This window comes from Streptomyces sp. DH10, from assembly GCF_029813805.1.
GTDB classification, from domain to species: Bacteria; Actinomycetota; Actinomycetes; order Streptomycetales; family Streptomycetaceae; genus Streptomyces; species Streptomyces coeruleofuscus.
The window spans coordinates 228,010-275,899 of record NZ_JARVKU010000012.1 but is presented as its reverse complement, the minus strand read 5'-3'; the positions used below and the strand labels follow the sequence as shown (position 1 = coordinate 275,899).

Annotated in this window: 43 protein-coding genes and 5 pseudogenes (1 of these 48 cut by a window edge); 24 read left to right on the top strand and 24 right to left on the bottom strand. The window is 67.5% G+C overall.

Annotated features, from left to right (window positions below):
- Both QC385_RS25360 and QC385_RS25355 read left to right on the top strand, forming a co-directional pair.
- Positions 1–1,016 (top strand): helicase associated domain-containing protein (locus tag QC385_RS25360; RefSeq protein ID WP_279543646.1); only part of this gene is annotated, 1,016 nt, incomplete at its 5' end.
- 635 nt (positions 1,017–1,651) lie between these two features.
- Positions 1,652–3,601 (top strand): hypothetical protein, encoded by a 1,950-nt coding sequence (locus QC385_RS25355; protein WP_279543645.1) that lies wholly within the window; start codon positions 1,652–1,654, stop codon positions 3,599–3,601.
- 80 nt (positions 3,602–3,681) lie between these two features.
- Here QC385_RS25355 and QC385_RS25350 read toward each other — a convergent pair whose 3' ends face one another.
- From QC385_RS25350 to QC385_RS25340, 3 genes are read right to left on the bottom strand one after another with little or no spacing between them, the layout of a single operon-like run.
- Entirely contained in the window at positions 3,682–5,115 is a 1,434-nt protein-coding gene (locus tag QC385_RS25350; RefSeq protein WP_279543644.1) for a ThiF family adenylyltransferase, read from the bottom strand.
- Positions 5,097–5,501, bottom strand: a complete 405-nt coding sequence (locus QC385_RS25345; protein ID WP_279543643.1) for a hypothetical protein — start codon at positions 5,499–5,501, stop codon at positions 5,097–5,099. The genes QC385_RS25350 and QC385_RS25345 overlap by 19 nt, the downstream gene beginning before the upstream one ends.
- Positions 5,498–5,779 carry a multiubiquitin domain-containing protein gene (locus QC385_RS25340; protein WP_279543642.1) on the bottom strand — a complete coding sequence of 94 codons (282 nt, stop codon included), beginning with the start codon at positions 5,777–5,779 and terminating at the stop codon, positions 5,498–5,500. Before QC385_RS25340 ends, QC385_RS25345 begins: the two co-directional genes overlap by 4 nt.
- A 47-nt stretch (positions 5,780–5,826) precedes the next feature.
- Between QC385_RS25340 and QC385_RS25335 the strand changes: the two genes are divergently transcribed.
- Complete coding sequence (locus tag QC385_RS25335; protein ID WP_279543641.1) at positions 5,827–6,462, top strand: hypothetical protein; 636 nt, start codon at positions 5,827–5,829, stop codon at positions 6,460–6,462.
- A 49-nt stretch (positions 6,463–6,511) separates the two neighbouring features.
- Positions 6,512–7,651 (top strand): ImmA/IrrE family metallo-endopeptidase, encoded by a 1,140-nt coding sequence (locus QC385_RS25330; RefSeq protein WP_279543640.1) that lies wholly within the window; start codon positions 6,512–6,514, stop codon positions 7,649–7,651.
- A gap of 573 nt (positions 7,652–8,224) precedes the next feature.
- On the opposite strand, the gene QC385_RS25325 is transcribed toward QC385_RS25330, so the two are convergent.
- Genes QC385_RS25325 through QC385_RS25315 form a run of 3 tightly spaced genes read right to left on the bottom strand, consistent with a single transcriptional unit; the run spans position 8,225 to position 9,668 of the window.
- The gene (locus QC385_RS25325) at positions 8,225–8,863 is read right to left on the bottom strand and encodes a hypothetical protein (RefSeq protein WP_279543639.1); all 639 of its coding nucleotides are present in this window, start codon (positions 8,861–8,863) and stop codon (positions 8,225–8,227) included.
- The gene (locus QC385_RS25320) at positions 8,860–9,384 is read right to left on the bottom strand and encodes an RNA polymerase sigma factor (protein ID WP_279543638.1); all 525 of its coding nucleotides are present in this window, start codon (positions 9,382–9,384) and stop codon (positions 8,860–8,862) included. The genes QC385_RS25325 and QC385_RS25320 overlap by 4 nt, the downstream gene beginning before the upstream one ends.
- Positions 9,381–9,668 carry a hypothetical protein gene (locus tag QC385_RS25315; RefSeq protein WP_279543637.1) on the bottom strand — a complete coding sequence of 96 codons (288 nt, stop codon included), beginning with the start codon at positions 9,666–9,668 and terminating at the stop codon, positions 9,381–9,383. The genes QC385_RS25320 and QC385_RS25315 overlap by 4 nt, the downstream gene beginning before the upstream one ends.
- A 394-nt stretch (positions 9,669–10,062) precedes the next feature.
- Here QC385_RS25315 and QC385_RS25310 point away from each other — a divergent pair, with 394 nt between their 5' ends.
- The 8 genes from QC385_RS25310 to QC385_RS25280 all read left to right on the top strand — a co-directional run bounded on the left by QC385_RS25310 (position 10,063) and on the right by QC385_RS25280 (position 18,071).
- Positions 10,063–11,460: a DNA-binding protein gene (locus QC385_RS25310; RefSeq protein ID WP_279543636.1), complete on the top strand. Its 1,398-nt coding sequence runs from the start codon at positions 10,063–10,065 to the stop codon at positions 11,458–11,460.
- 199 nt (positions 11,461–11,659) lie between these two features.
- On the top strand, positions 11,660–12,541 hold the full coding sequence (locus QC385_RS25305) for a TnsA-like heteromeric transposase endonuclease subunit (protein ID WP_279543661.1): 882 nt from the start codon (positions 11,660–11,662) through the stop codon (positions 12,539–12,541).
- Positions 12,538–14,691, top strand: coding sequence for a Mu transposase C-terminal domain-containing protein (locus QC385_RS25300; protein ID WP_279543635.1), 2,154 nt, complete (start codon positions 12,538–12,540; stop codon positions 14,689–14,691). The genes QC385_RS25305 and QC385_RS25300 overlap by 4 nt, the downstream gene beginning before the upstream one ends.
- Positions 14,692–14,795: 104 nt before the next feature.
- A complete protein-coding gene (locus tag QC385_RS25295; protein ID WP_279543634.1) occupies positions 14,796–15,776 on the top strand; it encodes a TniB family NTP-binding protein in 981 nt (326 codons plus the stop codon).
- Between the two features lie 7 nt (positions 15,777–15,783).
- Positions 15,784–16,413, top strand: a complete 630-nt coding sequence (locus QC385_RS25290; RefSeq protein ID WP_279543633.1) for a hypothetical protein — start codon at positions 15,784–15,786, stop codon at positions 16,411–16,413.
- Positions 16,414–16,995: 582 nt separating this feature from the next.
- Positions 16,996–17,190, top strand: coding sequence for a hypothetical protein (locus tag QC385_RS25285; protein ID WP_279543632.1), 195 nt, complete (start codon positions 16,996–16,998; stop codon positions 17,188–17,190).
- A gap of 44 nt (positions 17,191–17,234) precedes the next feature.
- Entirely contained in the window at positions 17,235–17,372 is a 138-nt protein-coding gene (locus QC385_RS44335) for a transposase (protein ID WP_189477251.1), read from the top strand.
- A gap of 210 nt (positions 17,373–17,582) precedes the next feature.
- Positions 17,583–18,071 carry a hypothetical protein gene (locus tag QC385_RS25280; protein WP_279543630.1) on the top strand — a complete coding sequence of 163 codons (489 nt, stop codon included), beginning with the start codon at positions 17,583–17,585 and terminating at the stop codon, positions 18,069–18,071.
- A gap of 41 nt (positions 18,072–18,112) precedes the next feature.
- Here the strand turns inward: QC385_RS25280 and QC385_RS25275 are convergent, their stop codons facing one another.
- Both QC385_RS25275 and QC385_RS25270 read right to left on the bottom strand, forming a co-directional pair.
- Positions 18,113–18,625, bottom strand: coding sequence for a TIGR02391 family protein (locus QC385_RS25275; RefSeq protein WP_279543660.1), 513 nt, complete (start codon positions 18,623–18,625; stop codon positions 18,113–18,115).
- A gap of 696 nt (positions 18,626–19,321) precedes the next feature.
- Positions 19,322–19,534, bottom strand: a complete 213-nt coding sequence (locus QC385_RS25270; RefSeq protein WP_279543629.1) for a hypothetical protein — start codon at positions 19,532–19,534, stop codon at positions 19,322–19,324.
- A gap of 250 nt (positions 19,535–19,784) precedes the next feature.
- Between QC385_RS25270 and QC385_RS25265 the strand changes: the two genes are divergently transcribed.
- Positions 19,785–20,204, top strand: coding sequence for a hypothetical protein (locus QC385_RS25265; RefSeq protein WP_279543628.1), 420 nt, complete (start codon positions 19,785–19,787; stop codon positions 20,202–20,204).
- Between the two features lie 326 nt (positions 20,205–20,530).
- On the opposite strand, the gene QC385_RS25260 is transcribed toward QC385_RS25265, so the two are convergent.
- On the bottom strand, positions 20,531–20,824 hold the full coding sequence (locus QC385_RS25260) for a hypothetical protein (protein ID WP_279543626.1): 294 nt from the start codon (positions 20,822–20,824) through the stop codon (positions 20,531–20,533).
- A 547-nt stretch (positions 20,825–21,371) separates the two neighbouring features.
- The gene (locus tag QC385_RS25255) at positions 21,372–21,959 is read right to left on the bottom strand and encodes a hypothetical protein (RefSeq protein ID WP_279543625.1); all 588 of its coding nucleotides are present in this window, start codon (positions 21,957–21,959) and stop codon (positions 21,372–21,374) included.
- A gap of 495 nt (positions 21,960–22,454) precedes the next feature.
- On the opposite strand from QC385_RS25255, the gene QC385_RS25250 reads away from it, so the two are divergent.
- Positions 22,455–23,252: a hypothetical protein gene (locus tag QC385_RS25250; RefSeq protein WP_279543624.1), complete on the top strand. Its 798-nt coding sequence runs from the start codon at positions 22,455–22,457 to the stop codon at positions 23,250–23,252.
- Between the two features lie 272 nt (positions 23,253–23,524).
- Here the strand turns inward: QC385_RS25250 and QC385_RS25245 are convergent.
- From QC385_RS25245 to QC385_RS25235, 3 genes and pseudogenes are all read right to left on the bottom strand, one after another.
- Positions 23,525–23,863: pseudogene (locus QC385_RS25245) on the bottom strand (hypothetical protein); the annotation flags it as partial.
- Positions 23,793–24,428 (bottom strand): annotated as a pseudogene (locus QC385_RS25240) (IS5 family transposase); the annotation flags it as partial. The pseudogenes QC385_RS25240 and QC385_RS25245, both read right to left, overlap by 71 nt.
- Before the next feature lie 282 nt (positions 24,429–24,710).
- Entirely contained in the window at positions 24,711–25,004 is a 294-nt protein-coding gene (locus tag QC385_RS25235) for an SDR family oxidoreductase (protein WP_336621329.1), read from the bottom strand.
- A 336-nt stretch (positions 25,005–25,340) separates the two neighbouring features.
- Between QC385_RS25235 and QC385_RS25230 the strand changes: the two genes are divergently transcribed.
- From QC385_RS25230 to QC385_RS25220, 3 genes are all read left to right on the top strand, one after another.
- The gene (locus QC385_RS25230; protein ID WP_279543623.1) at positions 25,341–26,210 is read left to right on the top strand and encodes an RICIN domain-containing protein; all 870 of its coding nucleotides are present in this window, start codon (positions 25,341–25,343) and stop codon (positions 26,208–26,210) included.
- A 305-nt stretch (positions 26,211–26,515) separates the two neighbouring features.
- Positions 26,516–29,335: a helix-turn-helix transcriptional regulator gene (locus QC385_RS25225; protein WP_279543622.1), complete on the top strand. Its 2,820-nt coding sequence runs from the start codon at positions 26,516–26,518 to the stop codon at positions 29,333–29,335.
- Between the two features lie 604 nt (positions 29,336–29,939).
- Complete coding sequence (locus tag QC385_RS25220; protein ID WP_279543621.1) at positions 29,940–30,446, top strand: helix-turn-helix transcriptional regulator; 507 nt, start codon at positions 29,940–29,942, stop codon at positions 30,444–30,446.
- Positions 30,447–30,481: 35 nt separating this feature from the next.
- Here QC385_RS25220 and QC385_RS44330 read toward each other — a convergent pair whose 3' ends face one another.
- Positions 30,482–31,027 carry an ATP-binding protein gene (locus QC385_RS44330; RefSeq protein WP_443032985.1) on the bottom strand — a complete coding sequence of 182 codons (546 nt, stop codon included), beginning with the start codon at positions 31,025–31,027 and terminating at the stop codon, positions 30,482–30,484.
- A gap of 471 nt (positions 31,028–31,498) precedes the next feature.
- On the opposite strand from QC385_RS44330, the gene QC385_RS25215 reads away from it, so the two are divergent.
- Positions 31,499–31,789: a hypothetical protein gene (locus QC385_RS25215; protein WP_279543620.1), complete on the top strand. Its 291-nt coding sequence runs from the start codon at positions 31,499–31,501 to the stop codon at positions 31,787–31,789.
- A 9-nt stretch (positions 31,790–31,798) separates the two neighbouring features.
- Here the strand turns inward: QC385_RS25215 and QC385_RS25210 are convergent.
- The 3 genes from QC385_RS25210 to QC385_RS25200 all read right to left on the bottom strand — a co-directional run bounded on the left by QC385_RS25210 (position 31,799) and on the right by QC385_RS25200 (position 33,141).
- Positions 31,799–32,616 (bottom strand): IS5 family transposase gene (locus QC385_RS25210; protein ID WP_279543619.1). Its coding sequence is split into 2 segments (ribosomal slippage): positions 31,799–32,274 and positions 32,274–32,616, totalling 819 coding nucleotides; the frame shifts between segments, so codons are not numbered across the junction.
- A gap of 7 nt (positions 32,617–32,623) precedes the next feature.
- Entirely contained in the window at positions 32,624–32,872 is a 249-nt protein-coding gene (locus QC385_RS25205) for a hypothetical protein (RefSeq protein WP_279543617.1), read from the bottom strand.
- Between the two features lie 125 nt (positions 32,873–32,997).
- Positions 32,998–33,141 (bottom strand): hypothetical protein, encoded by a 144-nt coding sequence (locus QC385_RS25200; RefSeq protein ID WP_279543616.1) that lies wholly within the window; start codon positions 33,139–33,141, stop codon positions 32,998–33,000.
- Between the two features lie 60 nt (positions 33,142–33,201).
- Here QC385_RS25200 and QC385_RS25195 point away from each other — a divergent pair.
- Positions 33,202–33,776, top strand: a pseudogene (locus tag QC385_RS25195) (IS5 family transposase); the annotation flags it as partial.
- A gap of 79 nt (positions 33,777–33,855) precedes the next feature.
- On the opposite strand, the gene QC385_RS25190 reads toward QC385_RS25195, so the two are convergent.
- Together QC385_RS25190 and QC385_RS25185 are read right to left on the bottom strand one after the other, a co-directional pair.
- Positions 33,856–35,340 (bottom strand): FG-GAP-like repeat-containing protein, encoded by a 1,485-nt coding sequence (locus tag QC385_RS25190; protein WP_279543615.1) that lies wholly within the window; start codon positions 35,338–35,340, stop codon positions 33,856–33,858.
- A 72-nt stretch (positions 35,341–35,412) separates the two neighbouring features.
- Positions 35,413–35,603, bottom strand: a pseudogene (locus QC385_RS25185) (SIP domain-containing protein); the annotation flags it as partial.
- A gap of 368 nt (positions 35,604–35,971) precedes the next feature.
- On the opposite strand from QC385_RS25185, the gene QC385_RS25180 reads away from it, so the two are divergent.
- Positions 35,972–36,163 (top strand): hypothetical protein, encoded by a 192-nt coding sequence (locus tag QC385_RS25180; protein ID WP_279543614.1) that lies wholly within the window; start codon positions 35,972–35,974, stop codon positions 36,161–36,163.
- Positions 36,164–36,262: 99 nt separating this feature from the next.
- Here QC385_RS25180 and QC385_RS25175 read toward each other — a convergent pair whose 3' ends face one another.
- From QC385_RS25175 to QC385_RS25165, 3 genes are read right to left on the bottom strand one after another with little or no spacing between them, the layout of a single operon-like run.
- Positions 36,263–37,312 carry a GNAT family N-acetyltransferase gene (locus QC385_RS25175; protein ID WP_279543613.1) on the bottom strand — a complete coding sequence of 350 codons (1,050 nt, stop codon included), beginning with the start codon at positions 37,310–37,312 and terminating at the stop codon, positions 36,263–36,265.
- 24 nt (positions 37,313–37,336) lie between these two features.
- Positions 37,337–41,686: a caspase family protein gene (locus tag QC385_RS25170; protein ID WP_279543612.1), complete on the bottom strand. Its 4,350-nt coding sequence runs from the start codon at positions 41,684–41,686 to the stop codon at positions 37,337–37,339.
- On the bottom strand, positions 41,676–42,392 hold the full coding sequence (locus QC385_RS25165; protein WP_336621328.1) for an alpha/beta hydrolase: 717 nt from the start codon (positions 42,390–42,392) through the stop codon (positions 41,676–41,678). The genes QC385_RS25170 and QC385_RS25165 overlap by 11 nt, the downstream gene beginning before the upstream one ends.
- Before the next feature lie 398 nt (positions 42,393–42,790).
- Here QC385_RS25165 and QC385_RS44325 point away from each other — a divergent pair.
- From QC385_RS44325 to QC385_RS25155, 3 genes and pseudogenes are all read left to right on the top strand, one after another.
- Positions 42,791–42,982: pseudogene (locus QC385_RS44325) on the top strand (integrase); the annotation flags it as partial.
- An 89-nt stretch (positions 42,983–43,071) separates the two neighbouring features.
- A complete protein-coding gene (locus QC385_RS44110) occupies positions 43,072–43,221 on the top strand; it encodes a hypothetical protein (protein ID WP_336621327.1) in 150 nt (49 codons plus the stop codon).
- Between the two features lie 806 nt (positions 43,222–44,027).
- Positions 44,028–44,171, top strand: coding sequence for a hypothetical protein (locus QC385_RS25155; RefSeq protein WP_279543610.1), 144 nt, complete (start codon positions 44,028–44,030; stop codon positions 44,169–44,171).
- A 220-nt stretch (positions 44,172–44,391) separates the two neighbouring features.
- Here the strand turns inward: QC385_RS25155 and QC385_RS25150 are convergent, their stop codons facing one another.
- Complete coding sequence (locus QC385_RS25150; RefSeq protein WP_443032984.1) at positions 44,392–46,176, bottom strand: pentapeptide repeat-containing protein; 1,785 nt, start codon at positions 46,174–46,176, stop codon at positions 44,392–44,394.
- A gap of 503 nt (positions 46,177–46,679) precedes the next feature.
- Positions 46,680–47,156: a hypothetical protein gene (locus QC385_RS25145; protein WP_279543609.1), complete on the bottom strand. Its 477-nt coding sequence runs from the start codon at positions 47,154–47,156 to the stop codon at positions 46,680–46,682.
- A gap of 17 nt (positions 47,157–47,173) precedes the next feature.
- Here QC385_RS25145 and QC385_RS25140 point away from each other — a divergent pair, with 17 nt between their 5' ends.
- On the top strand, positions 47,174–47,890 hold the 5' portion of the coding sequence (locus QC385_RS25140) for a sigma factor (protein WP_279543658.1). Its footprint extends 150 nt past the window's final position; the window shows 717 of its 867 coding nt (coding positions 1–717); its start codon is at positions 47,174–47,176; its stop codon lies off the right edge, out of view.

The following is a 47,890-nucleotide window of genomic DNA, read 5'->3' as shown; positions in this document are numbered from 1 at the left end:
GCGTCCTCAACCCCGAACACCAACACTGGCGACGCGGCATCGAAGCCGCCACCCTGTACCACCGGATCCACGGCAACCTGAAGGTGCCATTCACGTACCGCGTGCCCGAGAGCGGCGACCAGGAGGCCGAAGCCGAGGGGTGGCCGGCCGCGCTCGCCGGGTTCCAACTAGGGCAGTGGATCGCCGACGCTCGGAGGTTCTACGCCCGGGGTGACATGGACGAGGACCGCATCGCACAGCTGGAAAAGCTCGGCATGATCTGGTCGCACTACGACGTCGCCTGGGAAGAAGGCCTCGCCGCGGCGCGCGGATGGGCAGCCGAAGCAGGCCACCTCCTGGCCCCACTGGACGCCACCTACCAGGGGTACCGGGTAGGGATCTTTCTGAAGAACGCGCGGGCCGCCGCCCGGAGGGCCGCCGAAAACGAGCAGCGGCGCGCCGAAGGGCTGCCCGTGAAGTCGGCGGCCGGGGCGCTGTCGGAGGAGCGGCGCGAGCAGCTGGAGGACATCGACCCATCGTGGTGCCCGGCCTGGCCGGTGGAATGGCAGCGCGCCTTCCATCTAGTCCGCCTGCACCTGGAGGCCGGCGGCACGCTGCCGATGGAGCCGGGTGAGGTCGTGCACCAGGGCGAGGACCTCGGACGGTGGGTGCGCTCGGTCCGGCTGGGCTGGGACAAACTCACAGGCGTCCAGCAGTGGATGCTGGAGCACATCCTCGACATCCAACCCGCGGCCGAGAACGAGAAACCCAGACCGCGGACCAGCCAAGCCGACAAATGGGCCCTCAACTACACCGCCGCCCGCCAGTTCTACGAGCGTGAGGGGCACCTTCGTGTACCGAGGAAGCACATCGAACGGATCGTCATCGGCGGTGCCGGAGACGGTGACAGCGGCGAGGACCGGGAGCAGCGAGAGCTCAAGCTGGGGGCATGGATCAGCAACCAACGCTCACGCGCCGCGACACTGGCGGAGGACCGGCGCGAGCAGCTCTCCGCCATCGGCATGCGGTGGTCGTAGAAGACGGACGGCCACGTCCAGGAGCTGGCGCCTCATGACAGGCCTGTAGCAGCGGGTCAGCCGCCTGCACCTCGATTCGGGGCCTGACATCGCCGCCCATTTTCTTCCCGTTCCACTAATGCGGCTACGTTGAGAACAGGAATTCGGTTTGATGGCCATATGCATGGTTGGAGGGCTTACGCGCTGATCGCGTGCGCGGCCGTATGCGGGGCAGCGGCGGTGTGCTTGCTGGCGGTCGCGATCTTCATGGATCTAGCGGTAGCCGATCAGCTTGCCAGCGTGATCGGCGCCATCGCTGGCATTGTGGGTTTGGCTATCTCGGTTTGGGCGCTCGTTGGTTCGGGAGGCCGAGCGGTAGAGGCCCAGGACGGTGCCGTGGCGTCCGGCGGCCACGTGGGGCGCGTCATCGTCGGCAATCACAACGAGGTGACGCACCACTCGGCGTCACACCACAGTCCTCCTACGAGCGGCAGTGTGCGCGCTTCAGGAGCCGGTAGCACCGCTGCCGCAGGAGACATCGGTGAGGTCATCACCGGGGATGGGAACCGTACGTGAGCCCCCCGCCGGTATGGCCACGCCGGGCTCATGACGTCCCGAACGACGATGGGCAGCAGTCCTCAGCTCCAGGCAACCGGGTGCAGGCAAGCAAGGACTCAGTGGCGGCAGGCCGAGACGTCGGCGCGGTCATCACCGGTGACAACAACACCATCACGGTCCTGCCTACCGCTCAGTCGGCCAGCGCACCGGACCAGAAAGCACTCGTTACACGCCTCATCAGCGAGTGCCACCCACTTGATCTCGAAGTGCATCACGCGATCCACGTCGCCTCCGAAGAGAGTGAGTTACCCGCCTACGTGCAACGGGAGCACGACACCCACCTGCAGCACATCGTGCGTGCCGCACAGGGCGGCAAAAGCCAGCTGTGCGTGCTGGTAGGTGAATCCTCCACAGGTAAGACACGTGCAGCGTGGGAAGCCATCCAGAGCCTTGCCGCCGATGAGTGGCGGCTCTGGCATCCCTTCGACCCCACCCGAGCCAACGCTGCTCTGACTGGCCTGGCCGCAGTAGGGCCGAAAACCGTGGTCTGGCTGAATGAGGCACAGCACTACCTGGCCCCTCCCGGGGTCGGAGAGAAGATCGCCGCAGCCCTACGCACCCTGCTGGCCGACACTCACCGCGCTCCGATCCTCGTCCTGGGCACTCTGTGGCCCGTGCACTGGGATCATCTGACCTCTTTGCCGATTCAGCTAGGAGAAGATCCGCAGGAGCAAAGCCGTCAGCTGCTTACGGGACGGCAAATCCATGTGCCGGACGCCTTCACCGCGCAAGAACTCGTCGCCGTTCACGGTGCAGCACAGGCGGACGAGCGTCTCGCACAAGCGCTGGCAGGGGCAGCCGACCGCCGCATCACCCAGTTCCTCGCCGGTGTTCCGGCGTTGCTAGACCGGTACAAGCTGGCGCGCGCGGGTGCCCGTGCGCTCCTGCACGTCGCTATGGACGCACGGCGTCTGGGATGTGGCATAGACCTACCTGCAGCTTTCTTGGAAGAAGCGGCCATGGACTACTTGTCAGAGTCAGAGCTCAACTCTTTGGACGACGACTGGTTCGAACAGGCCCTCAGCTATACGGGGCGCACCGCCCACGGCAACACAGCCCTGCTGCGGCGCACACGGCGCAGACCAGGGACCGAAGGCGAGGACTCCTTTCGACTGGCCGACTACATGGAGCAGCACGGCCGCCGGACACGCGGTCAGATATGCCCGCCGGCCTCCTTCTGGGACGCTGCCCTGCGGCACCTGCCACGACGCACCGATGTCAGCGCTCTGGAGTCAGCCGCCTCAGCACGATGGCGGCTGCGCTACGCCCGCCTCCTGGCAGAACGCGCCCATCAACTGCCCTGGCCCTCCCCCGCCCTCGGTCTCGACGTGCGTCCCCCGGCATACGACGAGCTCGACGACAGCGACAGCTGGCCGGTGGACCATTTGACCTGCAGGGCCCTGGCAGACCTCGCATTCACCGCCGCCCAAGCAGCCGACTATGAACAGGCAGCAGCCCTGGCCCTGGAGGCCGCCGAATGCTGCCAGCCCGACGCCCTCGCCGACATCGCGCTCCAGCACGAACAGGCCGGACTGCCGGTGGAAGCATCCGAACTGGCTCACCAGGCAGCAGCACACGGGGCTCCGCTCGGCCTGAGCCACCTGGCCATGATGCGAGAAGAAGCAGCCCTCTTCGAGCAGGCGGAACACTACGCGCGAGCCGCCGCCGAATACGGGCTCACCAACACACTGGCCGACCTGGCAGCGCGCCGCGAAGCAACCGGAGACAAAGAACGCGCCGAAGAACTCTGGGAAGCCGCCGCCTCCTACGGACACCCCGCAGCACTCGCGAACATCGCCCGCTTCCGATACGAATCACGCGACGTCGAGGAAGCAGCCCGCATCGCCCGCGAAGCGCTCGACCAAGGAGACGCCGCCTACCCCTACCACCACACCAGCCCCGTATGGCGAAAGCTATGGCCGCACGGCATCGAACCCGACGGCACCCCCACCTCCCACCACGACGATGCCTGGCTACACACCTGGTAACTACTGATTCCCAGGTTCTGTCAGGGGCGTGGAATGGGCGTAGGCGTAGTTGGGCGCCAAAGATCCCGTCCGGCGAGGCATCATGGTGGCCAACTGGTTCTGCCGTACGAAACCGAAGGTCCTTCTGTCTTCGTCACATCGCCGGCCGGCCGGTCTCCGAGCGCGAACAGCTGGTGTGCGGAGCACCATCGACAGCCCGGGCTGATGCGGGAGTTGATGAGATCTCGTGTCCGGGTACGGGGGCGGTGCAGGATGCTGGCGTGGTCGAGGTCGTCGTCGTGGAGGCAGCTGACGGCGTGCATGAAGTGGCTGACGGCTTCGGCGGCTGCGAGGGCATTGAGGGGTAGGACGCTGGCGGCCGGTGTGCCGGGTACGTAGTGTGCAGCGGCTCGGTCGGTGGGGGCCTGCATGTCGATAGCGAGGTCGGTGGGGTTGATCAGTCCGTCGCACCACATGCAGTTGGCTCCAGGGATGAGCACGCGGCTGACGGCGTGAATTTGTCCGACGGTTCCGTCGTGTACGGGGATCTTCACGCCGGACTGGGTGGCGGGAATGAGGTACTGCTGGACCGCGGCGTTGGTGAAGTGGCGGGCTGCCGCGCCGTCGGCGGCGAGGAAGAGCCAGTCGCACTGGCGCAGTTCGCCTTGGACGTGGGGCTGTTCGGCGCGGTCGGTGAGGGCAGTGAGGATGATGGCCGGTTGTGCTTGCCGGGCCAGTCGGCTGGCCAGAGCGGTCTTGGGATGGCCGACGTCGGCGGCGGTGGCACCGGAGAGGCGGGGCAGGTTGGTCTCCTCGACGGTGTCGTCGTCGACGAGGACCAGGTGGCCGATGCCGAGGCGCGCGAGGTATTCCGTGAGCAGACTGCCGATCCCGCCCAGGCCGATGACGGCGACCTTCATCGCTTGGAACGTCTGCTGCCCGAGGTCGCCGAAGACGCGTATCTGGCGTTCGTAGGGATCGTTGGTGGGGTCGGGTGCGCTGGCCGTGGCTGGTCGAGGGCGCAGGCGCAGGAGGTTGTTGGCGGGGATGACCACTTCGGTGAGGTCGGTGCGGGCGCCATCGGGGTGCCAGAGGTCTCCGGCGGCCGCCTGAGGAGTGAGGACGAGTGCGCAGACGGGGGTGTTGCTGATCTGAGTGAGGGTGGGGTAGCCGCGTTCGTGGCTGGCCAGGTCGGTGGGAGAGAAGCTCACGCGGGTGGTGCCGCCGTGGTTGTGGACGGCGATGTACGCGAGGCGTTCGTCGCGGGCGCGCAGGATGTTGTCGCGGACGAAGGTGGCGGACAGGGCGTGATGTCCGGTGGTGCCGGGTTCGTAGTCGATGTGGTCGCGGGCGGGGATGAGTTCGCGGGCCAGGAGGCGCAGGCCTCGAGGACCGTCGGTCCATCCTGCGAGGAGGACGGCGCCGTGTCCTGCGTGGTCGCCGGGGAACAGGTGTGCGTTCAGCTGCTGCCAGAGGCGGGAGGGGATGGTCAGGCTTGCTCCCGCGGCGGGTGGGTTCACTGTGCGGTGAGCCATGCCAGGATCCTCACTGCCTTGTTGACAGGGGTGTCGACCGTGGGGTCGCGGTGGTTGGAGCGGCGGGAGATCTGCAGGGCCGGCTCGTTCGGGCGTCCTTGCCAGGTGACGTGCTGGATGGCCTGACCGTGTGGCTGGCCGTCGGTGCGGCTGAGTGTGCCGGTGTAGTGGGGATAGATGTCCGCGTCGGGGTAGGCGGCGGAGATCTGGAAGCCGAGCCAGGTCCGGGCGGGGGTGTGGGCGGGACCGACGGGCAGGTCGTCGATGACGACGTAGAAGCCTCCGGATCCGTCTGCGGTGACGGTGACGGCGTCCGCCCCGAAGTGTGCACGGATCTCGGCGAAGGCCGTGTCGATCGGGGCGGTCGTCACCGGGTGCGTGGTCACGAGTTGTCGTCCGGGGGGACGGCGAGGAACTCGAGGTTGCGGTGGATACGGACCGTGTCGGTGTCCCCGACGACGTCGTAGCGGTGTCCGTGCTTCACGGAGAGCTGGAAACCGGTGTCGATCGGCAGACCCTGCGCGGCGGCAGCCTGCTTGATCTCCAGACCGGTCATCTCCCGCTCGGGCAGCTGGACCGTCTGGTTGTTGATGGTCACCGGGATCGTGCTCGGCGGGCGGCGCTCCAGGTCCTCGGAGCTGGCCTGGTCCGGAGTCGCAGTCATGGCGCGTCCTTTCCTGCCCCACCGGCTGGCGGGGCGATGTCCTGACAGTGGTCCTGGACGAGAGCTACTTCTTCTTCGGCTTCTTCGAGGCCGACTCGTTGACGGTCGTCGACGGGCTGCGACGCACCGTCGACTGCTTCACGAACCGGCCCGTGATCGCGCTGCGGCCACGCTTGGAGCTGGATGCACTGCTCTTGCCTGCCATGGGCTTTCCCTTCGACGAGTCCCTGCAGCGTTCCGCGCGGGACGAAAGATTTCATGCACCTATTAGGTACATGAAACTTGTTGACCTTGATCCGGAGGATAGCATGGAAGCAGTAGGTATACGGAAAAGGATTCTGAGGTCGTTGGTGGAGATCGTCTTTGAGGACGCCGAGCTCGCCCGTGTCTGCAACAGCGGCCCTGCCCGGAGAGATCGATTCGGCCACGAAGGCTCGACCACGCTGCTCCGACGCCTCGGCCAGATGTCAGCCGCCTACCAACTGGCTGACCTGCGGCATATCGCGGCAGCGCGGCTGCGCCCCGCCGCCAACGGCGACTGCTTCACTCGGCTCGTGTCGCTCGGCACTCACGGAGACCTCGTCGTCCGCCCGCGCGACGACCCACCTGCCACCCTCGATGACGGCACCCTCGACGAGCACGCCGTACGCGCGGTGATCGTCACCGCGATCCACTGCCCCTGACCCCGCCCTCAGGCCCGCCCCGCAGCCTCGCCGACCGAGAGGCACTCACGTGACCCCGCCCGCCGCCACACACCAGCCATACCGCCCGGACGACGTCCTGCCCCCAGGCGACACTCTCAAGGAGCAACTCGAAACACTCGGCATCCCTCAGGCCGATCTCGCCCGCCGCACCGGACTGTCCACCAAGCACATCAACCAGATCGTCCAAGGCAGCGCCGTCCTCACCCCGGAGACCGCACTCCTCCTGGAACGCGCCGTCGGCATCCCAGCCTCCGTGTGGAACCAGATGGAAGCCGCCTGGCGCACCCACGTCAGCCGCACCGAGAGCCGCGAAGCCCTCAGCAGCCAGCTCGACTGGCTCAAGCGCTTCTCCCTGACGGAACTGGTCAAGCGGGGCATCCTGCCGACCAAGGAATGCACCGTAGACAACCTCGAACGCCTGCTGACGTTCTTCGGCGTCGCCGACCCCGAGGTCGCGGAGAGCGTATGGCGCGGCTACCGGACCGCATTCCGGCGCTCCACCGTTCTCAGGCCCGATGACTACGCCACCGCCGTCTGGCTGCGTCAGGCCGAGATCGAAGCCCGCGAACTGATCTGCGCGCCATTCGACCGCACGGCCCTACTGGACCTCCTCCCCCGTCTGCGTGCTCTGACAATCGAAGAACCCGGGGTCTGGCGTGCCGAGATCACGCGCCTGTGCGCCCAGGCCGGCGTCGCCGTGGTCCTCGTTCCCGCGCCCCCTAACAGCCGCGTCTCTGGCGTCACCCGGTGGCTCACCCCGGAAAAGGTCGGCGTAGCGCTCAGCGACCGCTTCAAGAAGGACGACCACTTCTGGTTCACCCTCTTCCACGAGCTCGGTCACGTCCTCCTGCACGGCAAGCGCCTCACCTTCATCGACGACACCCGCCGCGACAATGACACAACCCCCGAAGGAGACCGCAGCGAAGCCGAGGCCGACGCCTTCGCCGCCGACACCCTCATCCCACCGGAACACGCCGCCGCCTACCGGCGCCTCGCCCAGCGGCCCACACCCTTCACCAAAATCGAGTCCTTCGCCCGTCAAGCCGGTATCGCCCGCGGCATCGTCGTCGGACGCCTCCAGTACGACCGCGCCCTGGACTGGACACACGGCAACAAGCTCAAACGCACCATCGAGATCACCCCCACCGGCGACCTCAAAGCCGACTAGCGACCCCACCATCTGCACCACCCCCTGGCGGGCTCCGTAAGTCGACTCACAGAGCCCGGCAGAGACTGTTGGCTAGCCGCCCCTCACGCGAGCCACTCGCGTCTGGGGGGCGGGGTCAGTGTGCTCATGCTCGGTGCGGGTTGTTCTGCGTCTGTGCGGGTGTCGCACTCAGGAACTCAAGTACGGCGTCTTCAGGTATCCGCCAGGACCTGCGAAGGGAGATGGCGAGACTGAGGGCCGCCCGAAGCTCTTGCAAGGTGGAGTCGTCGAGTTCATCCCGACGCAGGAGCCGCAGTCGAAGGGCAACCCGACGCCGATGCCGCTCCACGAAAGCGCGTTCTCGCCTCATGTCCTCCGGGCCCAGCCCAACACCAAGCATTGGCCTGCGATCAACCAAGGGGCAGGTGCGCAAAACGTTTTGCGGACGTGCTGGGCTCAACGCAGTGGCGGCCCACCCCCGCGTTCGCGGGGAGGGCCGCCACCTCAACGAGCCGTCTGGCCCTAGCGTGAAGGCCTCATGGAAGCTGATCTACAAATGCGCTCCTGTGTGTGGACGCGTGACGCGCTGTCGTGTCAGCACCGCGGTCCGCCGGTCGTGTGGTCCAAGTGGGTCAGGAAGTCCTCGATCTCGCGGACCAGGTTCTGTGATCCCTCAGGCATTCGGACGCCAGCTTCTCCCAAGGCGGAATCAAGCCTGTCCGCAATAAGAAGAGGTGGGCATGCGAATGCACTCACGAATGAACGGAATGCTTCATCAGCTTGTTCTCTCTCTCGCCAGCAGCACGCCGATAGCTTTTCTTCGTTCTCGGAATCGAGGACATGGAGATAGTCCAATGCATCCTGATCACCCTTGAGAGCTGCTTTTTCCCACCAGCTTCGCGCTTCATCATCCCTGTCCAGGAACTCAAGGATCTCTGCTACGCGACGTGTTTCCTGTGGTGTTGCGGAGTCATCGATTTCCTTTTTCAGGAGAGAGTGCAGTTCACGGCGCACACCGAGTCGATGATTTCCGCTTCCGGGGGCTTCCGGGCAGGGGGCGGGGGCCGGGGGCCAGCCCGAAGGCTGGCCCCCCTCCGCCTGAACAGGGTTCTCGCCGATCCGAGAGCCCTTAGAAACTGCCTGCTCAGAGCCTTCGAGCAGCAGCCACAGGGCGAGGAGCCGGATGGCTCCCCGCTCCTCGGGGTGGTGCGTCCAAGCGGACAGGTGCGTCATACGGTTACCTCCTCGCTGTGATCGTTGATGGACTTCTTCAGGTTGTTGGCGGCGGCTTTGATGTAGCGCTTCACCGACTCCTCCTTAATCTGGAGGCGCTGTGCAACCACGTCAGGGCTGAGGTCCTGCAGAATGCACAGGGTGATGACCTCGCGCTGCCGTTCAGGGAGGCTTTCGATGAGTTCGTCGATGCCTTCCTTAATCATTTCGTAGGCGGCTTCGGGGACTCCGATGCCTGATTCCTTTTCGGGCAGTTCATGGACAGGAACCATGACCATCCGCTTGTTTCGGCGGAACTGGTCGATGACTGCCCGCTTCACCGCGGTGCGGCCGTAGGCGGTCAGGGAACCCTGCCCGGCGGTGAGGAAATCCCACCGCCGGTACATGTTCAGGTAGACGTCCTGCACAGCGTCCTGGGCGCTGTGCAAGTCGCCTGCCTGGACCTGGGCCAGTCGGGAGAACGCCTCGATGGTCTCGAGGACGAAGGACTCGAAGTCCGCTCCCGGGACGGCCTCGCTCACGCAGCCTCCCGCGTGGCGATCGCCCGGTGGCCTGCCGGCTCGGCTGCGTCCTTGCGGAACAGCCACGCCGGCCGTCCCTGCTCGAAGCGGGCCGCGGCGCCGCCGTCGGGCAGGGACTGCGCCATCGCAACCATGGTGGCGCGCTGCTCGCGTTCCGCCCGGGTCTCGATGTGCGCCTTCACAAGCATCTCCACGACACCCTTGGCGCGGCGCATCGCGAAGAACAGCAGGACCAGCACGGGAAGTGACACCCCGCCCGCTCCCACCCAGTACGACCAAGTCATCGACCAGGCCTCCCAGTAGTGACGAACTCGTTGACGAGGGCACAAGGCCCTCACCCCTTACACGCCACAGGAGGGCCAGATCCGGATGCCGGACGGCAAGAATATTTCCCAACTCCCCCTGCCGACCCGCGCCTCACACTGTTTCCCCAGGTCACAGGGTTGACTGGGCTGGAAGATTGATGCAGATGGGAAGGATCTGCATCGACTCCAGGCCCCCGAGGAGCGCGCGGGCTGGGCGGGCGTCTGGCGCTGTGAGACGAGCCGGCACCGGGGCGGCCGCTGAGGGGCGCCTTGATCGCGACGGCTCCGGTCGGCAGGGGTGAGGTGGTCTCAATCTGCTGAGCATCCATTGCGAAAACGCCCGCCGGGACGGCGAACACGAGACCGTGCTGGAGTGACCCATTACCCCGGCCTCCTGCGGATCGCTCCCCTGCAGGGAGAGACGACCTCGTCGCTGATCTGCCGCATCGCGAGCCGCTACGGGCTGGAAGCGAAGGCGTTGCGGTCCTGCTGGCACTGGCGCAACTACCAGCCCGGGCACGACGGCGGGGGCGCTCGGGCCGACGCCGACGTGCTGCTGAACGCAGCCGGACGGCAGGTACTGACAGCCGTGTGCAGTGTCGAGGAGGACGTGTTGGCGCGGGCGTTGCCGTCCTGGGGACAGGAGGATGCCAAGCTGCCCGACAGGGGGGACGGAGTGCCGACGGCGGCGTGGCGGATCGGCGGCGCGGTCGCGGGGCCGGTGGCGTTCGGCTGCCGCCTGTGCGCGGCCCGGCGTACGGGGACGGTCGTGCGGGCGGTGCGATACGCGCCCCGGTGGGAGCGGGTGTGTGTCCGGCACGGGCGGTGGCTCCTGGACGCGGACGCCGACCAGCTCCTGGAGCATCTGGACGTGCGGCACCTGCCGGAAGTGACCGCTGCGCAGCGGCGATGGACCGGGGTGGCGCGGCGGGCCGTACGGGCCGGAGCAGAGCCGGAGAGGGTGTTCACGCTGGCGCATGCGGTGGTGGCCCGGTGGTGGGAGCATGCCTTCCACTGGGAGCGGGAGACGATCTGGCCGCGGCGTCTGCACCAGGTCGCGGGCGGCAACGCCGGGACGGACTTGGAGCGGTGGCGGATCGTGGGCCGGGACGCGGTCGTCTTCCCCGAGGTGGTGGCCGTCGCCGACGCGCTGCTGGACCCGGCCATGGCCCAGCTGGCATGGCTCGACAGCGGCGCCGGGCGGCCACGGGCGCTGCCCGCCGACGGGATGTTCTGCCGCCGGCTCGGCGAGCGGGTGGACCGCCCGTGGCTGGGGCCGCTGGCCGCGACCGATTACGGCGGCCCGCTGACCTCCTGGATGGGCAGCGTCATCCGCATCCGCCGCGGCGCCAGCGGACCGCCCGGATACGGCAACGACCCCTGGTGGCTGCGCCAGGAAAACCAGCCCGCGACCATGGCCGGACAGCTGCGGGTGCTGGGCAAGGAGAAGAAGGCGCCCGGCTCGGGGACGATGTGGCGCTCGACCGTGCCCGCCGAGCAGCGCGCCCAGATCAGCAGCCTCGTGGACGGCGTTCAGGAGCAGCTCATCCAGCTGCGCGGGGCGCAGACCGGTTCGAGTGCGGATGTGGCTCAGCATCTGCTGCGCGGCCTCAGCTACAGTGCCGCCCTGCTCGAGAAGGCCCTGCAGCACACTGTCGTGGCGGCCGTGAACGCCGGGGTGCCGCCGCGGGATGTGGCCCAGTGGGCGAAGCTGCCCCCCGGCCCGTTGGCGGACGCGCTCAAGGCCTACCAGGACGCGGGCGACGGATAGGCGCCGGCCCGCCGGAATTGGGCGGCTGGGACAGGTCTTTTTGGGGCGCTGGCGTGGTGGCCCGGTGTTACCGCATCACGCGGTTCCACGTGATCGAAACGCCGAAACAGCTCCGGCCTGCAGCCGGGCCGGTTTGGCTGGTCGAGTGAGCGGCAAGGGTGCGGCGGGCGGGCCTGGCGGCAGGTCGGGACAGGTGGACGTGAACATCGGGGCCGGGTTCGAGGCGGTCTTCCTCGACCCTGTCGGGCGGGCGGTGCAGCAGCGGTGGGCGGACGCCGCCCTGGCGGTCGCGTTCGAAGACCTCGATCCGGTGTCGGCGTTCCCTGTGGTGCCGGGACGGCGGTGGGGGCCGGGTCTGTGGTGGTCGGCCACCACCGGGCGGCATGTGGCCGCCGGATCGAACGCCATGCGTACGCAGTTGATGGCCCTGGACCGCGACCCGCAGGTCACCGGCATGGCCGGACGGCCGGTACGGCTGCTGTGGCGCGACCGTCGGGGCCAGGTGCGTTCCTGGGTGCCGCAGTTGTTCGCTCGCTACGTCGACGGCACCGCCCTGCTGGCCGACTGCCCCGGCCGCCCCGACAGCGGCGGTGAACGCGCCCTGAAGGCCGCGCATGCGGTGGCTGCGGCGTGCGCGGACATCGGCTGGCGCTACCGGCGCCTGGCGCCGCTGGATGAGGTGCCGGCGGCGAACCTGAAGTGGCTGGCCGGCTACCGCCACCCTCGCAACCAGGGCAGGCCCGGCTTGATGACGGCGGTCGTCGAGGCCTTCGCGCGGCCGCGGCCGCTGATCGAGGGCGCTGAAGCGGTCGGCGACCCGATCGAGGTCCTCCCGGCCGTCTTCCACGCCCTGTGGCACCACACGCTGACGACATCACTGGAGACGCCGCTGCACGAACGGGTCATCGTCAGTCCCGGCTCCCTTCGCGAAGGCAGTGGCGCAGCGCAGGCCAGAAGCCTGCACGATGACGCCAGCGACGGCCGTGGCGAGGAGAGCCAGGGCTGCGTCCCAGCGGCCGAGTACCCGGCGTCAGACGCGGCCTGCGGCGGGGCTGGCGCCCGGCGCGGGGAGGCGGTGTGAGCAGCGGGCGGCAGAGCGGCCGACCGGTGGTGGCGGTCGGGTCTCATGTCCGCTTCCGCGGATCGCGGTGGCAGGTCGTCGCCCTGGCCGGGCAGCGCGTCCACCTGGCCGGCGAGGACGGCAGTGATGAGGCGGTGCTCGCCGGGCACCTCTTCGCCGATCCAGGCTTCACCCTCCTGGGAGCAAAGGCGCAGCCGCCTCAGGCGGTGCCGCGGTGGGGGCTGTTCGAGACCGCCCCGGCCGCGGCACGGGAGAAGGCGCTGGCCTGGCAGCGCCACATCCGGGAAGTCGAGTGCGGGCTGCCCGGCGGGCTGGGCAGCGGCGGGCCGGTGCGGGAGCAGTACGACCCCGAGCAGCACACGCTGGCCGAACGGGAACAGGCCAAAGCAGCAGAGTTGACCGCGCTCGGCTTCGGCCGGGTGTCCCGTACGACGGTGCAGCGCATGCGCCTGGCCTACCGCAAACAGGGCCTGTGGGGGCTCATCGACCACCGCACCACTCGCGGCCCGAGCCCCACCGGACGAGCCGACGAGCGGGTCGTCGCCGCGGTCAAGGAGGCGCTGCGTCGCCAGCGCGGCCGCTCCAAAGGCACCATCAAAGGGCTGATGCCGCTGGTCGCGCACATCCTTAAGGACCGGCACGGCGACACGGTGGCGATGCCAGCGCAGGCCACCTTCTACCGGCTCGTCCATCAGCTCGCCGGCCCCGCCGACCATCCCGCACGGCCGGTGCGCACCCCGCCCATCACCGAGGACGGACGGGGGCACACGCCCACCGTCGCCCTGCGGCCCGGAGAGCAGGTGCAGATCGACACCACCCGGCTCGATGTCCTGGCCCTGTTCGACGACGGCACACTGGGCCGGCCTGAGATGACCATCGCGGTAGACGTCGCGACGCGAGCGATCCTCGCGGCCGTGCTCTGTCCGGGCGGCACCCAGGCCGTGGACGCGGCACTGCTGCTGGCGGAGATGGCCGTCCCCCACCCGTCGAAGCCCACCTGGCCCGACGCCCTGCGCTTCACCCACACCCAACTGCTCCCCCGGGCACGGCTGCTGACGCTGGACGAGCGACTTCAGGGCGCGGCCGCCCGCCCGGTCGTGATCCCCGAGACGATCGTCGTGGACCGGGGCAAAGTGTTCCTTTCCAGGGCGTTCACCGCCGCCTGCGAGACCCTCGGCGTCAGCGTGCAGCCCGCCCCGCCCTACGCGCCCACCGCCAAGGGCATCGTCGAGCGGACCTTCGGCTCGATCAACACCCTGTTCTGCCAGCACCTGCCCGGCTACACCGGCTCCGACGTCACCCGCCGCGGGCGCGACGCCGAACGCGAGGCGTGCTTCACCCTCACGCAGTTGCAGGACCTCCTCGACGAATGGCTCGTGCACTACCACCACCGCCCCCACGGAGGGCTGCGCCATCCCGTGCTCCCCAAGGCCCCACTGACACCGAACCAGATGTGGGCCGCCCTCATCTCGGTCGCCGGGTACGTCCCCGTCCCCCTCACCAGGGACGACTACCTCGAACTGCTGCCGGTGCGCTGGCAGGCCATCACCGAACGCGGCATCCGCCTGCACCACCGCACCTACGACTGCGACCTCCTGGCCCCCTACCGCAGGCAGCCCTCCCCCATCACCGCCCGCGGCGGTAAATGGGAAGTCCACACCAACCCCCACGACGCCCGCCAGATCTGGCTGCGCCTGCCCGACGGCACGTTCACCGAAATCCCCTGGATCCACCGCGCCCACGTCCACCGCCCCTTCAACGAACAGACCTGGCAGCACATCCGCACCACCGTCACCCGCCATACCGACCCCGACAGCCTTGAGGCCGACCTCGCCGACGCCCTCGACCAGCTCATGCGCCGCACCCGCACCGGTAACGCCACCGCAGGCGAACAACGCCTCCTGGCCCGCACCCAGCCCGCCCGAACACCCCTGCCCCCACCGCGCTCCGCACCCGACCACCCGGGCGAAACAGACTCCGGTGCCGGCCGGACCGGGCCCGGGGCGGACACCGACAGCCTCGACGACCTCGACGAGGAACAGGACCTGGACCTGGACGCGGAAGAAGACGACGCCGACGACGGCTCGCCCGCCATCCCCTACACCGGACTCGGTCTCTACGACGCCCGCGCAGAGGCCCTGAAATGGTGAACACCCGCCCACCCGCCACAGTCGGCGATCCCGGCAGCAACAACACACCCGACGCCGCCAGCGCGGGGCAGTCCACAGCGAACACGATAACCGCGTCATGGCCAGTGACCACCTGGCAGGGCTGGCACCACTTCGCCACCACGGCGCCACCCGCCCCGCCGCAGCCCGGCGAAGCGCCCCGCAACCCGGAGGAACGCCTCGCCTACCACTCCGCGTTCGTCACCGTCCGCACTCCCGCCATCGACACCCTCGCCACCAGCGTGCGCACCCTGATGATCCTCGGCCGCCACCAGACCACCACCGCACGACCCTCACTGATCGTCACCGGCCCCGCAGCCGCAGGCAAAACCACCGCCCTGCTCCACGTCGGACGCACCTGCCACCTCGCCCACACCCACCGCACCCCCACCCCGCCCGGCCACCACCCTCAGGTGCCGGTCGCATACGTCCTCGTCCCGCCCGGCGCCACCGCGAAGACCCTCACCGCCGAATTCGCCCGCTACCTCGGCATCCCCACCACCACCCGCATGACCCAGGCCCAGATCACCGAAGCCGTCTGCCACACCTACAACACCGCCGGCATCCAACTCGTCCTCATCGACGAGATCCACCGCCTCAACCCCCGCACCACCACCGGCGCCCAAGCCGCCGACCTCCTGAAAGACCTCACCGAACGCATCCACGCCACCTTCGTCTACGCCGGCATCGACGTCACTGCCACATCCCTGTTCAGCGGGGTGCGGGGCGCCCAACTCGCCGGCCGCGCCACCCTCATCGACTGCGGCCCCCTCCCCGCCCGCCACGGCAACCGGCACCCCTTCACCGACGTCATCACCGACTTAGAAAACGCCCTCGACCTCCAACACCACCGCCCAGGCACCCTCCCCCGCCACGCCACCTACCTCCACCAGCGCACCGCCGGCCGCATCGGCAGCCTCACCCGCCTCCTCCGCCAAGCCGCCATCACCGCCATCTGCGACGGAACCGAACGCATCACCAAGAAAACACTGGAAGCCATCCAGCTCGACCACCTCGCCGAAGAAGCAAAGCGCCCCCGCACCCGCCGACCGTCCACACCGGCATGATGCGGACGTGAAGAGGACCAGGGAAACGCCGCCTGACGATGAGTTCGCTGCCGTCTGCGGCCAGGTGTGGGACGTCCTGATCCCCGCCCGTGCCGGCTACCTGGCAGGAGTCTCACCGCACTACGACGAGGTGTTCCACGACGTCGTACAACGAACCGAGCGCGCCGGCAGCCTCGGGAAGACGGACATCGCGGCCCTGGTCGTCTGGAAACGGCTTTCCGCACAGACCCCGTGGGTATCGGCGCTCATGTCCCTGCCCGACGCACACGTGCGCGAGGTCACCAAGCGGGCCGTCACCGCAGTCCGCGACACCGCGGTACCGCGCAGTGAGGCTGCCCGCACAGGACGCAGCATCATGTGGGAACTGCCCGGCTTCCGTACCGGCGACGCCCTCGCCTCAGCCGCCCTGACAGCAGCGGCACCCACACGGATGGCCGTCTACGACCGCCGCGTCCAACACGCCCTGGACACCCTGGGTCTCACCCTCACCCGCACACCAGGACGCTACAGCCGCTACATGCAACTCCTCGACAACCTCCTCCAACACAGCCGAGCACCCGCCGACGGCTGGACCCCACGCGACATCGACACCGCCCTGTACTGGACCGGCAAAAACCCCCAACCCACCGACCACTGAGCCAGGAGCTACCAGCCCCCCGGCCCGCCCGAACGGTCCCTACAACGCTCCGACACCACAGACACCAGGCCAGGCCTATGACCAGGCACAACCCGCCTGACCAGCCAAAACACACCCCGGACCATTAGACGCAGAGGCTACCCACAACGCCCCGGAAATTCCCACTACAACCCACACAACCCCAGGTCAGCCCCACCCCACCCCCGCCAAACCCCGTTCTCAACCAACACCCAACCCCGCAGCTCACACCCCACCCCACACACCAACTACCCACCCCCGGATCGACACCGGACGCGCCCGCACGTGCTCTTCGAAGGTGAGCACCTGGATCTGATCAGCCGTGTAACGCTCCACAGACCCGATCATGACACTCACCACTGACAATCCATACCGCCTACCGCCAAGGCGCGGGCAGTGACGCAGCGTTACCTTTCACAGAGGTTGGACCAGAACCGGAACTCGTGAACAGAACCACGGTGTCGACGCCGCGCGGACCGGAACACCCCCGCGTCGGCGGGGAGGACCTAGGGCGATTCGTTTGGATCACTCCCGCAGGCCGAGGTTGTCGTCGATGATGTCCAGGTGACTAACCGCGTCAGCGCTCTGATCTCGGCCTTCGGCGTCTTTGCCAGCACCCTGCTGCTCACCTTTGCCGTTCGTGAGTACCGTTCTGGGGCGTCGGCTCTCTGGATCGGGGCTGGAGCTGTGATCTTCATCAGTGCCGCGTACGCGCTCGTGCGGGATGTGCGGCGGCTCCGTTCGGGACCGACGGCCTGACAAGCAACCCCGTTCCGGCCCGCCCCGTCGGTCGTTGTTCGTGTGTGCCGTTGACTGACGCGCAGTGGGCGCGAATCGAGCCGTTACTGCCCGACCGGACGCCGAAAAGAGGTGGCCGGTGGCGGGATCACCGTGAAGTGATCGACGCGATTGCCTGGAAGTTCCAAACGGGATCGCAGTGAATCCACCTGCCCGAGAGGTACGGCAACTGGCGGGGTGCAAGGTGTATTTTGGTACCCCCACGCAGGGCAGCTATTGGAACGTTATACGCCAAGAGCCCTCCGTATTCGCCCGGGAAATTCAGCAGCTCCTCCAGGCTGGCTACCGATGGAAGGGGGACTACCTTGTCCCGCCGGCAGCATGACAAGAAGTCAGACGAACCCCCCGTCCGCATGTCCAGTCTTCGAGACAAACGCTTCAACGGCTACCTGAGGGTAAAACTTCCGCATACCCTGGACACTGAAGTAGAATCGGTCGTCGCCGCATATATGACGGCCTCCCCTGCAGCGAGACAGGAAATCGTCGGCAATGTAGATGGACGGTCCGCCGCGGTGCTCAGCGCTTACGGGCAGCGCATGGCCTCACAGGCAGTTCGAAGCGGTTCCATCGACGTGCTGCGACGCGGACTCATCGCGATCGGCCTCGCAGAAGGACGGCTTGACGATCCACGGGACAACCTGTTCGTACTTGCCGCAGCCAATGACAGTGCGTCACTCCTGGGCACCACGCTCCGGGCGGTTATCGACGACGTGAAGAGCCTCCTACCCCCTGCTGGCGCTACTGGTCTTCTGAAATTCGATCAGTACGCAGAGAACGACAAGTCAATCGAGGCCATGGGAATCAGAAGGTCAGGCTCTGGCCAGGATTTCCTCTACACGTAGCTCGGCGCTTAGCATGCCTTACTGCCCCTTCGAGGGGTACCTCAAGTGCAACGGGTGACAATATTCTTCCCGGGATAAGCGGCGCCGGCGAAGAGGTTGGCGGTGGCCGCCTGTTCGCCGCCCTCGGCCTCCGCGTCGGCCAGCGCCCCGCCGGTCTTGCCGTTCTCGTGAGGCCGGAACGCTTCCCGCATCAGCTTCACTCCGACCAGGGAGTTGTCGAGTTCGGAGGCGTCGCGGACGGCGACCTCGACCGCCTTCATCGCGGCGAAGCACGCCGTCTCGTAATCACCCAGGTCGAAGTTGGTGCGCACCGTGCCTTCCAGGTCCGGGTGGAGCGGGCCGGACAGTCGTTCGCGGGCCTCGAACCGCGTGATGCCCTGCGGGTCCTTCGCCAGGTCCCTGCCGTCGCGGGAGATCCGGCGGAAAGCCTCGGACTGACTGGGCTCCCGGGTCAGCAACGCCTGAGCCTCCAGCCAGCACCAGGCATCGGACAGCCGGTTCACGAGCGCGGCCGCATCCGGCTCTTCCTGGAGCGCCTGCCGAGCCGAGTTCATGGTGCTCACGTACTGCAGATATCCGGTGCCGCTGGCGAGGTGCCGCAGGAGAAGGAGTGCAACATCCCGCGTGGGCAGCTGCCGAATCTGTTCTGCCGGAACCGGCGGTATGTACTGGAACTTCATGGGCCATAACGCTACGGCGCAGCACTGACAGTCTGCGGCCGAGCAGACAAAGTCGGGGCGGGCCGTACGAAATCGGCAGCAGGTCGTCGGACGGCAGGGAGCCTCGCGGGTGGCAGGATCGTCGCTCGCGCCGCCGGCTATTCCGTGATCCGAACCGGCCTACCCAACCGGAGCGAACAGGGCCAAGGCCCCTGAAGGCCGCAGGCTGAGCCTTCCTCAATGACCAGGCGGCGCACCGGCTGCCTTACCGGCTGGTGCGGGCGAGGGCCACCGGGTGCCGGAGCCTGGCGTTGGGCTTGCCTAGCACTGCGGCTGTGTCCGCGCGTACCGGGCGGCGGCAGGACATCCGGCCGTGCAACTGCACGAGAAGGCCCGGCCCGCCACCACGGCGGGGTGACGGACCGGCCCCAGGGACACGGTGCCATGCCCGTGCTTGGCGCGTGCGGTCGGCAGGGCACGTCGTCGCAGAAAGGCGCGGTGTCGTCATCTGGGTCTCGAGCAGCCCGGGGTAGCCGCCCTGCGGGGCGTGTGCGGCGACGAGCACGTCTTACGTCCGGTCGGCCTGCCGTCTCACGACGTGCTCCCTGCGCACCCACCACCCCCTGCGTCCATGAAGGCTGTCTGGCCGGATGCGCCGCCGCCGTGGTCGGCGGGGTCGACGGGATTCATCCAGTGGCTGTTGCTGCCGTGGTCACGCTCGCGCCGCACGTCGATGGCCCACTGGATCGCCGCGTACAGCACGAAGACCGCCGCGAAACCGCCGATCACCACCCACATCTCCATTGGTGCCCTCCTCGCCTCGGTATGAGGCCTGCGGGCAACCGCAGACTCATGTCCTGGACCGTGAAGTCAGCATCCCTTGCGGGTCACCGTGTTGCTGCCTACTTGAGCAAGCTCAGAGGTGGCCCGCACGGGCCGCACATGTGCAGGGCCGTCGCGGTCAGACGCTCTCGGGGAACCTGGTGACCGTCTTGCGACCGCCCTTGTGCCACAGTGACCGCTGGTAGCGGACAGTGGCAGGGGGCGGGCGATCGTGCGGCGTGAGCGGGAGCTTCCGGTGCTGCGGGAGAAGGAGCTGGTGGCCGCCGGGGTGGACGTCGGGCCGCTGCGGCAGATCACCGTGGTGCTGGGACGTGCGGGCGGCGGGAAATGGCACGTTCCCGCCAAGGCCTCCGGGTGGCGGAGCCACTGCCGGTATGCGGAGCACCTGACGGGCAGTCCGCTCGCGTTGCTGGACGTTCGTGAGCGGTTGTGCCGCCACTGTGCCCCGGTGGTGTGTGTGGAGCCGGGCGAGGAGGCGCTGTGGCGGGCGGCGGCTGAAGTCGTCGCGGCTGACGGGCGGGTGCGCAGGCTGGAAGAGCAGGAAGCAGGCCCTCGGTCCTGGGAGGGTTATGGGTGTTGGAGCGGTCGGAGACTGCGCTGGCCGGCTGGCGGGCGGCAGCGCACGAGGTGACGCTGCCAGCTCGCCATGGCCGGTGCAGGCGAGCGTCAGAGCTGTGGCGAACGGCGCCTGGGTGGTCACTATCGGCCTCCCAGACATGCCGACGGGCAGGGGCCTCAGTCGCCGTCCTGCGGCGGCCAGTCACTCAGTGGTTCTTCAACGGCCGTCGCACGGGTCGTCGCCCACAGGCATCGGCTGGGTGTCGGCCGCCAAGCAGGAGGAGTACACCCGCGGCGGAGTGGGTTGCGGCTCCGGTTCCGTCACGGCGCTCACGGCGATGATCGCCACGACACCGGCACAGATCAGCCCCGCTATCGCGGCGAGCCCCATACAGGGCTTCACCGGTCGCCGCTGAAGTGGTCGAGAACTTCATCGCTGCAGTCGTCCGCGCCGACCCGGGTTCGCGTGAAGGCCAGCACGCCGTCGTCGTCGTTGCCTTCCACCTTGGCCTTGGCCAGCTGCGACTCGATGTCCGCGATGTACTCGGCGCACTCGGCGCTGACGGGCTTCTCGGGCTGCGGGTCGGGCGCCGGAAAGGCGTTCAGTGCGGCGGTGGCAGCGATAGCGGCCACGCACAGCACCGCCCATGCGGCAACCCACGTGCGGCGGCTCATCCGTAACGGCTTGGGCATTTAGGCATCCTACGAGCGTCGCAGCGGGCTGTCCCCGAGTGGAACGCTGTCTCAGCGGTCGGCCACTCAGCGCGCCCTGCGCCTGCCGAGTCGGCAGGTGCGACCGGGGCGATGAGTCCATGGCCCGATGCTTGCGCTGGGCCACCGCCCCTTCGGCTGCAGCGCGCTCTTCGGGGGCGGGCTGGGGCTTCCCGTGCGTGGCGTCGGGCCCAGGGCTTCTGTCCATGCCCTGGGGCCTTCGGTCAGGGTTGGGCTGGTGCGCGGCTGTCGGCACCGTGGGTGCCCCGCAGGGCCGAGCCGGTCGTCGGAGGCCAGCGTGGAGCGGGCCCTGGCAGCGTCGACGAGCGGGCCCGGGGACGGTGGGCGTCGGCGCCTTCGGTCCGTCGGTCACCGTCACGGTGACAGACGGACGAGATTCCCGGCCTGTCGGCGTCCGCCGGCACGGCCAGTCAGGAACAATCCGGGCTGGAGCCCGTCCGCGCTCCTCGCACGTTGCCGGACGGGCCGCCCGCTTCCCCTGCCGGAAGCCGCGGGCGCGCGGCAAGTCTCACCGTCCGCCGGCGAGATCCTCGTAGGCGGCCACCGCCCGGTCTGCCAGTTCCTGTTCGACGGACTTCACGACCTCGAGAGCCTTCTGGTCCAGCCGCTCCGGGTCCAGGACCTCGAAGAGACTGCCGCCGCCGAGCGACAGGCGCAGCCGTTGACCGGGCAGACCGCGAAGGGCCCGACCGGCGGGCCCCTTGTCCGCCGGAGAGCGGGCCTCGTCGTCGGCGAAGGAGGCCTCGTCCAGGTGCTCCAGCGCATCCCGGGCAAGTTTGAGGTCCTGGTCTTCCGGCGGCGGCGTCTCGCCCCGCTCCCGTGCCAGGCGCCCGCGCCACCGTTCCAGCTGGTGGGCACACCACACCAGAAGGTGTTCCTCTGCCCACTGCGTACGGAAGTCGAGCTCGAGCTGCTCGGAGCCTGGGCTGAAGTCCTCAGCGCGGTCGTAGGCCCGCGAGTTGTCGGCGCTGACCTGCCGCGTTTCCCGGGTGCGCCGGGCCTGGCGGATGACCGCTTCCGCCCACACTCGGACGAAGTGCCGGGCGGTCTCCTCGCCTTCCGTCGGCTGGTCCGGTTGGAACCACTGCTTGTCCATTCTGAAAGGCTAGATGCCTGCGGTCGGGCCAGGCGGGCCGGTACCGTGCCGGGCCCCAGAGGGGCGGTGGAGTCGGGCCGGTGTGAGACGAAGAAGACGACGAGGGTGACGGCTGGGACGAAGACGGCGAGGAGGACGGGGAGCTCACCGCGTGAACCGCCGCGGTACTGCGGTCTGTTGTGGACACGTAGACGGCGGCAGGGGGCCTCATAGGTCGGTCCAGGCACGATGATGCCGCTGGGCGTGGCGGCCAGCGCGGCCCCGGCTCATGGGGGGGAGGAGCCATGGCCCAGGCTGCGGCGCGAAGGTGCTGCGGGGGCGAGAGGTCGTCCGTGCGGGCCGGCGCGCGGCGTTCGGGGCGGCGCTTGTGAACATGTACGAAGGGGTGACAGGGCCCGGCCACATGCCGGCTGGTCCCCCTCACGAGAATGACGAGTGGCACAACTGAGCCGTCTCTCCGCGCCGGTGTCAGTGCCGCGTGCCACACTGCCGGCCATGTCGCTCGCTGATCTCACTTTCGACCTGTGGCGGACCTTCGACGAGGTCACCGCCCGGCGGATCGCCCAGGATGCCGCTGACCACGTGGGCGGCCGGGTGTCACTCGTCGAGGCCACGGAACACCTCGGTGCCCCGCTGCACCGCATCCGGGTCGAGCGGGACGGGCAGGAGTTCGCCCTGATACCCGGAGGCCAGGTGTCCCTGGGCTTCGACCTCAACACCTGGCAGCCGACCGCGCAGCAGGCCGCCGACTACGCCGAGAGCCGGGAGCAGGGCTACGGCTACGGGCCCGACCTGCGGACCCATCTCGCGCGGATCCTCAGCGCTCCCCGCAGCGTCCACCTGGACACCGTCCTCATGGCCGTGGCGGACGAGACCCTGACCGAACCCCCGGCCGACATACCGGCAGCCTTCTCCGCCCGTGGCCTGCGGATGCCAAGCCCCGACGAGTGGGAACACGCCTGCGGCGCCGGGTCCAACACCCTGTTCCGGTGGGGCGACGACTGTCCCCTCGACCGCATCCCCTACGGGGACGACACCGGCCCGCACAACGAGCTGAACGCCTTCGGCCTGCACATCGCCTACGACACCTACCGCGCCGAGCTGACCAGCGATGTGACCGCGGTCCACGGCGGCGACGGGGGCGAGTCGGTGTGCGGCGGCTACGGCCACCTGCTGGCCTGGCTCCCCCTGGCGACCGCCAACCGCAACCCCGCGATGGCCGAGTTCGCGTACGGACCGGACGGAGAGGACCTGTACAACAACTTCTCAACCCGACCGGTGCTCACGCTCTGAGCGACCGCGCGCGACGACCGCCTCGCGGTTGGTGGGACAGGCTCGCTTCTCGCCCGGTGGTGAGGGCGAAGAGCGACTGGCTCCCCCAGCGTTCTCGGGCCGGCTCCGCTCGCCAGTACAGTCGTGCGCGCGTCGCGGCGCAGGGTCAGGACAGCCGTGCGCAACAGGTCACGTGCGGGCTCCTCGCCGGCGCAGTCCAGGAGGCTGTAGGTCTGCCCGAGGACCAGATCGAGCTTGCTCGTGTCGTTGTCGTTCAGCGGCAGCGGGACCAGCGGTCCCGCGGGCGGAACTCGGACCGGCGTGTAGATAGGGCGGCCCGAGAGGAACTCGTATGAACGCAGACCCCATCCGTCCGGTGCCAGCAGCCGGTTCAGCTCCTCAACCTGCTTCATCGCCTCCTCGACACCAGCCGCGACCTCAGGATGGACAGTTCGCGCCAGGAAGGCGAGCAGCACCTCGTCCGGTCCGTCGGAGAGCCCCAACCGGGAGTCCTCGAAGATCCAGTCGTCGGGAAGGTCGTCTTCGTTGTTAGACCGTGTCCTACGTGGTGAGGCGGACGAGTCGCTTGTAGCAGCACATGGCTGCGGCGAGACCGAGAAAGGCCAGGTAATTGCGGGGGTCGCGTTCGTAGCGGGGGGCTGAGTCTTCGGTAGCCGGACAGCCAGGACCTGGTCCGCTCGATGACCCAGCGACGGCGTCCTAATCGTTCGCTGGACTCGATCCCTTTACGGGCGATGCGGACGCCGATGCGCTTGCCGCGGAGCCATCTGCGCAGGTCGGCCCGATCGTAGGCTTCGTCCGCGTGCAGGCGCTGGGGCTTGAAGTACCGGCCGTTGTGGGGGTCGTGTCCCGTTTGGTGACCCTCCACCATCGGCTTCAGGCCTTCGCTGTCGTGGGTATTGCCGGCCGAGACGCCGACAACGAGGGGCAGGCCGTTTGCGTCCGACAGGATGTGCATCTTGGAACCCGGATTGCCCCGGTCCACGGGGCTCGGACCTGTGTGTTCGCCCCCTTTTTCGCCCTGACATGGGCGGTGTCCAGCACGACGCGGGTGACGTCGACGAGGCCGGCGTCATCGAGCCGGTGCAGCACGGCCTCATGCAGCCGCCCCCAGACGCCGGCTCTCGACCAGATCAAGAACCGGCGGTGGGCGGTCGACTTCGATATGCCGAAACAGCCGACGGCCCGTGGGGCCGGCCGCGGCGGGCACTATCGGAAGCCGCCCCGCACCCCGCGGCGGGACGGCGAACGGAGGGCGGCCAGACCTAATGCAGGCCACCGTGACTGGTCACGCTGCTCTGACCTGAGGGCCTTGCCGGGCGGACCTGCCCGGGCCTGCCCGGCAAGGCCCAGCGCCGAGGGAAGGACGGCAGCCCCGCGTGGCCGCGATGCTGCTGCCGTTGAAATGCTGCCAGCCCACCGCTTCAGCACATGATGAGCTGTTCGTGCTCGGGCAGGTCAGGCGCCCACAAGCAGCTCGGTGCGGAAAAGGCCGGGCTCCACGATGGTGGTGCGGATGTTGTACGGGGCGATGTCGTCGTGGAGGGATTCCATCCAGCCCTCGGCGCCGAACTTGGAGGCGGCACAGGCGGCGTAGAACTCGGCGCCGACGAGACCGGCGATCGAGGAGAGAGTGACGATCCGGCCGTCGCGCTGGGCGCACATGACGGGCAGGCCGGCGCGGGTGACGTTCATGGGCCCGTAGAGGTTGGTGTCGATCTGCCGGTGCCCGGACCGGAGCAATACTGGCATCTCTTTCCAGGGTGTCAGCGAGGAAACCGCTCCATACTCCACCTCACAGACCGCACTTCTGGAGGGGCTATGTTTCCACTCAGGCGTCAAAGTGACAGATATACGAGACGGAGATCTGGAGGTAGGACGGTTTCGGCCCTGATCGTTGCTGGGGCGGCCTTTGCAAGCGCAGCTTTCGCCCCTGTGTCCGCTGCCGCAGCAGATACCTACCAGAAGTTCACTCCATGGCGCGACACGGAACGGGAGGTATTCGGTAAGTCACAGCGGATCGGTTTGCCGACGGCGAATTGCGGGACGTCCGGTTCCGGAAACGTCAGCCATACTGTTGGTGGGAGTGTGGCCTCATCGGAGAGCTTCGAAGCCAGTGTCGGTTTTACGGTCGGATGGAGCCAATTCGTAGTTGCTACCCTGACCGGTACGTATGGGTGGAGTTGGCAGACGACTGTCACAGGCGAGGAGAGGAGGACGGTCGAGCTGCCGCCAGGATACATGGGCTGGCTCTCCTTCTCGCCTAAGTACAAGGCCATAGACGGTCTATATGAGGAGAAAGTGCCGCTGGGGCCGTACTACGAGCTCAATTCTGGGAACGTTACGGTCATGACTCCCATGGAAACGAAAAACGCCTTGGGTCAGCCGGTGCCCGACGGAGTATACAATCCTCAGTCACGCCCGATGACCGCGGCCGAGCAACAACAGTTGTGCGGCAGAGTGCTCTACGATGCCCCGACTGCTGGCAACAGGTACATCATCAACCATGTCGGCGGGGGCGACGGATTCCCTGCTCTATTCCCCGAAAGCAAGGGGTACGGCGCTGAAGGCGCCTACGCATGGACAGGGGCCGAAGAGCCCTGGAACCGCAGCGCAGGAACCTGGGCTGTCCAGAGCGCCGGAAACGGAAACGTAAGGATCGTGTCTGAGGCTACAGGAACATGCCTCACGCTGGCGCCCTATTCCGCCACCCGGCTGTTCCTCTTCAAGTGCGATGGACGCGCGAAGCAGGTCTTCCGGACTCAGGGACTCGGCAATGGAAAGTACCTCATTACCCAATCGATGAACGGCACGACGTACAAGCTGTACCCCGACCGCGTGGATATCGGCGGGAGATGCGACGTGCAGAACATGGGTAACGGTGCGATGGTTTACGGCGGGACCACCGCTGGCGGCCTTTCGGACGCCTGCGCCGCCTGGATGTTCCGCAAGGTCTGAGCCGAGGCAAGAGGGCTGCTGCACCTGAAACACAGCGTCTTTCATACATGACGGTGCCGGCCCCGACTCGGGGCCGGCACCTCCTTGTCGTGCTCCTCTACGGCGCGCCATCAACTGGTGGCCACGCAGGAATCGCCATTTCTTTCACAATGCAGCCGTCCAGCAGCATCTGCCTGACAAGTGGGATCAATGGATATCTGCTGAGGGGACTCATGGCGCATCCCGCCGACTCCAGTAGCCAATGCCGGCGCTGTGAGTTCTAATGGGTATATATTCCTATATGTGAGCTAGGAGGTGCAGGGGCAGTGTGCGCCGGGAGGCCGGAGGGATCTCCGGCGGACGCCGGTATCCTGGTCGGGCTCTTCGTTGGCCGCGAGTGGGAGCTGGCTCGACTGCGCCGCGCATCCGAGGACGCGCGCGGCGGCACGCCCTCGCTGATCGTCATCGACGGGATTCCCGGAGTCGGGAAGTCTACGTTGGTGCGGAAACTCCTCTCGGAGTTGACCGATTTCACGGTGCTGGGAGCCCGGGCCAATCGGCATGAAGAGACTCTGCCTTTCGCAAGCTTGGGACATTTGACCGCGCGGATCGGCTCGCAGTCATTTACCCAGGGTGACACCTCAACGCGGCCGCAGACTCCGCTCGCCGCGGGTACCGAGCTCCTCAGGCTTCTCGACCGCCTCCAGAATGACCGGCCTGTGGCATTGGTACTGGACGACGCAGACCGGGCGGACTCGGCGTCGTTGCTCGCCATCGGATTCGCGCTGCGTCAGTTGTGGCACGACCGGGTGCTGTCGGTGATGGTCTTGCAATCATGGCCACCACCGTGGGACGAGTCCGTCCGGCAAACGCTGGAAGGTGTAAGCCACTTCATCCGCATCGGGCTGCAGGGCCTGTCCGCTCATGACGTCGCCAGACTGGCCACAGCGGTGCGGGGGCCGCTTCCGCCCGGTGCATTGGAGCGCTTGATGGCCCTGACAAGAGGCCATCCGCTGCTCCTTGACACATTGCTCAGTGAACCCGCGGACCCTTTCAACGTTGAAGGGCGCCCGGTTTCCATCCCCGTCGGAGTCACCACCGCTGTGGTACAACAGGTTGCCGGAATGGCACCAATGAGCAGGAATGTGCTCGATGCACTGGCCGTCCTCGACGACGCCGTACCCGTACCTCAATTGGGCCTGGTAGCGGGCGTGTCTGATGTGCTCGCTGCGCTCGATTCCCCCGTACGTGTGGGACTCGTGGAATGGGCAGCGCCCGGTAGTGACGTTGCCTTCGTGCGCTTCCGGCACCAGTTGCAGAGGGACGCGGTCTATAAGGTGATGTCTCCGAGCCGCAGACGCCATCTGCATGCTGAGGCGGCTGCCGTCCTCGGCGGCAGCGAGGCCTTGCGCCACAGGGTGGCCGCTGCACATCGGTTTGATGCTGCACTCGCACGTGAGCTTCGGGACACGGGCGCCGCCGAGCTGTCACAGGGGCACCTCGGCCCGGCCGGCACTGCTCTGGCATGGGCTGCTCAACTGACGGAAGGCAGTGACGAGCGGCAACGCTTGCTGTGCGATGCCGTCCGGTTGTTCTTCTGGGCGGGGATGGACGCCCAAGCCGTACAACATCGATCACACGTACTGGTTGGCGGGCACTCACCCTTCCGTGAGGAAGCTCTTGGACTCATGGACTTCACCAGAGGACGCCTGAGTCAAGCGCGTACCCGGCTGACTCGCGCCGTGGAAGAGCTGGGTACTTGGCCGCGCAGGCCTGAAGTGACCATTGCGGTGGCGACCGAACGAGCTGCCGTGTGCGCCATCATCGGAGCGGGGGCCGAAGCAGAGACGACGGCTGCCTCGGCGCTGGAGGAAGCGGGTGAGGCTCCGGACAGGGAACCCGCGTTGCCGGAACCTGTTATCCCACCGGGCGTTGTGGCTTCGGCGCAAGCGTTTCGTGCCTATGGACGGTCGATGCAGAAGGGTGCCACTGAAGGCCTACGCCAGCTTGACCACCTGCCCGCGCAGGCGGAGGACGTGACGGAGGAAGAACTTCCAGCCCTTTTCTTCCGCGGACTGCTCAGGGGAGTAGCAGGGCGATTCACCGAGGCCGAGGCCGATCTCACGGTGGTGACAGCCCGATCCGGCTCGTACGGTGTGAGGATCATCGGCCTCGGCAGCCGCGTCCACCTGGCGTTGTGCCGTTTCATGACCGGGGCATGGCCCCAGGCACGCCGTGACGTTGAGATCGGTCTTGCCATGGTCGAGTTCAAAGGGCGTAACTTCGACCGTGCGAGCTTGCACTCGCTCGCAGCCACGATCGCGTCCGTCCAGGGGAACGTTGATGAGGCACAGGAGCACATCAGCCAAGCCGAGGAAGAAGCCGCCGTCCTGGACTACCTGGGAGCTCAGTTTCATGTGGCCGTGGCCCGTGCTACAGCCGCCCGCTGCCGTCACGACTATGACGGGGTACTCCACGCGTTGAGCGGCGTGTCGCACGGGACCACGACCATGGGACGCTCTCGTCTCTTTGCCCCGTGGTGGGTGCCACTTCAGGTGGACGCGCTCGTGGCGTGCCGTCGGTTCGACGAGGCGCGCCGCATCTTGCATGTGCTGACCACCGCCGGCCTGGCCACCGACAGCGAGTTCTACCCGGTGGTGCACGGTTGGCTGTCGGGGCGTATACGTGAGGAACAGGGTCACCTTCGGCACGCCGCCACTCTGTACCAGAGCGGAATCTCAGGTGCGCACGACCGGCCGACCGTACCGCTCTACCGTGCCCTCTGTGAGCACGCGTTCGGTAAATGCCTGAGCGGACTGGGGGACACGGACCAGGCGCTGGGACATTTGCGCACCGCAGAGAGGCTCTTCGCTGCTCTGGACGCACTGCCATTTCTGGAAGCTTGCCGCGCCGACATCAGTGCTCTGGGCGAACTCACAGCCGTCGGTCCCCTCGGATGGGAGAATCTGTCCTCGCGGGAACGCGAGGTGGCTCAGCTGGTAGGGAAGGGCCGCACGAACCGAGAGATCGCAGACGCGCTCTTCGTGAGTACGAAAACCGTTGAGTATCACCTGCGGAACATCTTCAACAAGCTGGATCTCCGCAACCGGCGCGAGCTGCGTGACTGGGTTCAGCGGGAACCTTAGGTGTTCTGCCCCGGTGGTAGACGTTTGAAGCAGGTCTCAGGCGACGAGTCTGAAAAAAAGTCAGAGGCCTGCCGGGCTGGTGTGAAATGCAAGATTCGCACCCTGTGCCCCACCTCCACCGCAAGGCGCCTGACCGGGACCCGGGCCTGGCCCGCTGCTCCTCGGCGATGGGTGACCGCTCGGGCGGGCTGCGGAAGGCATCCGGTTCTCCGTGACGACGGCCCAGCGGTGGCCGAGCCCATGCGGCGACGGTCTTGGTGGCCGAGCAGCGTCGGGTGAGGACGCCTACTCCCGACACGGACTCAGACGTGTTCTTGACAGCGGTGCCCTGGGCCGTCCTGATCACCGCAGTGCCGCCGAGCTTCGGCGGTCACGGTGAGAGCCTGACGTGCCTCCGCAGGGCAATACGACTAGGGCTTGTGCCTAGGGCGCCCATAGTTGCGCCGCTTGTAGCTTCATTGTCCGGAGGCGCTCAATGAATGAAGCACACAGCCACGACCGCAAACCCGACGTCACTTCTGGAGAAGTGGCCCCCGAGATGGTCCCGACTCGTATACATTCCCTCGTCGTACAAGGATCGCTGGACTTAATTAGACCCCTCCATGTGACCAGTGTGAGTGCCGTCCTGGACGACCGAAGAGTGCTGATTCTCGATGACCAGGCAGAAGAGTCTGGAATGGCCGCGACTCTTGTCTCCGTAGGGCTTTCCCTGCTACGGCGCGTGAGCGCCTGGCCCCGGGAAACGGGGCCTGCGCTGGTATACATCGACAGCTTCTTGAACGAGGGAAAGCATAACGCCAAGCCGTTCATCGCTGTAGTCGGATGGATTGATGAACGTCGACTGCTGGCGACAGCCGTGGCGAAAGCTGAGGGCTTCAAAGAAGGCGCGAACCCGTGGCGGGACGGCCGTCTCACCAGACGAGAGGCGGAGGTCGCGGGCCTCGCGGCACGCGGTTTGACCAACAAGGAGATCGCCCAGAAGATATTCCTGTCAATGGGCGGTGTTGCTTACCATCTCGGAAACATCTACGCCAAACTCGGCCTTCGAAATCGCTACCAGCTACGTGACCTCTGGATGTCGGCGATGGATGAGCCTGAATCGTCATCGTAAACAGCCACGATCGGCCTCGGCGGGTGAAGCAAGCGCTACTGCTGCTGTGCGGGGACCACTAGCGGGGCGCTTCCAGGGCATGACCGTCCCCCTGTTCCCGCCTGGCCCTCGCTGCCTGAGGCATCCCGCAGCCTGGTGGATACTCGGCCGTCCGTGGCCGCCGAGCCGAGGTCGTGGGCAGGAACGTCAGCCCAGTGAGTAACTCTCCGCTTTGCGACATACATGCCCCAAGCGGTTGACAGGAACTCGACGATGAAGGCGCCACGCCCATGCTCATCTTGTTCGTATTTGGCCAGCATTGTGCTGTTTTTGGGGGCAGGGCCTCCGTCAGCAACGGCTATATGAATTGTGTCATCGGCGCGCCAAGGAGTCAGGTGAAGCGTGATGGGAGGCAGCGCATGCTCGAGGGAATTGGTCACGAGCTCAGACACAATTAGGAGAGCGCGTTCGACCACCTCTTCCTCCAGTCCCCAGGACCGCAGCGCGTCACGCGCGATTTGTCGAGCGGAAGCGGCCGACTGAGGCTGGTGTGGCAGCGCAGCTTGCACGTGCGGCGGAGTAGCACTCTTCCTGGAAACCATGTAAGAACTCCTCAGCCGTTGCGGGTGGCTCTTCTCTGAATCACCTCATTTCTACCCACCTGTCCCCTGGAAGGGCATCGATGAAAAACCCTAGTAGGACTCCGTCAGGTGTTCCCGTCGGGCCTGTTCGAGAGCATGCTGGTCGACTGAGCCTCGTGTTCTGACAGCGCGTGTCCAGGATCACTCTTTGTGATTACTAGACGGTGCTCTGGCCTGCGCTGATCAGTTTGGTGTGCGGCGGTGATCAGGCGATGGCGATGCGTCCGTACTTGCAGTGGCTGTTAGCGCTGCTCTTGGCGTGGGTTCTGAGCTGCGGGTCGCTGTGCATGGTTCAGGTTCAGTTAGCCAGGCGGCCCGGTCGCTCGGTGGCTGTCACCCGTTCGGGTGTCCTGGTGCGCGCCGCCGCCAGGTGCCGTACAGGCTCAGAGGTAGCTCTTGCCTGTCGGCGGTGCCGGAACGAGAGGACTCTTTATGGCGGTCCATGACAAAGTGCGCACTATTGGGCGCAGCGGTCTGGAAGTGCTTGACGTTGCCGTGTCCAGGCAGTGCACAGTCGAGATCAAGGAACCCCGCGATACCGTCGCTCTCACTCGGCGCCTGAATGGGGTGAAGCTGGATGTGGTGGGCGACGCCAACTTCGCAGGGCTCAAGTTCGGGCAGACCATTCCTTGGGGCAGCATTCGGGCTTCCGGGCCTGAAGGGTTGCGGATCTCCTACCGGGTGCGGACTGGACGGGATGTGACGGGAGACCCGGAGTTCTAAGACGGTGTCCTACGTGGTGAGGCGGATGAGTCGCTTGTAGCAGCACAGGGCTGCGGCGAGTCCGAGAAAGGCCAGGTAGTTCCGGGGATTTCGCTCGTAGCGGTGGTTGAGTCGTCGGTAACCGCTCAGCCAGGAGATGGCCCGCTCGATGACCCACCTGCGGCGGCCGAGTCGTTCGCTGGACTCGATGCCCTTGCGCGCGATGCGTACGCCGATGCGTTTGCCGCGTAACCATTTCCGCACGTGAGGGACGTCGTAGGCCTTGTCGGCGTGGAGGCGCTGGGGCTTGAAGTGGCGGCCGCGGTGGGGGTCGTGTCTCGTTTGGTGACCGGCCATCATCGGCTTCAGCGCTTCGCTGTCGTGGACGTTGGCGGCTGAGACGCCGACGAGGAGGGGCAGTCCGTTCGCGTCCGACAGGACGTGCATCTTGGAACCCGGCTTGCCCCTGTCCACGGGACTCGGACCTGTGAGTTCGCCCCCTTTTTAGCCCTCACGTGGGCGGAGTCGAGGACAACGCGGGTGACGTCGATCAGGCCGGCGTCGTCGAGTCGGTGCAGCACGGCTTCGTGCAAGCGGCCCCAGACGCCGACCCTGGACCAGATGAGGAACCGTCGGTGAACAGTGGACTTCGAGATGCCGAAGCACGGCGGCAAGGCCCGCCAGGCACAGCCGCTGACCAGCACGTAGATGATGGCTGCGAACAGCGTCTCATCAGGCGTGTCCTGTGTTCCGCCGCCCTGCGGCCGCACCCTCGACGGAGGAATCAGCGGCTTCGCGATCTCCCACAGTCCGTCCGGAACAATCCAACTCCACGTACCCCGCCCCATACCGAGGTCAACGACCCCTCACCACGTAGGACACGGTCTTAATCCGGTGCTGCTGGATGTCAGCGCGGACAGTCGGGAGCCGGCTGTTCTCGGGGGCAGGTTGGTCGAGGTCGTAGAGGTCCTCTAGGAACGTGACCTCGTCCAGTCTCCCCCACCAGGGGCTCGATATCCCGCGCAGGTAATTGAAGATTTCGTACTGCGTCACCGCTGTGATCGATGGCTGCGGATGCGCCGGGGCGGGGTCACTGGACGTCATGTGTCTCAGGATGAAGGGCAGGGCGGCCAGGTACCGGCCGATCGAGATTTTTCCCCTCCCCGACGAGACGTCAGGCAGAGTGCCGCAGGTTGGGGGCCCCGCCCCTCCCGCCCGACCACGTGTCGTCAGGGACACCGCTGTTCCTCGAGGACGTGGTCGGTTCCGCGTTGGGCGGCGTACCAGCCAAGTGCGCGGACCATGGCCTTGTGCGGGGTGGGCGGGAGCATGGCGTGCAGGGTGTCCCAGGGCCCAGCGGACGTGGAAGGCATAGCCGCATGACCTGGTCCTTGCCCGAGCCGATGCTCACCGTGGCCGCAGAGAGCCCTGCCCTGCTCGCTGGGTGGGCCGCGGAACCCAAGTGGGACCTGACCGGTCTGGTCACCTGCTTAGATCCGGTTCGGAGACGGTGGGCCGACCACCGCCGCACGCTTGAGGCCATCGCGTGGGAGTACCGCACCAACTCGCCCTGGCGAGACCTGCCCGACGAGCTCGGCTCGTTCGAGACCGCTCACAAACGCCTGATCAGATGGGCCATCGACGGCATGTGGGAGAAGATCCTCGCCGCCATCCTTGCGGCAGCCGACGCCGCCGACGACATCGGCTGGACCATCTCGGTCGACTCCACTGTCGTCTGGGCCCACCAGCATGCCGCCGGAGCAATGAAGAAGGGGCCGCGGACCGAAATGAGCCGGCCGACCACGCACTCGGACGCTCCTGCGGCGGGCTGAGCACCAAGATTCACCTGGCCGCAGACAGTCATGCGCGCCCCCTGGCCCTGGTCGTCACAGCGGGCCAAGCCGGTGACGCGCCTGCCTTCGAGACGGTCATGGCCCGCATCCGGGTACCGAGAACCGGCCCTGGCCGGCCCCGGACCCGACCCACCATGGTCCTGGCCGACCGCGCGGCCGAGGAGTGCCTCGGCCTCGGGGTCCTGGGCGAGGTGAAGGGTGACGTCTATGACCCCGATCATGCGGTGGCCGGGGTCACATCTCCACGTGGGGGCTGGTGAGGGCGGCACCGAAGTGGCCCTTGAAGCTGCGGACCGTGATGCCGGCGCTCTTGCCGCAGATGCTGACCGAGCCGCTCAGCACGGGGCCGGAGGCCGAGCCGCGGGCGATCCACACGCAGCCGTCGCTGTTCTCGCCGGCAATGCCGACGACCGTCTCCGGCCTGCCGTCCTTGTTCAGGTCGGCGATGTGGACGGCGGAGCCGAACTGGTCTTCGGTCTCAGCGGTGCCGGGCACGTCCGCGGTGTTCTGGCTGTATCCGGCCGTATGGGCGGTGGTCAGGCCGGAGGCGGAGCCGCGCAGCAGGACGATCGCACCGGCCGACCCCTGCGTCCCAATGCCTTCGCCGGGGGAGCCGACGAGGACGTCGGCGTACTTGTCGCCGTTGACGTCACCGATGCTGAGAGACTGGCCGAACTGGTCGCCGTTCTCGGCCGTGCCGGGCACACCCGCTGTGTCCTGCTGGTACACCTTCGGCTTCTGGTCGGCGGTGATGCCCTGTGCGCTGCCGAAGAGGACCTGGATCTCGCCGCCGCGGTGGGCGGCACCGGTCTCGTTTGCGAGGGAGTCGTCCTCCGCGATGCCGGTGACGAGGTCGCCGTATCCGTCGCCGTTGACGTCGCCGATCCCGCCGGTGTGGCCGTCGGCGTAGGGGAGATCGGTAGGCCAGTTGGCGGAGCCGTCCTCGTTCGGGGCGCCGTTGTCGAGGTGCACCGGCCCGCGCAGGTCGCCGTTCGTCGGCCCGGCCAGCCAGAAGCGCTCGGCCTGGTCGTCGCCGTCGACGTCGCCCATCACCACGCCTCGGGTCTCGCCCGTGCGCCACTCCCGGTAGGTGGAGGCGGCCTGCCCGGTGCGCGTGAACGGGCCGGTGTAGGAGGCGCCGTCGCAGCGGGAGCCGATGCTGAGCTCGCGGGCCCCGTCGCCGTTCATGTCACCGGTGGCGAGGGACATCCCGAAGCCGCAGAGCGTCATGCCGTCTCCGTAACCGGCGGGCGGGGCGATGTTCGCGCCGCCCGCCAGCCCGCCCGGCCCGCCCCACAGCACGGTCACGGATCCACGGAGTTGTTGGGCGCCGACATCCTCACCAGGGGTGCCGACGATCAGATCCGCGTACCCGTCCCGGTCCAGGTCGGCGCTGGTCACCGTCGTACCGAAGCGGTCGCGCTCCTCGGGGTCCCCGGGAACCCCCGTCGTCGACTGCGTGATGACCGTCCGGCGCGTAGTGCTCACCGATGATGCCGAGCCGTACATTACGACGACTGCACCGGCCGCCTGCACAGTGCCGTTGGCGGCGGACGGCGCTCCAATGGCGAGGTCGCGATAGCCGTCCCCGTTGAAGTCGTCCTGGAGTGCGGCCGTGTTGGCGCCCTTGTACGGCGCCGCGGCGGAGGACGTCACCGGAGTGAGGCTGACGGCGACGGAGGCGGTTAGCACGGCGGCCGCCGTGAGTGCTCTGCGCAACGGGACTCCAAGGATTGATCAACAGCAACGGATGTCCCACTGGACACATGAACCACACGATTGGTTGTACGGTCAGGGCCGCCAGTACCCCAGCGCGTTCACCCGCTGCTTCGGCAGGCCCAACTCCCTGCGGACGTACGACGTGAGGGCCGGGTCGTCGCCGTGTCGCAGGCGATCCAGACGTACGAGTCCTCGGTGCCCTCGATGAGGCCGGGGAGGGTCTCCTTCACCTGGGCCACCAGGTGGGCGCCGGCGTCGCGCCGGTGCCCGAGAGCCGCATTCGTGCCCGTCCGCCGGTGAACGCGTCGACTACCGTCACCGCGTCCGCGTCCTCACCCGCGCCGTCGCCCTGCATGCCCTCCCCCTCCGGTTGTCGTCTCCGCCCCCTTTAGCTGTGCAAGGGGACGGCTCGCCACCAACCGCGCCAGCCCACTCGCAAGCTCCCGGGCCGCCGCGGCCGGCGCCGAGACGACCCCTTGTAAGTGCGCCCCACACGGCCACCCCACGGACTTTTCCAAGATTCTTTGCGACCCCCGAGGCCGGGAAATCAGGCCGTGGGGTGGGGCTCGGACAGGCACTTACGAGCGGACGTCACATCATCAACCTCTGGGCAGAAATAGTGAGTTCGCCCGTGCCGACGCCGCAAGGGCCGGCCCCGTTCCTGACGATCCACACGACCATCGTCCTTCTGATCGCGGTCGTCATCGGCCTGATCGTCGGAGGGCTCACCTTCCTCAGCGGCGGTGCCGTGGCCGCTGCTGTTCTGGCTGGTCTGACCGCAGCCGGTGTCAGCGTCCCGGTGCTCCGCTCACTCATCGGCTGAGGTCCGGCCACGGTCTTCATGGACCTTCCGAAGGAGGCACCGTGGAGCAGCTCCCCGCCGGGCTTCAGGACAGGGCGCTGCTCCTCGAGGTCTTCCGCCTCATCGGGGGACGATCAGATCGGTGGTGCGCGTGCGCAGTTGCCACGTGTCGATGGCCTGGTGTGGCTTCATACCCAGCTTCTCGTACAGCGCGAGCGCTCCGGTCGTGTTCTCGGTGTCCACGCCGAGCCCCACCGTGTCTCTGCTGCGCATGGCGAATGTGGTGAACGCGGTGCGCAGCAGGTACGCGCCGATTCCGTGGCCTCGCGCGTCCTCGATCACTCCGAGTTGCCGTACCCATCCCATCGTTTTGCGGTTGTCATGAGCGGCCAGTGCGCCCACGGTGCCGATCCCCTCCACGGATGCCAGCCACACCAGGGTCGGATCGACCTTGCTGGTGGGGGTGGCGAGTTGCTGGCACCACTGCTCGAAGGTGACCGGGTGGTGGCTGAAGTGGTGGGTGAACGCCTTCTCGATGAGGTCGTGGGCGAGCCGTAGGTCCGTTTCGGAAGCGCAGGCGTGTACGGACACTCCCGGTTGAACGGGCGGCAGCGTGTCGGTGTCCGGAGCGACGGGTTTGGCGAGCAAGCTGTATCGGCGTACGGGCCGCCAGCCCCTCTCCTGCAGCAGCGCGGGGTTCAGGGTGGAGCGCTCCCTGAGGTACAGATGGCAAACCGCTTCGTGCTGGCCGTTGTTGCGGGCGATAGCCGCGGCCCGGGACCCCATCAGGTCGAGGAGGGCGGCCCCCGCCTCCTGGTGTTCGGGAAGCGCGTAGTGGTCGGCGTCGATGTGCCCGGTCCCGTGGCTGTCGCATACAAGGGCGTAGCCGACCAGGGTCCCGTCCGCATCGAGGGAAAGCCAGGTATCGGTTTCCGGCTGGGTGCCCGCCAGAGTCATGTCGCGGACGACCTCGGCCACCTCGGTTTCCGGTTCGCCAGTCTCGATCACATCGATCTTGTTGATCAGTTCGCATATTTCGGCGGCGTCCTTCAGGGTGGCCGGCCGTATTGTGATAGGGGATTCCGCGGAGCGCTGTTGCATGCCCCTCAGGGTGATCGGGGGTGGCAGGAGGTGCAACGGCTTTATCTTGTTGCCGTAGGCGGCTTCCATCTGCTCAGGCGAGTCACCACCGGGTCACTGGACTGCCTGCCGCAGCACGGTGATTTGATCGCCATAGCAGCAGACCAGATGCCCGGTCCCGGCGAAGGCCAGGGCGTGGCACGCGTCTGGCGTGGGGACAGCGTCGAGGGTGCGATAGGTGTTCAGGTCCCACAGACGCACGGTCTCGTCGGAGGAGCAGGTTGCCGCGACGGGTCGGCCGTCAAGGATGGTGGTTGCGACCGCGGTCACAATGCGTGGTGATGCCGTTTGAAGCGGAGGTGCCGCCAGAAGCCAAGAGTCGGCCAAGTGGCCGGTCAGCGGAGTGCCAGCGCGCAGCGAGGACAGGTCCCACACGGAGAGCCTGCCGCTGCTGTTGCCCGTGACGACGACGGGAGACGAGCCGCGCGCGGCGAAAGCCATTGTCCTGACGCCGCGGGCACTGTTCATCCAATGGAAAGGACGCCTTGGGGCCCGCTCCCCGGTGGGCAGTACGGGTGGTTCTCCCGTAGTCAGGTCCCACACCCGGATGTCGCCACGCCTCGAGCCCACGATCCCGACCGGCCGACCGTGCAGTACGCCGCATGCCACCGCGGTGAGCGGGGTGCGGAGACCGAGGTCCTCGGGTCCCACATGAACGATCATGGGTGGGCCGAGCAGTTCACCGCGGTTGAGGTCCCACGCTCGTGCCGTGCCGTCCGCCGCCGCGCTGACCACGACCGGTCGATCGTTCAGGCTCATGCACGCCACCGCCGTGACCCGGTCCTCGTGTCCCCGGGCCGGTGGTAGGGCAGCCTGTCCGGTTGCTGCGTCCCAGACCCCGACCGTCAGGTCTGTCGAGCCCGTGACGACGACCGGCCGTCCGGCGAGCTCCGTGCACACTAGGCTTGTTACGGCACCCGTATGACCGGTCCGAAGCGGTGCGAGCGGCTGTCCCGTGGCTGCGTCCCACCGTCTCAGGACCGGGCTGTCGTGAGCGGTGACCGCGACCTGACGGCCATTCAGCTCCGTGCACGCCACAGCAGTCGCGATGGCATCGTGGCCTCCGTTCCCGACGCGTTTGCCGGCCGTGGTCAGCTCCCAAGTGCGAATGCTCCGGTCGTCGGAACCCGTCACCGCCACGAGACCGCTGTTCACCGTCGCGCAGGCTGCGGCCTTCACCTCACGCGAGTGCCCGTACATTGTCTTGCCCAACTGCTCGCGGGTGCTGAGGTCCCAGACCTTCACAGTGCGGTCGTCAGAGCCGGTGACAGCGACGAGACGCCCGTCCAGAACGGCACAGGCAAGGGCGTTCACCGATGCGGCGTGCCCGGTTTGGAGTTCGCCATACATGCGCCGGTCGGTGAGATCCCAAGCCTGTACCGTCCGGTCCCCTGAACAGGTCACGACCGCCGGACGGCCGTTTTGCTCGGTACACGTCAAGACGTTGATCTGTGAGTGGTGGGTGATCGCGGCCTGGTGGGTGTGCTTGTCGAGGCCCAGTCTCCACACATGCAGGGTGCGGCGGCCTGCGGCAGTCACGGCTGCCGGATGGCCGTCGATCACCGTGCACGCGACCCCTCTCACCGAACCAGCGTGGTCATCCAGCGGATCGCCGATCTGTCTGCCCGTGGCCAGATCCCAGACGCGCGCGGTGCCGTCGGCCGAACCGCTCACGGCCATCGCCCTGCCCCCGAGTTCCGTGCACGACACAGCGGTCACAGGGGCTTCGTGGCCGGTCAGGGGATCGCCGATGGGCCGGCCAGTGGCCAGGTCCCACAGCCGTAGCGTGCAGTCTCCAGATCCTGTGACCAGAACCGGCCGTCCCGCCAGCTCCGTGCAGTACATCGCCATCACGGCACCGAGATGGCCGGTGTGCAGGTCGTCGATCCGCCGGCCGGTCACCAGATTCCACAGGCGAACGGTCGTGTCGCCGTAGCCCACTGCGACGACATGCTGTCCGTTCACCTTGCCGCAGGCCACGGAGCGCACCCGCCCCGTCTTGTGGGCGAGGGTGGCCCGCAGGCCGGCCGACAAGGTGCCTCCGGAGCTCCACACCGGCTTCCAGGCGTGCTCATCGATCCCGGAGTTCAGCGTCGCGAGCAGAGCCGGGTCATCGTGATGGGCGGCATCCAAGGCGAGGATGCGGCGGCGCTTGCTCGGGTCCTCGTGGCGGTGCGCGCCGAAGGACGTTCGGTAGATCTCCGCCGCCCGGTAGGCGGGCCCGGACCGCACCTCGCGCAGGTGGGACATCAGCTCGTCGGGGTCGGCGTGCACCAGGAATTCGGCCTCTGTGACGACCTCGTCGAGCACCTCGCCCCGTACGGCGTGGGCGGGCAAATACCGCCGGGTGTAGGGGTGGGCGCGGCTCCAGTCACGTTCGCCGTCGAGGGCGCGGGGAACGCGCGAGATGAGGGCGTGTGTAACGCGGGCGTGCGCCTCGGTGGCGTCCACGTCCGCCCTGAGGTGTTCGGCCAGGGCCTCGTGGTAAAGGCGGTAGGCGGAGCGGCCGGATTCCGTGGCCTCGACCACGTACGCGCCGGCCGCGTGCCGCAGCCACATGATGTCGTCGTCCGTGTACGCCCGCCCCGACATCGCACTTGCGAGTGACGCCCACAGGTCTTCCCAGGGCAGACCCTGGCCCTCCGCGAACGCGAGCGGTCTCAGCAGGTCGACAGCGCGGTCCGCGTCGGAGCCGAGCCGTTGGGCCATGTCGTGCCGCATGGCCTCGCTGGGAAGCCGGGGCAGGGCAGCGTGCCAGGCCGGGTCGTCGGGGTCGGGCAGCACGGGCGTGGCAGCCAGGGTGCCCGCAGAGATCCGGGCGACGAGGAACGACGGACCCGCAGCGGCGGCGACACGCCGGGCGACGGACATGCGCAGCTCCTGCGGACAGTTCAGGTAGGGCGAGCCGGGGTGCGCTTGAAGGAGGTTGAGGACCGTGTATCGCAGCAGGGCGTTCGGGTCCGCGTATCGGTCGGCGTCCAGGTCGATCTGGTCTTCACGGCGCAGGCCGAGCGTCGGCAGCAGGTGGTGGCGGGTGCCGAGCAGCAATCTGACCGGGACGCCGGTTTGCCGGATCAGCGGGAGTAACACCCGGCCGCACAGAGTGTCGGGGGTCATGGCCTCGTCCAGTGCATCGATCAAGACCGTGAATGTGCGGCCACCGGCTTCACGGCGTAGTCCTTCGGCGAGCTCACCGACCGTGGTGGCCGGTACCCGGGCGGCCTCGGCCAGGCCCTGGAGCACTTGCTCGTCAGTCAGATGTTGGGCGTAGACGCTAACGTCGAGATCACCCGGGGCGGGCAGGTCGGCTATTGCGGTTCCGATAGTGTCCAGCGGGATGATGCGGCGATGCTCCTCGTCGGTCAGGGCCGCGACCAGCCCGAGCACTGCGGTCTTGCCCGAGCCGGGGCCGGCGGTGACGGCCAGAACCGGTGACGTTTCGGCGCTGCCGACCCGCAGCCATGAGGTGATCTCGGCCAGCGCCCGCTGCCGGCCGCAGAACCACCAGCCCGCCCGGTCGGGGGTGGCCCCCATGGCGCGCACCAGGAACCGGGTACGCAGCTCGGTCTCACGCCGTTCGCGCTGTTCCTCCCACTGGATCGCCTGCTGGAGGGCGAGATCCACCTCGGTGAGCTGGGCGTCATGGCGGGGGTTGGGAAAGAAAGGGGGCGCCTCGCCGCTCATGCGGGCCAGATTCGCGTTGATGTGCTGGTGCGGTGGTAAGGACGGATCATCGTTCATCCGCCCGACGAGGGCGTCGATGTCGAGGGTCGTCGGGCCGTGCCCTGCCGTAGCGAGGCTGTCCACGGCGTGTGCAAGGACGCGCGGGAAGGCTCCAGTCTCCGCCTGTTGGTGCGGGTAGGCGGATGTGAGGACGGCCAGTCCGGTCCCGAACTCATGGCGCCAGCCGTTGCCAGCACGGGTCAGGGTGGCGGCGACAAATTCGTTGCCCCCCTGGCCGGAGTAACAAGTGTCGAGCATCAGCAGGAGCCGACGGATGGACGTGCCGCTCAGCATTTTGCGGGCCAGGGTGGCGGTGAGGAGGGCGTCGTCGATGTCCTCGGGATCGGTGTCGGACATCAGCAGAACGTGTTCGCCGGTATCGTCGAGGATCTCGCCGTGCCCGGCGATATACACCGCCAGTATGTCGTCCGGTCGGCGCTCCGAGGATCTGCAGAAGTCCCTCAGATGCCGGGTCAGTTGATCGGATGTCGGGTCGAGGCCGAGGTCGGTGACGTGCTGGTAGCCGAGGCGGCCAGTGAACAGCTCTACGATGTCGTCCCGCGCCCCCACGAGGTTGGGACGGTCCCAGCCGAGGTGGCTCCCCGCCTGGTATCTCGTTACCGCCGTCGCGATGAGGAACCGGCGGGGCTCGCCACCACCGGCCGGCCAGTCACCGGACACCGAGCCCGCCAGCTATCGCCGACCCGACCCGGGTATCAGTCAGATAGGCCGTCGCATCGTGGGCACGCGCGCCGTTGTGCACGGCCACTCCTTCGACCTTCGGCCCGAACCAAGGGCGCAGGTCCTTGACTAGGGCAACGACATCACCGTGGTCAGCAACGTTCGTCCAGGCCATGTCGTCCCCACCGGGCCAGACTCCGAGTGGGGTCGGGGCGGGGCTCAGCCGGTCGAAGATCATGCGCACCCCGAGCGGTGAACCCAGTGTCACAAGCGCGCGGACGTTATGGCCCGGAGCGGAGCACAGGGCCTCGTAGGCCACCACCGAGCCGAGTGAGTGGGCGACGACGACCTGGGTGTCGTCCCCGATCTCCGAGAGGACGCGCTTGCGGGCCGCGGCCCGCACCTCGATGTCCAGCAGGTAGCGGCTGGTCTGTTTCAGGGCGCCGACGAGGGCGCGCAGCGCCAGACCGGAGAAGAACCGTGACCGGGACAGCGCGCGCAGCGCAGCCTGCACAGAGCGCGGGGTCCGGGCGAGCGTGTCGGCGCCGGGCGGCACGACCGTGGAGTCCACCTCGGCCGCCGCCTTCCACCAGGCGAACAGCAGTTCAGTCTCGAATCCATCGGACACATCGGGGGCGGTGTACCGCGGCTCCCCGACGGCCAACGGCTGTCCCGCAAGCCGGAACAGGTCCCCGTAGAAGGCCATAGAGATGCCACTGTGTGGGAGTTGAGTTGCGCCCGCCCGACGTAGTCCGTCAAGAAGGGCCGGGCGCCAGGTCACGAGCAGGCTCTCCTCGCCCCCCGTTTGCTGGCCCACCCCGTGCACACACACCACACGTGCCATGTCGTCCCCGTCCGTGCCCGTTCCGGCACACGCAATCTTACGGTCGTTGCCGCTGTCGAGGGCCCAGAGTCTGTGCGTAGGGCGGTGACGACCCTGATGATGACCGCCGATCTCCACCTGGCCGCCCTGGTCAGAGTGGCTGAAGACCGCGAGACGGAGGAGGACCAGATGCGCACCTTCATGCGGATTCGGGCAGGCCCTGCGCCTCGGCTTCCTGATCACCTAAGCCGCGAATCTCTCGATCCGGTTGCTCAAGGCGTTGTTCTAACGTCACCGACGATGACGGCAAACACGTCTCCGACGGCGCGGAACCTGAGGTCCCCTGGGTCGCCATCACGCCGGTTGTCCAGGCCATCCGCGTTCTGGAGCGCATGGTGCCCGAGAGGGAACTCCTGCTCAGCGCCGCTCACCACGACTTCCCCAACCCTCGCGGCTACCACGGCAGGTTGAAGACCGGCTGCGAGTCTTCGCCAACGCCTACGGCCTCGATGAAGCCGAACGCCGTCGGCTGGTCCCTCTGCTAGGGCGCCGTACGCATCCCATGCACGACTTCCTGCGCGACCAGGCCGCCCGGGGTATCCACCCCTGGGCAACACTGTGGGCCGCAGGCCACGGCGACGCCTGGCGAAGCGACGCCGAGTACATTGAACAGCGCGAAGACCAGTGGGTACACGCCCTGCTCGCCGACTGAGGCACTGAGGAAGCAGCGAGTCGGCTACGCGGCGTTCGACATACTGAGCCATGAACAACAGTTGGCCTCATCGGCGTGATCGGGACGGTTCTGTCCGTCGCGATCGCAGTAGAGACGGACGACCAGATACCTGGCGGCGCCCCTCCGGTGGAACTTCTCGGTCTCGGAGGCCACGCGCCCCGTCGACCCTCGCGGCGAAGGGTGCGCCAGCGAGCTCGAGCGGATGGACGGTGACATGAGGCGTCTTGTGATCCCGGCCGTGGCAGCAGTCGTGGCCCTGCTCGGTGGCTGCGCCGACGAGCCGAGCGGCTGCGATGCGAAGCCGAAGCTCTCGGAGGCAAAGGGCGAGAAGCGGCCGGTGAAGATCAAACCGAGCCAACGGCATCCCGGCCTCGCCGACTCCGAGTTGGAGGACGCCCTCCCGTCGCCGGGACTCGAGGCGGACCCCGTCGAGAAGGTGCTCAACCACCTGCGGCAGGAGACGCTGCGCATGGCCGGCGTCATCGGCAAGACCGGTCCCGGCAAGTGCGATGGCGAGGTCATACGGCCACGCGGCAAGACCGTCCGCTGCACCGTGTCCTTCGAGGGGGTGACGGTACCCTGGCTGGTCACCAGCAAGGGCAACGTCGGGCAGCGCCGGAGCCTTCAGCCAGGACTTCGTCTACACGGCCCAGCCGCTGAAGACCGTTCACACCGCCCAGTCGGTCTACGACTTGTTCGCCTGGGAGACCGGGAAGAACGGGACGGCGGAGGACCCAGAGGACCCAACGGCGCCGGTGGATCCGCGGTGCGACCGGCTTCCGAAGGTGTTCACCGCAGAGCCCGGCGAGGAAACCGGCTACTTCTGCCAGGACATCTATGTGGGCTGCACCGACGACGTCCAACACGTCGAGTGGTCCGACCATGCCATCCACGTCGACAAGCGCGGGCGGCTGTCGTTCCTCGCCTAGCTCCACTGACCGGCCCATGTCAAAGAACGTCACGCTGTGTCTGCGTGTCGTAGCGTCAGCCGCAGCCACCGCCGCACTGGCAGCTGCCACCGTTCTGGCAGCCGCACGAGCAGGCCGACGACAAGCGCATCGCGGAAGCGCAGCCGCGCACCTGCCCGTCGCCATTGCCAGCAACTCCTCCCGAGCCCTGCTCATCGCAAGCCTCGTCCACGGCGGTGGATCAGCGTTTGATGCGGTTGCGGACGGCCACCACAGCGAGGCCTAGGAGAACGGGTTCGGTCACACGCGAGGCCATCTCTATGTAGGTGCCAGCGGTGGTCAGGTCCTGTCCGGAGGAGCGGAACACCACCGAGTTGAGCGTGACGTTCAGAGCCTTCTTAAAACGCTCGCCAGTGAACCGGTTACCGGTTGGGTTCTTCGGATCGTCCTTGTCGATCTCGAAGGTGACCCTGCCGCCGCCAGCCGGGACCGTGCCGGTCGCGGTCTGCTTCGGGGTGTCCTGGGCAAGGCCGACCGCCATCAGCAGCACCACGGTCAGGAGCGTGGCGGCGCCGAGCCAGGCAAGAGCCCGGGAGGCGCGTAGGCCGTAGCCGGACAACGCCCAGTACGCGGTCAGCAGACCCCGTTCACTGCGGGGGATGTCGTCGGCGTGACGGCGCATTTCCATCTCCCCGTAGTAGAAGTCCGCGGCCCCCGGCTCGTGCTTGCCGTCCTCGAAGGCCTTGCGCAGCGCCCGGTACACCGGCGCCAGCTGCAACGGCCCGGCGCGCCCTGCGCCGAGGACCGCCACATTCCAGCCCTGCACTGCCCCCGGCTGGCTGGCACGCCAGTGGTGTTCCTCGGCCAGGGTGCGGCGCTCGGTGAACCGTACGGGAGGCCAGCGTCGCCAGTGCACACCTGCTGGGACCGTGTCGAATGTGCATGCGCCTTCCAGACGCAGTTGGTCCAGGTGCACTGTACCGGCGAACAGACATCCCGACAGGTCGACGTCGGCCAAGACCAGGTGGGCCGCATCCACTCCGCGCAGCGACGCCAGCCTCACCCCAGGGCCAGGAGCACTCGCCTGGCAAGCCTCTGCCAGCTGCCTGCCGTCGGCGAGCACGAAGGGATCCTGCTCCGCGGCGATCGTGAGGGGGTACTCGCAAACTGCATGAGCGAAATCCACCGTGGCGTAGCGCAGGCGCAACGCGGCTGTCGACAACCAGCGCGTCCGCTTGCACTCAAGGCGGCGCGCTGCGAGTGAGAGAGTCACTGGCCCGTTGAACACTGCCCCGGACAGCACCACCCGCCCACCGCACACCAACGGCCCGAGGCCATCCGAACGTGCAAAGGCCACTGATGCAAACACGACGTCACTCTCGAACGTCGCCGATCCGAACCAGGCGTCGCGCTCAAACGTCGCACAGTTGAACCTGGCGTCGTGCATGAATAACGCAGTCCCGAACCAAGCGTCACCTTCGAAGGCCGCCGCGCGGAAGCCAGAGGTGCCATGGAAGGTCGCAGACTCGAATTCAGCCTTGCCTCGGAAGATAGTTTTGGAGAACCCGGCGGTGCCCTCAAAAGTCGCCGACTCGAACCCGGCGTCTCCGCAAAATGTCGCTGCCTCGAACCCGGCGGGACCGTTGAAGGTCGCCGAAGCAAACAAGGCGCGGTCCTCGAAAGTCGCCGACTCGAACCCGGCGCGGCCCTTGAAAGTGGCCAACTCGAAATAGGCACCCCCCTCGAAGGTTGTTGAATGGAACAAGGCGTCCCCCTCGAAGACCGCTGACTCAAACAAGGCGCGGCCCAGGTGCGGGTGGCCGGATGTGGGGTCACGCAGTGCGTTGAGGAGGGCGTTGAGGAGGGAGGCGGTGAAAGGGGTTCCGCAGTGGTCGATGTCGGCACCGGGGGCAAGGCCTGACAGGTAGGCGTCGCGGTCGATGTCCGCCAGGTGGGCCAGGCAGGCAGCATGACCGGATACGCGGATGCCGCGACAGCCAAACGGGCTCTCCGGACTGACGTCCACACCACAATGCGGCCAGCTAGGAAGAGTCAGGCACGGGCTGGGGCTGGGACTGGGGCTGAGGCTGGGCTGAGACATACCCTGAGGACGATCGAGCACGGCCAAGCGGTTGCCGATCGTACATCGGTCCCATGCACCGGGCGTCCTTGCCAGCGGCGGCAGGATTCCGTGGCCTCGCGCGCCCTCGATCACTCCGAGTTGCCGGACCATCCCATCGTTTTGCGGTTGTCATGAGCGGCCATTGCGCCCGCAGTGCCGATCCCCTCCACGGATGCCAGTCACACCAGGACGGATCGACCTCGCTGATGGGGGTGGCGAGTCCCTCGCGGCATATCCAGAATCGGTCACCGGATCCGATCCTCGAGGCGACCTGTACCTGAATGGGGTGGCCGAGGTGAGTGAGGAGGCGAAGTGGACGGACTTGCCGCCCGGCAGGGCCGGGGGACAGTGAAGGGACCCGGAGGTTCGGGTGAGGCAAGCTCCGGGCCCCCCTTCCACGGCTTCCGCTACTTGCCGGCCGCCGGATCGCCGTCGCCGAGGCCGATCCACCAGTGTCCGTCGTCCTTGACTAACAGCAGTTCCTGCCGCTGACCGGTCTCCTCGTACCTCACCGTCACCGGGTTGAAGTAGTCGACGGACCCCTCCAGCACCGTGACCGCGACGTGCCCGCCCGCTGCCTTGCCGTACTCGTGTACATACTTGGCTGCGGCCGCTCCGGGCTGCTTGTAGGCGGGCCCGGCGAGCTCCGCGAGTCCGTTGGCGTCGCCCTCTTTGAGCCGTTGCACATAGATCCGGACGAGGGTGTCGACGTCCCCGGCCGTCTCCTCTACGTCGGGGTACACGGACTTCTCCGCGCGCACCGTCACGTCGACCCCGGGCGAATCGGCCAGGGCATAGGGTGCCCGGAACCAGTTCCACCACACTGCGACGATCCCGGACACGACGAGTACGCCGCCGCACAGCAGGATGACCCGCTTCTTCATACGCATCTTCCCCCGGAATCTCTGATCCGTTCGAACGGTACCGGCAGGTGATGTTCGGCATTTCGTACCGCATGCTCGGTACCGTCGTTGACGCTGAGGACGTCGTCCAGGAGACCTGGCTGCGCTGGCAGCGCGTCGACCGGGACGCCGTCGCCGATCCGCGCGGGTATCTGGTGCGGGCCGTCACCCGCACCGCCATCGACCAGATGCGCCGCAGCCGTGTCCGGCGTGAGGAATACGTTGGGCCCTGGCTGCCCGAGCCGCTGCTGGTCTCGTCCGACGTCGCGGTGGAGTCCTCGCTGCTCGGCGAGTCGCTGAGCATGGCGGTCCTGGTGATGATGGAGACGTTGTCGCCGCTGGAGCGCGCGTTTCGTGCTGCACGAGGTACGGCTTCAGCTTCCCCGAGGTCGCTGAGGCGGTCGACCGCACCGAGACGGCGGTACGCCAGCTCGGCAGCCGAGCCCCGCGCCATGTGCGGCTGCGCAACCGGCGCTTCGAGCCCGATCGCCGGCAGGCCTGCGAGATCACCCAGCGCTTCCTCACCGCCTGCCTCGACGGCGACGTGGAAGCGCTCATGGCTGTGCTGGCCCCCGCGTGATGTGGGCGGACGGCAACGGCCACGCGAGACCCCGTGCGTCCCGCTGCACAGCGCCGCCGCCACCACCGAGTACTTCGCGTCCACGGCGGGCCGCTACCCGGCCGGGCTGGAGGTCCGCATGCACGAACAGTACGAC

Coding starts and splice junctions, on each gene's coding strand:
- QC385_RS25350 (WP_279543644.1), bottom strand. CDS start 5,115: ATGGCTCACCGCACAGTGAACCCACCCGCCGCGGGAGCAAGCCTGACC.
- QC385_RS44330 (WP_443032985.1), bottom strand. CDS start 31,027: ATGGTTTCCAGGAAGAGTGCTACTCCGCCGCACGTGCAAGCTGCGCTG.
- QC385_RS25325 (WP_279543639.1), bottom strand. CDS start 8,863: ATGACGCACCTGTCCGCTTGGACGCACCACCCCGAGGAGCGGGGAGCC.
- QC385_RS25205 (WP_279543617.1), bottom strand. CDS start 32,872: ATGACGTCCAGTGACCCCGCCCCGGCGCATCCGCAGCCATCGATCACA.
- QC385_RS25280 (WP_279543630.1), top strand. CDS start 17,583: ATGTCCAGTCTTCGAGACAAACGCTTCAACGGCTACCTGAGGGTAAAA.
- QC385_RS25315 (WP_279543637.1), bottom strand. CDS start 9,668: ATGACTTGGTCGTACTGGGTGGGAGCGGGCGGGGTGTCACTTCCCGTG.
- QC385_RS25255 (WP_279543625.1), bottom strand. CDS start 21,959: ATGGACAAGCAGTGGTTCCAACCGGACCAGCCGACGGAAGGCGAGGAG.
- QC385_RS44110 (WP_336621327.1), top strand. CDS start 43,072: ATGCACGACTTCCTGCGCGACCAGGCCGCCCGGGGTATCCACCCCTGG.
- QC385_RS25165 (WP_336621328.1), bottom strand. CDS start 42,392: ATGGCCTTCTACGGGGACCTGTTCCGGCTTGCGGGACAGCCGTTGGCC.
- QC385_RS25250 (WP_279543624.1), top strand. CDS start 22,455: ATGTCGCTCGCTGATCTCACTTTCGACCTGTGGCGGACCTTCGACGAG.
- QC385_RS25340 (WP_279543642.1), bottom strand. CDS start 5,779: ATGACTGCGACTCCGGACCAGGCCAGCTCCGAGGACCTGGAGCGCCGC.
- QC385_RS25175 (WP_279543613.1), bottom strand. CDS start 37,312: ATGGAAGCCGCCTACGGCAACAAGATAAAGCCGTTGCACCTCCTGCCA.
- QC385_RS25215 (WP_279543620.1), top strand. CDS start 31,499: ATGGCGGTCCATGACAAAGTGCGCACTATTGGGCGCAGCGGTCTGGAA.
- QC385_RS25275 (WP_279543660.1), bottom strand. CDS start 18,625: ATGAACTCGGCTCGGCAGGCGCTCCAGGAAGAGCCGGATGCGGCCGCG.
- QC385_RS25200 (WP_279543616.1), bottom strand. CDS start 33,141: ATGCCTTCCACGTCCGCTGGGCCCTGGGACACCCTGCACGCCATGCTC.
- QC385_RS25235 (WP_336621329.1), bottom strand. CDS start 25,004: ATGCCAGTATTGCTCCGGTCCGGGCACCGGCAGATCGACACCAACCTC.
- QC385_RS25260 (WP_279543626.1), bottom strand. CDS start 20,824: ATGCCCAAGCCGTTACGGATGAGCCGCCGCACGTGGGTTGCCGCATGG.
- QC385_RS25145 (WP_279543609.1), bottom strand. CDS start 47,156: ATGAAGAAGCGGGTCATCCTGCTGTGCGGCGGCGTACTCGTCGTGTCC.
- QC385_RS25270 (WP_279543629.1), bottom strand. CDS start 19,534: ATGGAGATGTGGGTGGTGATCGGCGGTTTCGCGGCGGTCTTCGTGCTG.